The organism is Streptomyces sp. ISL-87, from assembly GCF_018614095.1.
In the GTDB taxonomy this organism is placed as follows: Bacteria; Actinomycetota; Actinomycetes; order Streptomycetales; family Streptomycetaceae; genus Streptomyces.
Genome location: NZ_JAGGOY010000112.1, coordinates 2123 through 57440 on the forward strand (window position 1 = coordinate 2123; position 55318 = coordinate 57440).

Here is a 55318-nt window from a genome sequence, read left to right on the forward strand (position 1 = left end):
TCCGGCCACGGCACTAGCCGCCGTAGCGGCCCGTGCACAGGGCGACGATGGCCGGGTCGAGCGTGCCCCGGGCCGCCGTGCACAGGGGAGCCATGTCGAACGTACGCCGCGGCGCGGGCCGGGACTTCGGGGGTACGGGCTTGCGCTTGCGGGGCTTCGCGGCGGGGGCGGGCCGGGCCGGGCGAACCGCCTTGTGCGGCTTGGGCCGGCCGACGGGTCCGACAGGTCCGGCGGGCGCGGCCCGCCGCGGCCGGTCAGCGGGATGCCGAGGAGCGGCAGGCTTCGCAGCAGCCTGCTCCGGAGCGGCCGGCGGCAAGGATGACGGCGACGGCGGAAGCGGTGACGGCGGAAGCGGTGACAGTGGAAGCGGTGACGGTGACGACGGCAGTTCACCCAACGGCCAGGCCACGACGGCTGGTTCAGGGGGCCGGGCCGTCCGGACGGCTGCCCGGCCCAGCCCCGGCGGTTCCGGCGGCCGCACGGTCACGCATCCGGCGGTCGTCACCAGCACGGCAAGAGTCAGGGGCAAGGCCCGGCGTAGCTGCATCCGCCCACCCTGCCGCACCCAACGCCCCAAGGTGTACACGCTGTCACGCGGACGGGTGATTCCAACGCCCCTGCCACAAAGGGCTGTTCGCCCGGATCCGCCGCGCCACCCCCACGCCGGGCACCACCGGCACCCCCGCGAAGGGCGGGACCCGGCACCGTCGCGGACATGCCAAGGGATCTGGTCGGACCGACGGGTTTCACGCCGTCAGTCCGCAGGGTGGACCGTAGCAAGGGCGGCATAACCAGGTAATAAGGATGCTTGGGAACGGTAAAGCGGGGCGGGATGGTCCCGGCAGCCGGACCGCCGTAACCCGGGGCCCGCCCGCGCTGTTGCACAGCGGGCTGGTCCACCCACGGTGAACGGAGTTCCAATGCCGCAGCTGACCGACGACGCCGCGACCGAAGACACCGCGACCGAAGACACCGCTCCAGGGGCGTCCGACGCCGGGCGCGACGCCCCCCAGCCGACCGGCACCTGGATGACGCCGGCCGAGTACGGCGCCTCGCGCGCCGCGCTCTGGACCGGAGCCGTCGTCCTCGTCACCGACACCGACGGCCGGGTCCTCGTCCAGAGCGTCGACTACCGCCCTGACCGGCTGCTGCCCGGCGGCGCCGTGGACGCGGGCGAGGCGCCGACCGCCGCTGCCGCCCGCGAGGTGCGTGAGGAGCTCGGCGTCGACGGCCGTTACCCGCGCGGCCTCGCCGTCGACTGGATCCCCGCCGAGACCCCCGGCATCCCGCCCGAGATGAGCTTCCCGGGCGAGATCCTGTACGTCTACGACGGCGGCACCTGGAGCCCGGACCGGATCGACGCCGTCCGCCTGCCCGCCCAGGAGATCACCGGCATCGACTTCGCCGAACCCGCCGACCTGCCCGCCCTCATGGACGCGGGCGACGCCCGACGCGCCCTGTCCGCCCTGCGCGCCCGTATCAACGGCGCCGGCGCCGCCCTCCTGGAGGACGGCCGCCCCGTCCTCCCCAGCGCGCTCGACCGGCTGGGCGTCCTGCGCACCCGCCGCGTCCGGCAGCACGGTGTCTGGCATCACGGCCCCGTCCCCGCCCACCTGCCGGTACGGGAGCACTCGGCCTGGATGTTCGCCCCCGACGGCCGGGTCCTGCTCCTGATCGCCCGCGCCACCGGCGCCGTGCACCTCCCGCACCCCACCGCCGAACCCGCCGCCGGCGCGGTGCCCCTCGGCTACCGGTCCGAGGACCAGGGCGTCCATGCCCGCGCCGCCGCTCGCCTCACCGCGGTGTCCCCGGCCGCGGACCCGGCGTACGCACGCCTTCTGGCCACGCCCGAGCAAGTACGGGAGCTCAGCGACTGGGGCCCGGCAGGCCTGCACGAACTCGCCGCGGTCCACGCGGCCCGCGCCCACCTCGCCCTCCCCACCCCGACCCGGACCCCGCTCACGGAGCTCCCGCAGGAGGGCATCAGCTGGTGAGGAACCGGCCGGGCGCGGGCGCTGTCTGTGGCCCCGGCTAGCGTCACCGGCATGGGATTCACCAGTACTTGGTCGATAAGCACCCACCACGACGCGGTCATCGCGGAACTCGCGCCCCGGCTCGGACCGGCCCTCCAAGCCGACCTGCCGGACCCGGCGGCCCGCCGCCGCTGGGCGGCCTGGGCGCGCGCCCCGCTGCCGGACTACCGCACCTGGTACACCGACCCGGCGCGTACCGAGGCGATCCGGTCGTTCGAGGACCTGACCCGGCCCGGTGGCCACGTCGACGAACTCTGCGACGGAGTCACCGACCGCGCCTTCCACATCTTCGACGACATCTGGGAGCGACAGCCGGACCCGGCGGGGATGTTCGTTTCCGTCCACCGGAAGGAGTACGCCGTCACCGCCCTCTTCCACGCCATAGGGCCGGACCGGGCCGCCCTGCTCCCCGGTTGGTGCGGCAACGTGCTCCTCACCGCCGCCGAGGTCCGCCGGGCGCTGCCGGACGTGGAGCGGGCGCTGACCTTCTCTTCGGAGGAGCGGGCCCGCGTGGACGACCAGGACTGGCTGGACTACGGCGACCGTGAGGAGAGCGTCGTCGACGGCCCCCTGCGGGTCTGGCGGACCGCCGCCGCGGGAGGCCTCGGGCTGTGCGCGGTCGTGGCCCACCTCTCCTGACGGCCGCCACGGCAGCCGCGGCCCACCGGCACCGGCCGGGGAAAACCCCAGCCCAAATACCCGGTCCGGGGTCCGCGGTCCCGCAGCATGGGCCCATGAGCGACAGTGCGATCACCTACACCCTCTACATCCAGGCCGACCCCTACCGGGTCTGGCAGGCCCTCACCGAGCCCGCCTTCACCCGCAGGTACTGGGGCCTGAGCTTCGAGACGGACTGGGCGGTGGGCTCGCCCATGGCCTGGGTGGAGCGCGGGGCCCGCACCAGCGATCCGGCGCAGGTGGTCCTCGACTGCATCCCGAACCGCCGCCTCTCCTACACCTGGCACACCTTCACCCCGCAGTGGGCGGCCTCCGTCGGGGTCGGCGAGGAGCTGCGGGCCGAGCTGGAGAAGGAGCCGCGCACGAAGGTGACGTACGAGATCGAGCCGATCGGCGACACGCTCACGCGACTGACGATCCTCCACGAGGACTTCGTACCGGGCGGCACCCTGATCGGCATGTGCGGACGGGCCTGGCCGATGCTCGCCTCCAGCCTGAAGACCCTGCTGGAAACCGGCGCCCCGCTGCCCGATGCGGAACGCGAGAGGGAGCAGGGCCCCGGGGGTTACGAGGCGAACGAGAGCTGACCGCCGGCCGCGCGGTGCGGCGGGCCCGCTGTCGGTCCCGGCGGCCACGGCCCCTGCCCGCTGACGGCACCCTGGGCACCGGCCGTTCGAACGGGTCGTGTGGAATGGGAGGCATGGGGAGTTGTGAGAACCAGATAACCACAGGGGCGGGCCCGTGAACCCGGTCGAGGGGACGAGTGGGCCCGACCACTGGCGCTACGCCCGGCACCTCGATCGCCTGGCCGCCGCATCCGGTGAGGCCGAGGAGGCCCGGGCGGTGGCCGCGGTGCTGTGCGACCCCGACACGGTGATGGCCGAGAGCGCCGTGGTCACCCACCTGGACCGCCGGGCCGCGCAGCTGCTGGCCGACGAGCGGTTCCCCGGCTGGGCCCGGGCCATGGCCGCCGTGCTCGACGACCGGGCCTTCCCGGTGCGGCGGCTGCGCGAGTGGACCCTGCTCAAGTCCATCACACGCGGCGAACCGTGGTCGGCGCGAGAGCTCACCGACGCCTCCGACTGGTGCCAGCGCACCGCGGTCCAGTCGTCGCGGACTTCGCACGAGGCCCTCAGCCTGCTCGCCGCGTCCGCCCGCACCCGCCGCGCCCGCAACGCCGCCGCACAGCGGCTGCTCAGGCGCTCCATGGTCTGAGGACGAGGCGGGACGCGAACCTCCGGCCGACGCCCGATGCCCGGGCCGATGCCCGGGCCGATGCCCGGGTCGGCCAACTGCGCATCGCGGCCTGCGAGTCGGCCCTCCTCACGGCCCGCGTCCCGCCCTCTTCCTGTCGCCGGGAGAACGCCCAAGCTGCGAAAAGGTGTCCCGCAGGATAACGGTGAGTGTGATTCCGCCGGGGCTACCGACGAACGTCGTCACGCGCCCATTCGGGGGTTTATGGTCTGCGTACCTGGCCGGTGATCCGTGTTGATCCAATGCCACTCCGCTCGAGGAGGACTCTCCGTGTCGCAGGCTTCACCCGTGTCCGTCCCCACTCCCGCCCCGCCGGTTCCCACGGCGTTCGGCGAGGTCAAGGGCTGGTTCTCGGCGTATGACCAGGCGCTCTTCGAATGGTTTCTGACCCGCCAGAACCGTGACGCTGACCAGCGGGGCGACCTGCTGGAGCTCGGCGCGTACATGGGGAAGAGCGCGATCTTCCTCGGCCAGTACCTCAGGGACGGCGAGGAGTTCACGGTCTGTGACCTCTTCGACTCCGCCGCGCCCGACGACGCCAACCTCGCCGAGATGCAGGGCTCGTACTCCACGCTCACCCGGCGTGCCTTCGAGGCGAACTACCAGGCCTTCCACGAGGCGCTGCCGACGGTCATCCAGGCCCCGACCTCCGTAGTGGCCGACAAGGTGCGCGCGGCGAGCTGCCGGTTCGTGCACGTCGACGCCTCCCACCTCTACGAGCACGTCGCCGAGGACGTCAAGACCTCGCGGCTCGTCGCGGCCCCCGGCGCCGTCGTGGTCTTCGACGACTACCGCGCCTGGCACTGCCCCGGCGTCGCCGCCGCCGTCTGGGGCGCCGTGGCCTCGGGTGACCTGCACGTCATCTGCATCTCGCAGATGAAGCTCTACGCGACCTGGGACGACCCGGAGCCCCTCCAGTCGGAGCTGCGCACCTGGCTGGAGAGTCGCGAGGGAGTGTGGCACGGCGTGGAGACGGTGGCAGGCCGCCCGCTGGTCCGCATCGGCGACAAGGGCTTCGCCGCGCCCGAGCCGCCGAAGCCGCTGCACCCCGCCGCCCCCGCACCCGCCGCGGCGGTCCCTGCCCCCGCCACCGCCACCGCCCCGGCTCCGGCCTCGGCCCCGGCCACTGCCTCGGCGCGAGTCTCGCCGCCGCCCGCGCGCAAGCCCACGGCCGGCTGGCGCGCACTGGCCAAGGACCTGCTCCCGCCGCTCCTCACCCGCGCGATCGTGGCCCGGCGCAAGCGCCGCCGCTGAGCCGGGAGGAACAACGCACACGGCGCCGGCCCCCACTCCCGGGGGCCGGCGCCGTCGTGTCGTTACAGGCCCTTGCGGACCCGGGCCGCGCGGCGGGCCTCGGCGGCCTGCCGGGCCTCGATGGTCTTACGGGACTCCTTGCCCTTGCCCGGCCGCCCAGGGCGGGTGCCGATCCCGCGGAAGCCGAGGTCCGACCCGGAGGGCCTGCCCTTGGCGTCGGTCGGCGCGGCGCCGGCCAGCGGCACCCCGGACGGGGCCTTCGCGCCGGTGATCCGGCTCAGCGCCGCCTCGCCGGAGCGGACCTGCGTGATGGTCGGCCGGATCCGGGCGTCGGACATCAGGCGCACGATGTCGCGGCGCTGGTTCGGGGTGACCAGCGTGACGACCTTGCCGGACTCGCCGGCCCGGGCGGTGCGCCCGCCCCGGTGCAGGTAGTCCTTGCTGTCGGCCGGCGGGTCCACGTTGACGACGAGGTCGAGGTCGTCGATGTGGATGCCGCGCGCGGCGACGTTCGTTGCGACCAGGACCGTGATCAGGCCGCCTTTGAACTGCCCGAGGGTGCGGGTGCGCTGCGGCTGCGACTTGCCGCTGTGCAGCCCCTCTGCCCGTACGCCCATGGCCCGCAGGTGCTTCACGAACTGGTCGACGCCGTGCTTGGTGTCCAGGAACATCAGCACCCGGCCCTCGCGGGCCGCGATCTCCGTCGCCGCCGAGTACTTGTCGGCCGCGTGGATGTGCAGCACGTGGTGGTCCATCGTGGACACCGTGGCCGACTGCGGGTCCACCGAGTGGGAGACCGGGTCCTTCAGGTACCGGCGCACCAGCTGGTCCACGTTGCGGTCCAGGGTGGCCGAGAACAGCATCCGCTGCCCGGCGTGGTGCACCTGGTCCAGGATCTCCGTGACCTGCGGCATGAACCCCAGGTCGCACATCTGGTCGGCCTCGTCGAGCACCGTGATCTTCACGCGCTCCAGGTGTACGTCGCGCCGCCCGACCAGGTCGCTGAGCCGCCCGGGCGTGGCCACCACGACCTCGACGCCGGTGCGCAGCGCGCCCGTCTGCTTGCCGATCGACAGCCCGCCGACAACCGTGGCCATCCGCAGCTTCACGGCCTGCGCGTACGGGGTCAGCGCCTCGGTCACCTGCTGCGCCAGCTCGCGCGTCGGTACGAGGATCAGCGCGAGCGGCCGCTTCGGGTCCGCCTGCTGCCCCGCGGTACGCGCCAGCAGGGCCAGACCGAAGGCGAGGGTCTTGCCGGAGCCGGTCCGGCCGCGGCCGAGGATGTCCCGGCCGGCCAGAGAGTTCGGCAGGGTGGCCGCCTGGATCGGGAAGGGCTCCCGCACCTCCTGGTCGGCCAGTGTCTTCACCAGCTCAAGGGGCAGGTCGAGCTCGGCGAACGACCCCACGGGGGGCAGCGCCGGGGTGACGGTCGCGGGCATCGCGAACTCACCCTGCGGCCCCAGGGTCCGGGGCGCCTTGCCGGAGCCCTTGGCGCCCGGCTTGCTGCCTGCCTTCGCTCCGGCCTTGATGCCGAAACGCCCATGAGCTGACGGGTTCTTCATGCAGAACCTTCCGTGAGGAGAGCAAGTGCGGAGTGCGAGTGCGGGAAGGTGAACGGCAACGAGCCGGGGTCCGTACCCCTCGGTACGGGCCCCGGCTCGTCGTGCTGTCCGGTGGCGCGTCCGCACCGGCGAAAGCGCCCCGCGCTTCAAGTTTCCAGCCCATTTTACCAGTCGGAGACTAGGGCGCGGCGAGCCCCAGCTCTCCGGCGCGCACCTGGGCGAGATGGGCGCGCATCTCGACCGTCGCGCGCCCGAACCAGTCGGCGATGACGGCGATCTCGTCGGGGGAGTACTCGGCGAACACGGCGCCGAGCCGTGCGTAGAAGGGCTCGTACACGGCGATGATGTGCGCGGCGGCCGTCGGATCGGCCACCACCCTGACCCGGCGCCGGTCGGACGGGTCCGGCTGCCGGTGCGCGTAACCGGCGCGTTCCAGGCGGTTCAGGACTCCGGTGACGGCCCCGGTGGTGAGGTTGGTCAGGCCGGCGAGGTCGCCGGCGGCGAGCGGGGTGTCCCCGGCGCCCAGGATGTGGCCGAGACAGGTCAGATCCGTGACGTTCAGCCCGAGCAGTTGCGCCACCTCCTGCTGGCCGAAGAGGCCGAGGGCCACGTACCGGTCCATGCGCGAGATCGTCTCCTCGACCGTGGCCGCGGGGCGGGGCTGGCCCTGCACGCAGATACTCCTTAGCATCTAAGTAACTTAGCTCGTGAGATAAAACTTTCCTTGCTCCGAGCCTACTGCTGCCTTCCCCCACCGGGAGAATCATGAGCGCGCACGGCGACGTCGACCTCGGCCACACGGTGGCCGGCTGGACCGGAACCACAGCAGCGCATGAACATCCGGGTGAAGTGCTCCCCGTAGTGGATGACCGAATCGTCGTCGGGGAGGGGCCGCAGCGGACGGATCCGGGCGCCGAAGCGCGGCTCGTGGAAGTAGGCCAGCGTGCAGCCCGCCCACCTCGTCCTGCGCGGCGATCACCAGTAGCCCGTAGTCCGTATGCGCACCGATCCCGCGTTCCGTCGTCCGCGAGCCGGCCGGGAAGCGCAGGACCCGCATGTGGTGCCAGCCCTCGCGGGTCGGCCCCGCGGTAGGAGTCGTCGGGCCAGGGCACCGGGCCGTGGCACGGCAGACCGAGCCCGCCCGGCAGATTGGGGGTGATCGTCCACCCGGTCCGGTACCTGGAACGTCGTGAACCCGCTCATTTCCGTCCCCCTCTCGAAGGCGCTGCTCCCTCTTTTCACGGACAGGACGGCCATAAGTTCGAAGGACCCCGGATGGCCGCGCTTGGCGTGTGGTGCGGGTGGTCGTTGGGCACTATCGGAACGGCCGCGTGTGCGGCCCGCAGTGGAACGTTGAGAAGGATCAGTACTGATGGCTACAGGCATCGTGAAGTGGTTCAACGCGGAAAAGGGCTTCGGATTCATCCAGCAGGACGACGGCGGCCCGGACGTGTTCGTGCACTTCTCCGCCATCCAGACGACCGGGTTCAAGGAGCTGGCCGAAGGCCAGAAGGTCGAGTACTCGGTCACCCAGGGCCCCAAGGGCCCCCAGGCGGAGCAGGTGGTCACCCGCTGACGCCGCTTCACGAGTACCACCCGTGACGTGCGCCCCGCCGGTCCTCCCGGCGGGGCGCACACGTGTGGCGCGTCTCAGCGCGCGTCCGCCCCGCGACCCGCGCCGAGGGCCTCCATGTCGGCGGCCGCCTCCAGCAGCAGACCCTTGCGCCGGCTCGCGAAGGCGAGCAGTACGAGGCTGGTCGCGAAGCAGGTGACGAGGGCCGGGGTGGAGAGCCACAGGAACACCGCGTACTCGTTCACCTGGGCGGCGGAGGTCGCGATCAGGGCCGCGAACAGGTTGATCCCGTAGATCACGTTGAGTCGGCGGATCGCGTACGAGTGGACTTCCTCGTTCACGCCGAACGGATGCGATCGGCGGTTCTGGAAGAGCGAATCCAGCAGGACCGAGAAGGTGGCCAGCACGGGGATCACGCTGGACCAGATGCGCTGGTCCACGAAGTAGGGCAGGAATGCCGCGAGAAGGCAGACGATCAGGCACACCAGATTGACCCGGCCCACCCGGCGGATGTCCTTGCGGCGTGGGACGTAGTGCAGGTGCAGGACGGACCGGACGACCCGGTGGGACGACAGGAAGGCGGGTCCGTCGTCGCCCTCCAGCTGCGGGAAGCGCACGAAGAACTGCTCCGGAAGCCCCTGCCTGGTCTCGTTCTGCCAGCCGGGCGGGCCGATGTCCGGTTCCAGCACCACCTCGACCTCACCGCTGATGGCGATACCGGCCAGCTCGACGCCCTCGGGGGTCGGCACACTCAGTTGGTTGCGGGCCTCGGTCGGCAGGATGAGTTCCAGCTCCGCGGCGACGCCGATCAGGCCCTGGCGCTGCAGCGCGCACCCGCCGTCGTAGCTGTACTGCAGCGTCTGGGCGGGGCCGTAGCCGGTGTCCAGCTCGGCGACCAGCGGGAGGTAGCGGGTCGCCGCGTGGATGCGGTCGCTCACGTCGCCCTCCGTGGCCTCCGTCGCCCGTTCGAGAAGCGCCCCCACGGTTTCGAACTGCCGGTTGTGCAGGGCGGACCTGAGGGAATGAGAGAGCTCCCGGTGCACGGCGACGACCTCGCCGCGGCCTCCCTCGCGGTCGTTGTCGCGGTCGTCGTCGCCCGAGAGCCAGAACGAGACGGCGTCGGCGATGGACGCCTGCACCTGGATCCACTTGAACGAGGTCACCGCCCCGCCGTTCGCGTCCCTGACGTCGAGCCGGTCCAGCACGTTGCCGGCGTCCCAGGGGAAGAGGTCGATCACCGTGCGGGTGTTCGGGGCGCCGGTGTCCTGGGCGTACAGCTGCGACTTGATGGAGTGGACCGCTTTGTGCCGGCCGGCCAGCTCCGCCACGTGGTTGCGGCTCACCACGATGTGCGGGAAATGCGCGAACTCCTCCGCGATGGACAGGCTCTCGGGAGTCTCCAGCATGCCCCTTCGGGCCACGGCCCGTACCCCCGGCGGGGCCACCACCGAGCTCAGGGTCGGGGCCGGCGCCAGCCGCTCGCCGTAGTACGTGACCAGGTCGCGGCCGAGCCGGGTGATGCGCGAGGCGGCGGGGTCGCGGGGCCGCCGGGATCCGGTCAGGAGCCCGTCCAGGTGCACGATCACGCTGTCTTCGACCTCCCCCGACGGAGCGGCCAGGATCAGCGCGACGCACCTCACGACCTCCGCCAGGGAGTCCAGTTCCCGGGCGTCCGTCCCGGCCTTGAGCGCCTCCGCGGCCGCCCGGCTCGCGGCCTCGGGATGACCGGCGAGCAGGGCCGTGTGGGAGAAGGCGGCCAGCCGGGTCAGGGCGCCGCCGGGATTGGAGTGGGCCAGGTGGTGGACCTGCGCCACATGGCAGCCGATCTTCGACGTGTCGAACGGGTCGATCGACTCGTGGTAGTACGCGGCGGCCAGCCGGTGCGCGCGTCTGAAGGTCTCGACCGGCGCCTCGCGAAGCCGGTCGATCAGGTCCTTCCGCAGCAGGGGCCGCAGCCGGAACTCCTCCGCATGTGTGATCGGACGCGCTATCGGACGCGCCTCGATCATGGGCAGCCGCACCAGCAGGCCGGTGTCGGCGGGGACGCCGAGCGCGCCGGCGGTGTACTCCACGATGTCCGGATCGAACCACCTGTAGACGCAGAGGTGTTCGAGCAATTGGCGCCGGGGCGGCGGCAGTTCCGCGAAAGCGGCGCGAATGTGGCGGAGCACGAGGTCCGTGTCCATGAGTCAGCACTCCCCCGTGAAGTGGGCCAGGAATTCCTTGATCGCGGAGGGCAGTCCGGCCGTCCCGGTGCACACGATGTCGGCCGACCCCTTCAACCGTTCGATGCCGGCCAGATCGATCCACTCCTGAACGGTTGCGGTGTCGAACGGAGGCAGGATGAGCGTCTCGGTGACGGTGGACTCGGGGTAGGAGAGGCTCGGGACGCGCACCCCGGCGAGGAACACGCTGATCCGGCCGGTACTCAGCAGGTCCGGGAGGAAGCCGCTGGTGATCCACCCCTGCATCGGGGCCTCGCACCGGTCGAAGCTGTCCAGTAGCACGATCGGGCCGAGTCCGCCTGGGGGCGCCGACTCGCCCAGCAGCGCCACCAGTTCATCGCACAGCGCCGAATTCTGGGTCTTCCGGTCCGAATTGACGCTGAGGGCGATTTCGAGGTGCGACCGGTTCATCGACGCGCCGTGGAGGTTCACGGACGGCAGCTCGCCGTAGCGTTGCCTGAGTGCCCGGAAGGAGTCCATGGGCACGCCCTGCCTGGACGCCTGGCGGGCTATCGCGTCCAGTACGTCGGACTCGGCCCATGACGTGCCGAGGTCGACGTAGCAAACCGTGCTGTCACCGTGCCGGCGGTGCATCTCCTCGAGCAGGGCGGTCTTGCCGATCCCCTCCTCGCCCTCGAAGAACAGCGCCCGGTGCGGCGTGCCCTCGCTGATTGTGCGGGCAGCGCGGGTCAGCTGCTCGACGCGGTCCACGTGCATGACTGTGCCCCCCCGGGAAGTCCCCTCGCGATTGCGGCCGGGTCAGCCCTGGCCCGATCCGCCGGTCGGGAGTCCGCCGGGTCCGGTGCCCGGATCGGGATTGGGGTCGTTCTCGCCGCGGACGACGATCGTGCTCTTCTCGATCTTCGAGTCCACGAGTCCGATCTTGGTGCCCCTGATCGTGTTGAGCAGGGACTTCAGGACCTTGGACCGCCTCAGATGCAAGACCTGCTCGCTGGGTTCCGTGTCCTCGGTCGTCTCGACGACGGCGCTCCACGGACGCACCCTGATCTTCTTGATCCGGTTCCGCATGACCCACAGGCCGAAGCCCAGCGCCAGCACGACGACCGCGACCACGCCGACCTGCTGCCAGTTCTCGACGGCCATGCTTTCCCCCTGTGCCGGTCCGATTGCGCCGAATGATGGCACGGCCCGGAGAGCGTGATTCCGGGCAGCGATGCATTCAGGCCAATTGCCGGGGAAGTGTGGGTGTTTCGGGTGTGGCCACTGGTGCGATTGGTGCGATCGGGAGGTCGGGTCCCTAGGGGGTGTCCGACCCTGATCCGCCGGACACCCACTATGCGCGGTGGAGGGCCAGGAGCAGGGACCAGAGCCGGTCCGCGAGCTCGGCGGGGTCCGTCACCGGGATCCGGCCGTGCAGCCAGTCCGCCAGGACACCGGTGAAGGTGGCGGCCACCGCCGAGCCGACGAGGTCGGGGTGCGGGGCACCCCCCGCCGCGCGCTCGGCGCGGGCGCGGGCCCGCAGTTCGCGGTGGAGACGGTCGCCGAGCGGGCCGCCGCCGCCCGGGAGGAGCAGGGTGCGGTAGAGGGTGCCGTGTTCGGCGGCGCCCGCGAGGAAACCGGCCAGCGCCGCCGGGGGGCGGGCCGGTGGAAGCGCCGCCGGGTCCGTCTGCCAGGCGTGCAGGGCGTCGACCGCCGCGTGTACGACATCGGCGCAGGCGTCCACGGCGAGCGCGGGGAGGTCCTCGTAGTGCAGGTAGAACGTGGCCCGGCCGACCCTGGCCCGGCGGACCACCGCCGAGACGCTGACCTCGCCGAGCGGGCGGTCCGCGCACTCGGCGAGCAGGCTTTCGCGCAGGCGTGCCTTGGTGCGGGCGGTCCGCGGGTCGGTCCGGGCGTCGTTCGGGGCGTCGTTCGGGACGTCGGTCCGGGCGTCGTTCGGCGGGTCGAAAAGTGGGTCGGGGCGCGGTTCAGGGCGCCTGTCCTGCGGGTTCATGCCGCCAGCAGTGCCGCGCCGAGGGCGAGTGCGCCGGGCAGCGCCTGGGCGATGAGGATCCGCCGGTTCGCGGTGGCGGCCCCGTACACCCCCGCGACGATCACGCACACGAGGAAGAAGATCTGGGTGGCGAGCGAATCGATGACCAGCGACCACACCAGTCCGGCGGCCAGGAAGCCGTTGTAGAGGCCCTGGTTGGCGGCGAGCGCAGCGGTGGCGCGGGCGGTGTCCGCGTCGAAGCCCGACAGCGCGCGGCCCGGCGGCCGCTGCCAGAGGAACATCTCCAGGACCAGGAAATATGCGTGCAGGGCGGCGACTGCGCCGATGAGGACCTGAGCGACCGTGTGCACGGTGATCTCCACTCTCGCGGGCTGGATTTCCTAGACGTTCTCGATGCCTCCATGCCTCGACGCCTTTCGACTTCCTGGACAACTGTACAGGAAGTACCTCGCGAGAGACCCCGGCTATGCTGGCTCCCCGCCCCGGGAGGATCGACGATGACCGAGCACGTACCCCACCTCGTCTACGGGGACTTCGGCATCGGCCGGCACCACGAGAGCTCGCTGATCCGGCACGCCCTCGGCAGCGTGCACGACGAGGTGCTGGTCGCGGGCCTCGCCGGCGGGATCGGCTTCATGTACTTCGTCTTCGAGTACGCGGGCCGGCCGCCGATGCCCACGATCGTCGCGCAGGCCCACCCGCACCCCTGGGTCCAGACCGCACTCGGCAGGCTGCACGTCCCGTACGAGGCCACGCGCAGCGCCAAACCCCGCTGGGGACGGGTGCGCGCCGCCCTGGATGCCGGGTGGCCGGTGTTCTGCACCGTCAACCGGTCCGGGCTGCCCTGGCACGGCGCCGCCGCCAGTCCCGAGCTGGCCGCCGCCGACCCGTACACCGTGGTCGTGGCCGGCTACGAAGGGGACACCTTGTACGTGGAGGACGAGGCCAACACCCCGTACGCGATCGGCCTGGAGGAGTTCGGGGCCGCCTGGACCGGGCACCGCAAGGGCCACCACCAGATGATCGTCCCCACCGGTCCGGCCGCGGCCGAGCCCGATCTCGACGCGGCCGTCGCCGAAACCGCCGCCCGCCTCACCGGGCCGGTGCTGGGGAACAAGTTCGACGTCAACTTCGGGTTCTCCGGCATGGAGAAGCTCGCCGCCCAGCTGCGCGACACCCGGACCAAGACCGGCTGGGAGCGGCGGTTCGGCTCCGCCGAGGCCTTCCGCGTGGGCACCGGGCGACTGTACGCGTGCCTGGAGGAGGAGTGGACCGCCCCCGGTGCCACCCGGCCGCTGTACGCCGACTTCCTCGACCTCGCCGGGCGGCCGGAGGCGGCCGGGCTCTTCCGGGACTCCGCCCGGCACTGGTCGAGGCTCGCCGCCCTGGCCCGTACGGCCGATCCGGACACCGACGCGGCTGGGCGGCGCGCGCTCTTCGACGAATGCGCCGGGCTGGTGGACCGCTCGCTGGCCCTGGAGCGGCAGGCCGTCGCCCTGTTGACCGGCTGACGACCGACGCGCCTGCGCGGCGACGCGGGGCGGGGGGTTTCAGGACTCCCGGATTTCAGGACTCCCGGACGGAGATGGCCGAGACCGGGCAGGCCCGGGCCGCCTCGCGGACCATGGCGCTGCCGTGGCCGTCCTCCCGACCCGGCAGCAGCTCGCTGAAGCCGTCGTCGTCCTGGGTGAACACCTCGGGCGCGGTCAGCGCGCACTGGCCGGCGCCGATGCAGACGGCCGTGTCGATGGAGATCCGCACGCCCCTCACCACGCCACGGGGAGTTCGATCAGGCCCTGGATGGTGTCTCCGGGCTTGAAGGGGATCCGGTCGGGCTCGGCCGCCAGGCGCAGCTCGGGCAGCCGCTCGAACAGCGTGGCCAGGGCGATCTCCATCTCGGCGCGGGCCAGGTTCTGCCCCAGGCACTGGTGGATGCCGAAGCCGAAGGCCAGATGGTGCCGGGTCGGCCGGTGCCAGTCCAGCGCGTCCGGGTCCTCGAACACCGCCTCGTCGCGGTTGATCACGGAGGTGGAGAAGACCACCCCGTCGTCCGCCCGGATCACCGACCCGCCGAGCTCGATGTCCTCGGTGGCCACCCGCAGCATCCCGTCCGCGATCGACAGGAACCGCATCAGTTCCTCCACGGCCTCCGACATCAGCGAAGGGTCCGCCCGCAGTTCGGCCAGCTGCTCCGGGTGGCGGAGCAGGGTGAAGGTACCGAGCGAGATCATGTTCGCCGTCGTCTCGTGCCCCGCCACCAGCAGGATCGCCGCCAGCGAGACCAGCTCCTCGACGTCGGTCTCCCCGGTCTCCAGACGCTGCGCGATCAGCTCGTCCAGGAGCCCGTCGCCCGGATCCGCGCGCTTGCGCTCGATCAGGCCGGCCAGATACGTGTCGAGTTGGTGGCGGGCGTCCTCGACATCGGCCGAGCCGGGCCCGCGCAGCAGTCGCCTCGACTGCCCTTCGAAGAAGGCGTGGTCCTCGTAGGGGACGCCGAGCAGGGCGCAGATCACCGTGGACGGCACCGGCAGGGCGAAGGCGCTGACCAGTTCGGCGCGCGGCCCCTTGGCGACCATCTCGTCGATCAGCCGGTCCACGGTCTCCTGGATCCGCGGCCGGAGCGTCGCGGTGCGCTTGAGCGAGAAGCTCGGAATCAGCATCCGGCGCTGCGTGTTGTGCACGGGATCGTCGACCCCAAGGAGGGCCACGCTCCGGTTCTGCACGCCCTTGAAGCGCTCGGTGGGAGTGGGGAAGGCGGCGTTGCGGCGGTCCGAGGAGAGCCGGCCGTCGGAGAGCAGGGCGCGCGCCTCGGCGTGGCCGGTGACCACCCATACGGAGCGGCCGTCGAAGAGGGTGACCCGGGAGAGCGGACGCGCCTCCCGCAGGGGCTCGTAGGCGGCCGGGGGGTGGTAAGGGCAGGTCCGGTCCTGAGGGAAGGCAACGGTTTCAGACATTCAGCACCTCGCAAGCGATGGTTCCGTCGTGCCGACTCCATTACATGCCTCAGGCACCTATCCCACCTATGCCACTTCCGGCCAGATCACCCGCCTTCGCCCACAGGGCCCAACAGGGTCAGAGGTGCGCGTCCAGGAACGCCCGGAACTCCTCACGGGTCATCGGCCCGGCCTGGCTCGCCACGGCCTCGCCGTCCTTGACGAGGACGACGGTGGGGGCGCCGGTCACGCCGTAACGCCTGGTCGGCTCGGGGCAGCGGGTCATGTCGGTCCGGACCGCGGTCAGCCGTTCCCCGTACTCCTCGGCCAGTTCACCGACGAGGGTGTCCATCGCCCGGCATGCCTCGATGGCCTTGGGCCAGGACCCGCAGAAGTAGGCGAGAACCGGACCGGGGGCCATGCCGAGGATGAACTCGAACTCCTGGTTCTCCAGTGGCTGATGTACCCGACGTGCCATGGGTGGTGCTCCTGCCTCGTCTGTCTCGTGACGCTCACTGCCATGCCCATTGTCAGTGCTGCCTGTGAAGCTGACGGTATGGACGACAGGATGCTGCGGCGCCGGGTCTACGGCGCCGACCACGAAGACCCCGACCCCGGCCCGCGCCCCGGCCATGTCTACGGCGAGCTCGTGGGCGGCCCCCTCGACGGGCTCCTCCTGGACATCACCGGCTGGAGCGGGCCCCAACTCGCCGAAGAGGCCCGGCTCCCCACCGAAATAGGGCGGTACGGCACCGGGGGCCGCGCCCACTACCGCCGCCGCGCGGGCGACCCCGGCCGCTGGGACTGGGCCGGCGACAGCCCGTAGCGGCCCCGCTGAGCGGTCGGTGGCCAGCGTCAGCGTCAGCGTCGGTGGCCAGCGGCCAGCGGAAGCGGTCAGCGCTCAGCGGACGCCGGCGCCGCGGCTCACGCTGCGCGCCCACATCACCAGCGGTATCTGGAGCGGCAGGCGGCCGATGGTCACGGCCTGGACGGCGGGGGAGCCGCGGCGCGCGTCGACGGCCATCTTCACGTTCGCGGGGAAGACGCCGACGAAGAACGCCGCCGTGGCCAGCGCCGCCACCCGGCGGGTCCGCGGATGCGCGACGCCGACGGCGAGGGCGAGCTCGGCCGCGCCGCTCGCGTACGTCCACTGCCGCGGGCTGCCCGGCAGGGAGCGGGGGACTATCGCGTCGAACTGCTTCGGCGCGACGGCGTGCGCCACCGCCGCCCCGGCCAGTAGGCCGGCGAGCAGCAAGGGGGAGGAGGGGGTGCGCGGCATCGGGAATCCTCTCGGAGGGGCCTGGGTCCGCGATCCTACTCGCGGGTAATGACGGGTCGGCGGCCCAGGTGGCCGCTCCGAAAGATTCTTTGAAGAATTTCCGTGGAGCTGTCGATCCAGGCGTCTCCCGTTCGACGCAGGAGTGAGAGGCAGGGAAAGCCCCCGCCCTTCCGACCGAGGAGTCACCATGCCGCGCTTCCTTTCGATGATCCGTATCGACGAGAAGAGCCTCCCCGCCGACACCGCCTTCCCCGCAGACTTCGAGCAGCGCATGGGCGCGCTGATGGAGGAGATCACCAAGGCCGGCGTCATGCTGGACACCGCCGGACTGCTCCCCACCTCCGAGGGGACCAGGGTCACCTGGTCCGGCGGCAAGCTCAGCTACACCGACGGTCCCTTCACCGAGACCAAGGAGGTCGTCGGCGGCTACGCCATCCTCCAGGCCAAGGACAAGGCCGAGGCGCTGGAGTGGACCAAGCGGTTCCTGGAGATCCACCCCGAGCACTGGACGGTCGGCGCCGAGCTCCGGCAGATCGCCGAAGGCTGATCCGGCCGGTCGGCCGACCGGTCGGCCCGCTGGCCGGCCGCCCGGCACCGTGCGGCCCCGCCGCGTTTGCCCTGCCTCGTCACGGCTGCTCTGATGGGTGGCCGTGACGGCAGTGAGTACGGCCCAGGCGGTCGAAGCGGTGTTCAGGATCGAGTCCGCGCGGATCATCGCCGGCGTCGCCCGGATCGTGCGGGACGTCGGCATCGCCGAGGAACTCGCGCAGGACGCGCTGGTCGCCGCGCTCGAACAGTGGCCGGAGTCCGGTGTACCGGACAGACCGGGAGCATGGCTGATGGCCACCGCCAAGAACCGGGCGATCGACCTCGTGCGCCGCAAGGAGACCTACGCGCGCAAGCTCGCGGAGGTCGGCCGCACCCTGGAGGACGCGCCGCCGCCCGCCGAGCCGGCGGCCCCGGACGACATCGACGACGACCTGCTCCGCCTGATCTTCACCGCCTGCCATCCCGTGCTGGCGACCGAGGCCCGGATCGCGCTCACCCTGCGCCTGATGGGCGGGCTCACCACCCAGGAGATCGCCCGCGCGTTCCTCACCTCCGAGCCGGCCGTCGCCCAGCGCATCGTCCGGGCGAAGCGGGCGCTGGCCAAGGCCGGGGTGCCCTTCGAGGTCCCCTACGGCGCCGACCGCGAGGAACGGCTCGCCTCCGTGCTGGAGGTCATCTACCTCATCTTCAACGAGGGCTACTCGGCCACCGCCGGCGACGACCTCGTCCGCCCCGCCCTGTGCGAGGACGCGCTCCGGCTGGCCCGTGTGCTGGCCGGCCTGATGCCGAAGGAGCCCGAGGTGCACGGCCTGGCGGCGCTGCTGGAGTTCCAGGCCTCCCGGATCGCCGCCCGGACCGGCCCGGGCGGCGAGCCCGTACTGCTCGCCGACCAGAACCGGGCCAAGTGGAACCGCATGCTCATCCGCCGGGGCGTCGAGGCCATGCACCGCGCTGGCAGCGGCCCCTACTCCGTCCAGGCCGCGATCGCCGGCTGCCATGCGGACGCCGTCCGCTACGAGGACACCGACTGGCCGACGATCGCCGCGCTCTACGGGCGGCTCGTCATGCTGATCCCGTCCCCGGTGGTGGAGCTGAACCGGGCGGTCGCCGTCTCCATGGCGCAGGGGCCGGAGGCGGCGCTCCCGCTGGTGGACGCCCTCGCGACAGAACCGGCCCTGCGCGCCTACCACTTGCTGCCGAGCGTCCGGGGCGACCTGCTGGAGCGGCTGGGCCGTCGGCCGGAGGCCCGCGCCGAGTTCGAACGGGCCGCCTCGCTCACGCACAACGCCCGGGAGCGGGCCCTGCTGCTGCTGCGACGCGCGGCGGACGTGTCCGACGCCTGAACGTCCGGTCAGGCCTTGACGGGCGACTCGGCCGACCGTCGGGGCGGCGTCAGCGCGACGGGCCTGCGGAAGCCGCCCGCGCGGGCGATCTCCTGGACCGTCAGCCGCAGTGCCTCCTGGAAGTCGCCCATCGTGCGGCGCGCCGCCGGGGTGTCGACGTAGAGGGAGTTCATGTGCAGCCCCTCCGCGTCCCGCTGGAACCACGAGCAGGCCCCGTTGGCGCGCGCCGACCACACGTGCGTCGAGGGGCGCCACTCGTCATGGCGCTCGGCGCCCGCGATCTTCCGGATGTCGATGTACGAGAAGAAGTTGACCGGGTACGGCCAGGAGCGGGCGGCGAACTCCTCGGGCGCCAGCAGCTCCCACGCCCGGACGAACGGCACGTCGATGTGGCCGATCATCTCGGTGAACCCGGCCCGGACCCCGGCCATGACCTGGGCGAAGTCCCGGCCGGGCGAGGCGTCGAACTCGATGGGCATGGTGTTGACGAACCAGCCCACCGCGTTCGTCCACGCGCCTCGGCCGCGCTCGCTCACCGGCATGAAGCCCCGGTAGACACCGGGCCCGCCGCCCTCGCGCAGGCACACGGCGACCGCCGCGAGCACCCCCATGAACGGCTTCCCGTCGACCGCCAGACAGGCCTTCTCGAACACCTCCGTCTCGGCGGCGTCCAGCAGTTGGGAGGCCTCGTTGACGATCGGGTACATCCGGTCCGGCTCCACACCGAGGTCGAGCGGGAACCTCGGGAAGAACTCGCCGTTCCGCTCGATGAACGAGTTCCAGTAGCCGAGGCGTTCGTCCTGGGCGTCGATGGTGAGGTAGCGCCGCCGCTGCTCGTCGGCGAAGTCGAGATAGCTGGGGGCGGTCGCCGGCAGCCCGGCGTCCTCGCCGCGGCACAGGGCCTCGTAGTCGGTCATCACCTCGCGGACCACGATCGGCATCGACAGTCCGTCGCAGACGATGTGGTCGAAGGCCAGGTACACCGTCGCGGAGTCCTCGCGGAGCACGGCGCCCATCGTGAACAGCGGCCAGGACAGCGTGTCGATGCTCTGCGTGAACCGGTCGACCAGGAAGCCGCGCAGCCGCTCGGAGGTCTCGAAGGTGCCCACGTACTCGGCGTCGAGCGCGAGCTCGTCGGCGGCGAACGGCTCGCACGCCAGCTCTCCGGCCAGCCGCAGGAACTCGCACCGCAGCACCTCGTGCCGCCGTGCGAAGGCCAGCAGGGCCTGGGCCAGGGCCGGTTCGTCCAGCGGCCCCGTCACTTCGAAGGTGACCGCGATCCACGAGGCGACGAGGTCGTCGGACGCACGGCTTTCCTCGGCGACGGTGAAGTGCTTGTCCTGGTTGAAGGACGCCCTCCTGTCCGCCGCGTCACCCCGGCCCGCGGCCTCCGCCGCCGTGGACCGCAACCGCCACTCGACCACCCGTCCGGGCGCCACGTGGTGCATCTCCAGAGGAAATTGCCGCATTCGTCATCCCTTCGCCCCCAGAGTCAACCCCCAGGCCCTAACGACACCCGCCCCGCGGAGGTGACGCCCGTCTCCGGCCGGGACCCCAGGTCACCCGCGGCGGGCGCGGAGGAGGCGGAAGCGGCGGCGGGGCCGGCGGCGGGGCCGGCGGCGGGGCGCGGGGGCCGTCGGCCAGGGGCCGTGGGATTCGAGTTCGTCGGCAAGCCGGGACAGGAAGTCGCGGAACTCGGCCTCCTCGTAGTGACGGCAGCCCGGGTACGGCTCGAAGGACGCGGCGAGCGCGTTGTCCGCCGCCACGACCGCGCGCAAGGCCGCCACCTGGGCGGCCATCGGCTTGTCGCACACCGGCTCCACCTGCATCGCCACCGCGTACCGGCGGACCAGCTCCTCGTCGAGTTCGGACGGCCCGCCCGTGAACATCGCCTGATACAGAATGCAGTTGACCAGGCCGTACGCCCATTCCTCGGGCATTGCCCTCCCCCTTCGCCGCCTCTTCGCCGCCTGTGCCTCGGCCGGCAGCGCGCCCTCGCGGCCGGAGCCGGGCCAGGGTCGTCTGCGGCGCGGCCAACGGACAGCGGACGATGCTGTCAGATTCGAACGCGCGGTGGAAGGGACTTGCGTGAACGATGAAACGAATGAGCAAATGCGAAAGGGCGGCGCTCCAGGAGGCGTTCGCCGTTCGATTCGAGGGGGATCCCACCATGACGCAGCAGCAGCTCACCACCGTGGCGCCCATGGTGGTGGTGGACGGCTTGCACCGCAGCTTCGGGGCCGGAGAACGGGCCGTACACGCCGTGCGGGGGGTGTCGTTCGAGCTTCGACGCGGGGAACTCACCGCCCTCAAGGGGCGTTCCGGTTCTGGCAAGACCACCCTGCTCAACCTGGTCGGCGGGCTGGACACCCCGACGAGCGGCAGCGTCTCGCTCGACGGCACGGACCTGGCCGAGCTGGACGAGCCGGGACTGCTCGCGCTGCGCCGTGAGCGGATCGGGTTCGTGTTCCAGTCGTTCGGCCTGATCCCGGTGCTGACGGCGGCCGAGAACGTCGGAGTGCCGATGCGGATGCGCAAACTCCCGGCGAAGCAGCGCGAGGAGCGGGTCCGCACCCTGCTGGCCCTGGTCGGGCTCGCCGATCACGCCGAGCAGCGCCCCGGCGAACTCTCCGGCGGCCAGCAGCAGCGCGTCGCCGTGGCCCGCGCCCTGGCCAACGACCCCGCCCTGATCATCGCGGACGAGCCCACCGGCCAGCTGGACTCCGAGACGGGCCGCTCGATCATGCAGCTGCTGCGCGCGGTGGTGCGCAGCGAGGGCGTCACCGTCCTGGTCGCCACCCACGACCCGGCCCTGATGGAACTCGCCGACCGGGTGGTGGAACTGCGCGACGGCCGCATCGTAGAGCCGGCTGCGTAGCCGCTGAGCAGCCGCCCGTATCAGGTCTCCGGTCCCGTCCGCGGCGCGCGGAGCGCGCGTGGTCCGCCGTCCGCGGGCGGTGATGGCCGACAGTGGGCGGCGTGGATGTGGATGAGGTCATCGAGAGCCTGTACGGGCTGTCCCCGGCGAGGTTCACGGCGGCCCGGGACGAGGCGGCCGCCCGGGTGAAAGCGGAAGGCGACCCGGCCGGGGCGAAGCGGATCGCGGGGCAGCGGCGACCGACACTGGCGGCCTGGGCGTCGAACATGCTGGTACGGGCGAAGCCGGACGAGGTCGGGCAGTTCCTCCAGCTGGGGCAGGCGCTGCGCACGGCGCACCGCTCCCTGGACGGGGACCAGTTGCGCGATCTGTCGCACCAGCAGCACGTGGTGATCGGAGCCCTCGCCCGGGAGGCACACCGGCTGGCGGAGGAGGCGGGGACACCGGTGTCCGAGGGCGTGGTGCGGGAGGTCGAGCGGATCCTGCACGCCGTGCTCGCCGACCCGGAGGCAGCCGAGTCCTGGGCCTCGGGGCGGCTCGCGAAGGCCCCCGCGCTGACGGCCCAGTTCCCTGCCGTCGACGCGGGCGCGGCGGCGCCCGTAGCGCCCGCGAAGCCCGCTCCTCCCGTAGCGCTCGCCCCGGACGCTGGTCCCGAAGCGCCCGCCCCTGAGCCTTACGACGACGGCCGCCTGGAGGAGGCCCGCGCCGCCGCCCAGGACGCCGCGCGGTCGGCGCAGGCCCGGGAGGACGAGCTGCGTCTGGCTGACGAGGTCCGGCAGCGGGCAGTTGCCGAGGCGGCCGCCGCGCGGGCCGCCGTCACGGAGGCCGAGGAGCGGTACCGCGAAGCAGGCCGGGCGGCGCGGCAGGCCCGCCTGGCGACCGCGGCCGCCGAGCGCCGGGTCAAGGAAGTGTCGGCCGACGGGAAACAGGGCAGCGGGGGCAGCGGGGGCGGCTGACGGGCGGCTGACGGGCGGCGACGCGGGACGGCCTCGTCCAGCGCCCGCTATTCGGTGTGCAGCACCGTGGCGATCGTCATCCGGGCCGCCGACCGGGCCGGGATCAGCGCGCCCAGGACGGCGATCACGACTCCCGCCAGCAGCAGTCCGGTGAGCTGCGGCGCGTGCCACACGTCCTTCATCGACTCCGGGAAGGCCACCACCCCGACGTTGTCCACGACGACCCGGTGCGCGAGGACCCCGAGCGGGATCCCCAGCAGTCCGCCGACCGCGCCCACGCCCGCCACCGAGGTCACGGTCATGGCCACGACCTGCCGCTGGGTCATGCCGATGGACTTGAGCATGCCCAGGTCCCGGCGGCGCTCCCGGGTGTTCAGCAGCACGGTGTTGAACACGCCCAGCGAGGCGACGACGGTCAGCAGCAGGGTGAACACCGAGGAGAACCCGACGACGGTGGCGGTGGGGGCGTTCACCGAGTCGGCCACGTTCGCGCTCAGGCCGGGATCGATTGCCTCGACCGCCTCGGCGTAGGCGTGGGCGTCGCTGCCGCGGGCGAGCCGGACCCCGTAGTCGATCGCGCGCGGGTCCGGGTCGAGCCGGGTGAAGGTCTCCCAGGTGGACTCCAGGGCCCGGGCGTCGCCGTCGATGAGTTTGCCGACGATGGTCGCGGGCGCCTGTCGGCCGTTCAGTTCCAGGGTGATCCGGTCACCGACCGCCAGTCCGCGCTGGGTCAGGAACCCCGGACCCGCCGCGACCTCGCCCGCGCCCTCGGGCCGGCGCCCCTCGACGATGCGGAACGCGGTCGCGGAGGTGTCCCCGCGGTAGAAGTCGGCGAAGGCGGGCTGTGTGTAGCCGACCAGGCTCACCTGGGCCAGTCCACGGGCGACCACGTCCTCGGCACCGGGCAACGAGCGCAGCCGCTCCTCGATCTGCGCATCGCTCAGCCGGGGAACGGTGTGGCCGTTGCCCGGCGTACCCGTCTCCACGCCGACCCGGGGACCGCCGTCATCCTGAGCAGCGCTCCCGAACGCGACCATGGTGGTGGTCAGTCCGGTCGTCAGGGTCACCGTGGTGACCCCCAGGACGATGGCGGCCGTGGTCAGCAGGGTGCGGGCCGGGCGGGCGAACGGCTGACCCAGGCCCAGGCTGACCGGGCGTGGCAGCCGGGTGGATGCGAGCAGGCGCTGCACGCGCAGCCCGCGCCCGGTCCGCGGCGCGCCGCCGGCGGAGATCGCCTCTGCGGCGGGCAGCCGGTGCGCCCGCAGTGCGGGGAGCAGAGCGGCGGCCAGGACGAGGGCGGGCATGCCCACCAGGCTGACGGCGGTGACCCAGCCGTCGATGCCGCCGACGGAGGCCCGGCCGGTCTCGATGCCGGAGAAGGCGACCTTCAGGATGGGCCCGGCCAGCGCGTGGCCGAGCGCCGTGCCGAGGACACAACCGACGACGGCGGGCACGGAGACCATCGTCAGGTAGACGGCGACCACCTGGTTCGGGGTGAAGCCCAGCGCCTTGAGCACGCCGATGTGCCGGTACCCGGAGACGACCGCTCCGCTGACCACGTTTCCGACGATGAGGGCGGAGACGAGGAGGCCGAGGACGCCGAACAGCGTCATGAACGGGAGGTAGGCGTCGGCCTGTGACGAGAACGCCTGCTTGAGCGTCAGGTAGGTCTGCGCGGCCCTCAGAGAGCCCTCGGGCAGCTCCGCGGTGGCCGCTGCCAGCCCGCTGCTGAGCTCCTTGTCCGTGGCCGACCGTGTGAAGCGGTAGAGCATCTGGGCGGAGGTGGGGTGCAGTGCGGCCACCTGCTCGGGTGTGACCCAGGCCGCCGCGGACTTGCTCATGCTGGTGGCGAATCCGACGACGGTGAGCGGCGGGACCCCCTCGGCCTCCAGCTTCGTGCCCAGCAGTTCCCGGTAGGGGCTGCCGTTGCCGGAGTAGTTGACGACGATCTCGCCGGGCGCGGTGGCCCAGCGCCCCTCCAGCAGCTCGATGCGGTCCACCGGACCGCCCGGGTCGGCCCGGCCCACCACGGTGAGCGGACCGGCCGGCCTCCAGAGCCAGTCCCCCGGTACGTCGACGACCGCCTGGCGGAACGGGCCCGCGGCGGCTGCCACCCCCGGCCGGTGGGCCGTCCGGGCCAGTTGGGCGTCGGAGACCTTCCCCGTGTCATAGGTGGCGACGGTGTGCGCGCCGCGCTGTTTGGCGTACGCCGTGTCGAAGGGCCCCGAGGCGGCGGCGAGCAGCCCCAGGGCGAGCACGACGGTCGTGGTGGAGCACAGCACGACCAGGCCTATGACGATCGACTGGAGCCTGCGGCGTCTGACCGCCGCGCGCGAGGCCCGCCACACGGCGCTCATACGGTCGCCTCCAGTGTGGTGTCGTCGAGCACGCTCTCGCGGGCCACGCGCCCGTCGGCCACCTCGACCAGGCGGCTGGCGCACCGCGTGGCCAGCTGGGGATCGTGGGTGACGATCAGCAGGGTCTGGCCGATCTGGTTGAGGTCGATCAGCAGGTCCATGACCTGCTCGCCCGAGCGGCTGTCGAGGGCGCCGGTCGGCTCGTCGGCCAGCAGCAGCGCCGGACGGTTCATCAGCGCCCGGGCCACGGCCACGCGCTGGCGTTCGCCGCCGCTGAGCGTCGCCGGATAGTTGTTGCGGCGATCGGCCACCCCGAGTTCGTCGAGGAGTTCCAGGGCGCGGCGGCGGGCCGCTCTGGCCGGGGTTCCGGTCAGCTGGGCGGCCAGCGCCACGTTGTCCAGGGCCGGAAGATCGTCGATGAGGTTGAAGAACTGGAAGATCATGCCGACGCTGCGCCGGCGGAACAGGGCCAGCCCGGTCTCGTTCAGTTTCCCCAGGTCCTGGCCGTGCACCTCGACCGTGCCCGAGGTTGGGCGGTCCAGACCGGCCACCATGTTGAGGAGAGTGGACTTGCCGCAGCCGGAGGGCCCCATCACGGCGACCGCGTCGCCTTTGCGGATCTCCAGGGACAGCCCGTCCAGGGCTTTCGCGTCGCCGTACTCCTTGTGCACCCCGTCCAGCCGTACGACGACCTGCCGGGCACTGTCGTGATCAGTTGTCATGGCTCGAACCTAAGAGGGGGCCGGGGGGCGGGCGTCACCCCCCGGATGTAACCGGCAGGTCAGGTCATCCTGGGGATGTATGAGAGCTGGCTCGGCGGAGGGATGCGGACTACGGGGCGGGCCTGCGATGCTCGTTGGCGTTGAGGATCTTGAGTACGCGAGTTCGGTGAGGGGGCTGGTCGGGATGGCAGGGGTGGGATGGCTGATCGGCGTCCTGGTCGCGGTATGCGGCGCGGCCGGCTGGCTGGGCGCGGCACTGCTGCGGGCCCGGCGCGCGTACAGGGCGGCGATCGAGGAGCGCGGCTGGCTGCTGGAGCGGGAGCGGGAGAGCGCGGCCCGTACCGCCGTCGATGCCGAGCGGGCCAGGATCGCGGCTGAGCTCCACGACATAGTCAGCCACAACGTGAGTGTGATGGTCGTTCAGGCCGGAGCCGCCCGCGAGGTGCTGGGCACCATGCCGCAGGAGGCGGCGGCCGCGATGAGCGCCGTCGAGAGCGCCGGGCGCACCACGATGACCGAGCTCCGGCATCTGCTCGGTCTGCTCGCGCCCGCGCAAGACGGCGAGGACGAGCCGTACGGCGACGGCTCGCGTACGCGGCTGACGCCGCAGCCGAGTCTGAGCCGGCTCAGCCCGCTGATCGACAGGATCGCCTTCGCGGGGCTGCCCGTCGAGGTCCGGATATCCGGGGAGCCGCGCCCGCTGCCGGCCGGGATCGATGTGACCGCGTACCGGATCATCCAGGAGGCGCTGACCAACGCGCTCAAACACGGTGACGGTGTGAACGCCGAGGTGACGGTGAGATACGCGGACCACGCCCTGCGGGTGGAGGTGCTCAACAGCGGCCCGAGCATGCTCCCGGGCCGCCGGACAGGGGCAGCCGCGGAGGAGTCGGCCACGGCGGGGGAGCGGAGCGCGGCGCCGAAAGCCGACGGGACGGGCCGCGGGCTGCTCGGCCTGCGCGAGCGCGTCGCCGTCTACGGCGGCGACCTCGATGCCCGACGACGCCTCGGCGGCGGCTACCGAGTCCGCGCCCGGCTGCCCCTGGACCGGCCGTGACGGCGCCCGCCGAACCCGCACCCCGGGTGGTGATCGCCGACGACCAGGAGCTGGTACGCACCGGCTTCCGGCTGATCCTGTCGGCCCGTGGGGTCGACGTGGTGGGGGTCGCCGCGGACGGTGTGGAGGCGGTCTCGGTGGTGCGCCGGCTGCGCCCCGATGTCGTGCTGCTCGACATCCGGATGCCGAACATGGACGGTTTGGAGGCCGCCCGGCGCATCCTCGCCGAGAACCCGCACTGCCGGGTGATCATGCTGACCACGTTCGACCTCGACCAGTACGTCTACGCCGCCCTCGCCGCAGGGGCCAGCGGCTTCCTGCTCAAGGACGTCACCCCCGAACACCTCGCGGCCGCCGTCCGTCTGGTCGGCACCGGCGATGCCCTGCTGTCGCCGTCGATCACCCGCCGCCTGGTGGAACGCTGCGCCTCCGCGGCCGCGCCGGAACGCGGGACGGGCACGGCAGCCCACCGTGACCTGGCCGCATTGACCCCGCGCGAGCGGGAGGTGCTGGCCCTCATGGGCCAGGGCCTCTCCAATGCCGAACTGGCGCGGGAACTGACGCTGAGCGAGGCGACGGTGAAGACCCATGTGGCGCGGATCTTCGCCAAACTGGCCCTTCGCGACCGAGCCCAGGCCGTGGTCCTGGCCTACGAGACGGGCCTCGTCACCCCGGGCTCGGGCAGCGGGGAGGCCCGGCACGAGGCTCGGTAGGCCTGCGGGGGGTGACTCCGGTGACCCGCTTGAACCGCTCCCTGAAGGCGCTGGGCGAACCGAGGCTGAACTGGGCCTGCCACCCTCGCGTTCCGGCGGAATCACCGACAGCCGCGCGGCACGGCGCCCACCGTGGCGGTGGCCCTGCTGCTCCCTCGGCATCACGACCGTGTTCGTCACGGACGACCAGGAGGAAGCCCTGTCCATGGCCGACCGGGTCGCGGTGCTCAACGCCGGCAAGCTGGAGCAGTGTGCGCCCTCGGCCGAGCTGTACGAGCGCCCCGCGACACCGTTCGTCGCCGAGTTCGTCGGCACCATGAACCGGCTGCCCGGGCAGCTCACCGACTCCGGGCTGGTGGAGGCGGCCGACTGCGGGGTTCTGGTGGTGCCGTCCCTGCTGGCGGTGCCGGCCTCACCGCCGCGCGTCTTCGCGCGGTCCCTGGAGGAGGTCACTCCGGACGTGCTGCGTGCTTGCCTCAGCCGTCGCCTCCAGGGCTGAACGCTCGCGCTGCCAGGGCCCGGCCCTGATCCGGACGACAGGCCTCAGGGGTTGTGGTGGAACGTCATGAGGGGTTGGCGGCGGAACGTCACGAGCGCGCGTCTGCCGTGCGGGACGGCTGTCCGGCCGCCCGGGCGGGCCCCGTGCGGAGCATCCCGGCCGCCCCGGCCGCGCCCAGGCACAGCGCGACCGGCAGCAGGAGCGCCAGGTTGAGCGGCATGAGACGGGTGAGGGGGCCGATCACGGCCGGCCCGGCCAGCATGCCCAGATAGCCGAGCCCGGCCACCCTGGAGACGTTCACCCCCGAGGAGTCCTGGTCGGCGTGGCCGGCGGCGCTGAAGAGCTGCGGGATACAGCCCGACAGCCCGACCCCGAACAGCGTCCACCCGGCCAGGGCCACCGGGACGGAGTCGGCGAGCGCGCCCGCCGCCAGGCCGAGGGCCGCCAGCGCGGTCCCGTACCGGACGACGAGGACCGGTCCCGTACGGGCCACCACCCGGTCGGTGACCAGCCGTCCGGCGGTCATCGCCGTGGCGAAGGCGCCGTAGGCGAGGGCGGCCGCCGCCGCGGGTGCGTCGAGGACGTCCCGTAGGTGGAGCACGCTCCAGTCGTTGGCCACCCCCTCGCACAGCATCAGCGCGAACGCCAGCCCGGCAAGGGCCCATACACGCGGCGGTGTACGCCGCTTCGTGTCCGGGCGGGCCGGCGACGGCAGGGCCGCTGGTTCCGGGCGCGGCAACAGGGCCGGGGTGGCGAGGGCGGTCACGGCGAGCCCGAGCACGGCCACCGCGGTGAGGGTCCGTGCCGTGCCCCAGCCGAGGCTGATGGTCAGGGCCCCGGCGAGCGAGGCGAGTACCCCGCCGACCGAGAACACGGCGTGGAAGGCGGACATCACCGGCCGCCCGTAGGCCCGCTCCACCTGTACGGCATGGGTGTTCATGGCGACGTCGAGGCAGCCGTTGCCGAAGCCGAGGACGAACAGCGCCGCGCCCAGGGTCCAGGCGTCACCGGCCGCCCCGGGGAGCGCGAGGGCGGCGCTGCACAGCGCGCCGCCGGCCGGGACCGTCAGACGGCTGCCGAGCCGGTCCGTGAGCGGCCCGGCGAACTGCATGCCGAGGAAGGCCCCGGCGCCGAGGAGGAGCAGCAGTGAGCCGAGCACGGCGTGGCTGATGCCGGTGCGGTGCTCGACGGCGGGGATGTGGACGATCCACATCCCCAGGACGAAGCCGTTGAGGGCGAAGAAGGCGAAGGTGGCCAGGCGTGCGGCGCGCAGGGATCTGCTCATGTCGAACAGCGTAATGAACAGAATCGATGTTCGCTAGCTTGAGTTTCGAACATCGAGGATGTTTGATTGGCGTATGGCGAGCACAGACCGACTGAGGCAGATCACCGATGCCCTGCGAGACTCCGAGCAGCTGACCGTGGCGGAACTCGCCGCGCTCACCGGCGCCTCGGACATGACCATCCGCCGCGATCTGGAGGTCCTGGCCGAACAGGGCCTGCTGGAACGCTTCCGCGGCGGCGCGAGGAGCCTGCTGCTGCGCGGCGAGGAACCCCCGTACGCGGTGCGCGCGCAGGAGGGCCAGGACGCGAAGCGGCGGATCGCCGCCGAGGTCGCCTCGCTCATCGCGGACGGGGAATCGGTGGTCGTCGACAGCGGCACCACCTGCCTGGAGGTGGCCCGGGCCATCAAGGAGCGGCGGATCACGGTCATGCCGCTGTCCCTGCACGCGGCGAACGCCCTCACCGGTGCGCCGCAGCTCACACTCCTGTTGCCCGGCGGCCAACCGCGCCCGGGCGAACTGGCCCTGACCGGGCCCCTCACCGAGGCCTCGCTCGCCGCGCTCCGCTTCGACACGGCGGTCATCGGCTGCTGCGGGCTGGCCCCGGCGGATGGGCTGACCGCTTACGACCTGGCCGACGCGGCGGTCAAGCGCGCCGCGATCGCCTCGTCCCGCCGTGTCATCGCCGTCGCCGAAGGCGCGAAGCTCACGCGGACGGCCCTGGCCTTCGTCGCTCCGGCCGCGGCCCTGCACGCGGTGGTGACCGACGACTCCGCCCCGGGGGCCGAGCTCGCGGCGCTGACCCGGGAGGGCGTCACCGTACGGGCGGTCTGACGCGCGCGGCGCCCGGCAGGGCTCCCGCCCCTCGCGTGCCGCGGCCCGGCAGTGGGGCTCACGCCCCAGGCGTGCCGCGGCCCGGCAGGGCGTTCACGCCCCCAGGTCGAGGATCTCCACGACGCCCTCGGCGTAGGCGGCGGCCACCGAGCCCCGGCCGGCGGCCGCCTCGAGGCGCAGCCGGGGAAGCCCGGTGCGGATGAACGCGGTGGTCTGCCCGTACAGGCCCGCCTCGTGCGAGGTCCCGTCGTCCTCCGTGCCGAGCAACGCAAGCAGGGTCCACAGCAGAGCCTCGCGGGTCGCCTGACGCGGCGGGCCCGCGGTCCACACGGCCATCAGCACCCCGCACACCGCCGGAGCGGGCGGCGCCAGCTTCGCCGAGGCGAAGGCGTGCCCCTCCAGCGCGCGGAAGGCGGCCGGATGCCCCTCGGCCGCGGCCCACAGGGTGTCCACGAGATGCCCCGCGGAACGTCCGCAGCCGCACTCGACGGACTCCCAGTCGTGCCGCGCGATCTCCGCCACCACCGCATCGGGCACCAACGGGCTGCTGCGCGGCTTGTCCATCCCTCTCATGGGAGGAGTATGCGATTCGGCCAAGCCTCAGGCCAAGGGGCCAAGGGGCTCTACCTGCCGATACGCGAGCTGGGCCCCGTGCGCGGTCTCGGGGACCGCCTCGGATGAGCTGAAGATGTCGGCCAGGTGTCCGGAACCGGATCTCACGCTCGGCCGTCTGAGACCCCGTGTGGATGAAACGAAGAATTCTGGCCCTGCTGTTCGCCCTGCTCGCGACGCAGTTGGGGTCCCTGATCAGCCCGGCCTACGCCTGCGGCTGCGGGGCGATGGTCCCCGACGGGATGTCTCGGATCGGCGTCGACCGGGAGGTCTCCGCCGTGCGCTGGGACGGCCGGGCGGAACAGATCGTGATGCGCTTCACCGTCGGCGGTGACGCGAAGAGGGCGGCATGGATCATGCCGGTGCCCGGGCGGGCCACGGTGGAGCTGGGCGACGACCGCGTGTTCCGCGATCTCGCCTGGCTGATCCGGCCCGAGCGGAAGGCCCGTACGTACTTCTGGCCGCGCGACAGCGACTGGCCCTTCTCCTCCGGATCCAGCGACGGCGCCACCGCCGCGCCGCCCGGGGCCGGGGCCCCGGCCGTCGGTGTCGTCGGCCGTGAACAGCTCGGCGACTTCGACGTCGCGCGGCTCACCGCCACCGACCCCGACGCCCTGCGCGACTGGCTGGAGTCCAACGGCTTCAAGCTGCCGGACCGCCTCGCCACCGAACTGAAGCCGTACGTCGACCAGAAGTGGGAGTACGTCGCCGTACGCCTCGCCCCCAAGGAGCAGGGAAAGCCGCTGCGGGGCGAGCTCGACCCGCTGAAGATCCGCTTCGACAGCGACAAGCTGGTCTACCCGATGCGGCTCTCCCGCCTGGCCAAGACGCCCCAGTCCCTCGGCCTGTACATCCTGGCCGACCACCGCATGGAGCCCAGCTCCCCGATCGGCGGCGCCGCGCCCGAGGTGACCTTCGCCGGGACCGTCGCCCCCGAGGGTGCGGTGGGCGAACTCACCGGCGGCAAGCCGGCGTTCCTGACCGCCATCGACCAGCGGTTCCCCGAGCCGAGCCGTATCGACGGCGACCACGAGCTGCGCGCCGCGCCCGCCGACACTCCGTACCGGCGGGCCGTCTACCACGACGAGCTCCTCACGGTGGGAGACGGGATCCCGGTCTGGCTGCTCACGGTGATCGGCGCCTTGGCGGCGATGGCGGGTGCAGTGACCGCGGCCTTCGTCAGCCTCCGCATCCGCCGTCGGCGAGCCACCGCCTGACCCCGCCCGCGCCGGCACCGCCATGGCCCTGTAGCAGGCCATGGCCACGACCTGCTACAGGACCGGCCTCGGCGGCTGCGTCCGCCAGAATCCGCACTGGTGGTCGGCGGTGAACGACGAGTTCGTCCGGATCGCCACCGGGTTGAGGGTGAGGAACGTACCCGGACCACCGGGGCCGGTCGCCGGCCACTGGGGCTGCCCCGGTACGGAAGGTGTGCCCGCGCGGGCGAAGGCGCCCCAGTACCGCTTCATCCGGGTGGCGAGCGCGGTCTGGACCGGGGTCAGCGGCCGCTCGCCCATGGTGAAGTCGTGCAGGTAGGCCAGCTCGGCGCTGTGCCCGTTGGACTCGTCGAGGCCCGGTACCTGGGCCCCGGCGAGCGTCGGGGACTCCGGGTCGTCGAACTCGTATGCGTACGTGGGTACTTGTGCGGCGAAGAGCTGCGCCGTCCACGCCGTGTGGCAGGCGAAGGTCGAGTCGGTCATGACGGCCGACAGAGCCAGGTACGGCGAGGCGTACGCCGAAACCGGGTAGCGGGCGAGCACCTCCGCGCCCGCGGCGCCGTAGCCCGCCAGGACCTGAGCGGTGTACTGCTCCGCCGTCAGGTACGGCTGCGACAGCGCGACGAAGAAGCGCGACTCAGAGCGGGTACTCCCGATCAGCACGGGCACCTTGTTCCAGGCCCCGCTCCCGATCGCGGCGGCCGGTTCCACCGGGAGCAGCCCGTCACCGGACGCAGGCCCCGAGGTGGGCAGCGTACGGGCCGCCTCGACCAGCGAAGCGGCGGAGGCGGCACGCAGGCACGCGGCGGCCCCGGCCGGATCGGCGCAGCCCACCCGCTCGGCGAACGCCCGGGCGTCCGCCCCGGCCCGTGCGCCGTCCGGCGTACGCAGCAGCGTGCACGGCCCGCTCTGCAGTACGGCCCGGTGGAACAGCCCCGCGGCCGACGGCGCCGCCAGCAGCCCGCAGACGGAGCCGCTGCCCGCGGACTGCCCGGAGACCGTGACATTGCCGGGGTTGCCGCCGAACGCGCCGATGTTCTCCCGCGTCCAGCGCAGCGCGGCGATCTGGTCCATCAGCCCGAAGGAACCGGAGCGCTGCGCGTTCTCCCCGCCGAGTTCCGGCAACGCCAGATAACCCAGCTGCCCCAGCCGGTAGTTGATGCTGACCACGACACTGTCCGTCAGCTCGGCCATGGTGCGGCCGCCGAACTGGCTGCCGGTGCCCATGCTGTACGCACCCCCGTGCATCCAGAACACCACCGGCAGCCGGGCCCCCGCCCGGGCGTTCCTCGGCCGGTACACGTCCAGGTACAGGCAGTCCTCGCTGACGGCCTGCGGGTCCCGGAGCCCGAACGGCGCGAACTGCACGCAGGCCGGGGCGTGTTCGGTGGCCTCGCGCACACCGTTCCAGCGGCGCGGCTCCCGCGGCTCCCGCAGCCTGGACTCCCCGACCGGGGGAGCGGCGTAGGGCACGCCGAGGAACTCCTGTGCCCCGTCGTGCACCTGGCCGCGCAATGCGCCCTGCGCGACGGTGACCACCGGCCGGGGCGAGCCCCCGGGGTCGCCCGGCGAGGCTGTCGCGGGGAGTGCCGACGCCAGCAGCGCCACCAGTACAAGGGCCGTACCGAGCAGGGGCCTTGCCGAAGTGAGCCGTCTCACGGGCCGCTTCATCCGTCCTCCTGAGGTCGTGATCGGCCGGAGCGGGAGCGTTCGCGCCCCCGCCTCCGGCCGTCCGGTGGGTGTGGGCCAGGCCTACGGGCGGAGCCCGGCGATCAGGGCCGAGGTCGCGGCGTAATCGGCCGGGCCGGTGTTCCAGTTGGCGTTCATCGGGCTGACGGCGATCTTGTCGGCGCTGACGGCCTCCACATCGCCGCCCTTGGCGGCGGGCCGCAGGTTCACCTTTACGTTCACCTTCCAGGTGCCGTCGCCGGAGTCGGTGAAGTCTGGTTCGAGGAGGGTCTGCGGGTCCTGGAAGGTCGTGGCCACGCCGGCGGCGACGCCCGTGCCGTCGGCTCCGACGATCGGGTGGTTGACGTTCAGGCCGACGCCGGCGGGGAGCAGCGGCCCGGACTTCGCCCGTGCCCGCAGCCGGTCGATCAGCTTGACGGCGAAGTCGACCGTCGGGCCCATCGCATTGACGGTGGAGACCGGATCGGGCGCGGTGACACCGCCGGTGCTCAGCGCGATGGCCGGTACGCCGGACTCCAGCGCGGCGACGGCGCCGCCGACCGTACCGGAGTGGGTGGCGAGCCCGGCGACGTTCGGCCCGAAGTTGGTGCCGGACACCACCAGGTCGGGGGCATGCCCCTCGAACACCTCGGAGAGGCCGAAGGCCACCGAGTCGCCGGGGGTGCCGTCGACGGCCCACACCTTCGGCTCGGGGTGTTTCACCGTGATCGTGGGGGCGCTCATCATCTTCGTGCCGGTGCCGCTCTGGTTGGTGAGCGGGGCGACGATGGTCACGTCGTGTCCGGCGGCGGTCAGCCGCTCGAACGCCTTGCGGATGCCGGGCGCGTTGTAGCCGTCGTCGTTGGTGAGCAGGATCCGCAGCGGGGCAGCAGCCGTGGGCGCGGTGGCGGGCGCGGGCGCCGGTACGGTCTGCGGCGAGGCGACCGCGGCCGCCGGACCGGCGAGGGCCGGCGTGCACAGCATCAGGGCGGCCAGCGGCAGAACTCGCTTGCGTTGCACAGAGTGCTCCTTCAGAGGGGAGGAAGGGGAACGAGGGTGTGGAGGAAGGGGGACCGGCGGGCGCACGACCCTCGGCACGCGCCCGCCGGAGTTCAGTTGGAGCGGCTGGAGCGGCTGGAGCGGCTGGACCGGCCGGACCGGCTGGACCCGCAGCCGGTCAGCGCACGCTGCGGATCGGCAGGATGGCGAGCGCGCCGATCAGCGACAGGGCGCCGCCCACCAGGAAGAGCGGGGTGTATCCGCCCAGGCCGGTGACGACGGCGGAGGCGACGAACGGGGCGATGATCTGCGGCCCGGCGTTCGCGATGTTGAGGACGCCCATGTCGCGGGCGGCGTCCTCGGCCCGGGGGAGGACCAGGGTGACCAGCGCGGTGTCGACGGCCATGAAGCAGCCGAAGGCGAGGCCGTTGAGCGCGCTGAAGACGAGCATGCCCGTCCAGGTGGGGCTGACCACGGGAACCACCATGACGAGGCCGGCGAGGGCGGCCGAGACGCCGACGAACACCTTGCGGCGGTTCCAGCGGTCGGACAGCAGACCGCCGACGACGGTGGAGAGGGCCATCGCGATCATCGACACCGGGGTGAGCACCGCCATCGCGGCGGGCGGGGTCAGTCCGTCGGGCAGCGCGATGTGGTCGTCCAGGATGTACAGCTGGTAGCCGACGACGGAGAAGTAGCCGAGGACCATCAACGCCCGGCCGATGAACGCCCAGCGGAAGTCGTGGTTGGCCAACGCCGAGAGGAACGCGGCGAGTTTGGCACCCTTGGGGGCTTGCGGGGCGGGCTCGGAGCGGGGGACGTCGTGGCAGAAGACGGAGAGGAGCAGCGCGGCCACGGCGACGATCGCGCCGAAGACGAGATACCCGGTCCGCAGGTGCTCCGAGGTCTGCGAGGCGATGAGCACGCCGACCGTGCCGCCGATCGGCAGGCCGAGCCCCACCAGTGCGGACGCGGTCCCGCGTCTGGTGGCGGGAACCCGGTCGGGCACGATCGCGGTGACCGCGGCCTGGTAGATGTTCATCGTCGCCTGGATCAGGCACCAGCCGATACCGACGAGCAGTGCGGTGGAGACGCTGCCGAGGAAGGCCAGGCCGACGAGCGAGGCGAGGGCGCCGCCCAGGACCCAGGGATTGCGGCGGCCGCTGCGGTCGGAGAGGGCGCCGGCGATGGGATTGAAGGCGGTCGCGAAGATCGCGCTGATGCCGCCAATCAGGCCGAGGACGGCGACCTTGTCGTCGGGGGCGATCGCGGCGATCTGCGTGGGCAGCAGGACGGAGCCGACACCCATGTAGACGGCCATCATGGCGGAGTTGGCGACCAGCAGCAGGAGCAGCAGCCCGCGCTGGGCAGGCGGCTCCGGTGCCGTGGGGGCGGGCGGGGCGATGGGTTCGTTCGTGGCCATGACGACTCCTCGGGGGACTGTGCGGGGAGGTGGCGAGGGGTGACAAGGGGGCGTGCGGTACGCGGGGGATGGGAGGGGCGAGGGCCGCGTGAGCGGTCGCGGTCGCGGGAGCAGCGGTGTCACCGGAATCGCCGCAGACGGCTGAGCTTCACGTGATGTTGTTACACGTGTCACCTCAGCGCCTGGACACTGTGTAGCACCCATTCCCAGAGCGCCGCTAGAGCTTGGGGCAGGTCGATGTGCAGATCGTGACCGGCCGGGGAATCGCTAGTCGAGCACGTGTAACTGGCCGGGTCGCGCTGCTGACCACGGCGATCCTGTCTCGAAACCCTCTTGCCCTTGTGGCGGCGGTCACGCATCCGCAATACTCCGTGCCGCAGCGCGACGACCCTTCTCGGCGCCCACCGGTAGAGCCCGCCCACCCCCGCGGCCCTGGTCGGCCCGCCCTGCCAAATCGGCCCGTCCTGCCGGGTCGGCCCGTCCTGCCGGGTCGGCCCGTCCTGCCGGGTCGGCCCGTCCTGCCGGGTCGGCCCGTCCAGCCCGTGCGAAAACCTCCGCTTCCGCATTCCCGCGCCTGCTCTCCGCGTGCCCCCACCGCTTGGGGAGACCACCGTGAAAGGCCTGCCATGCCGCGTTCGCCCGACGTCGTGCCGCCCCCTGGGCCCACGCACCCTCCCCGGCATCACCTCCCGGCGGCTCCGCCGCGCCACGCGCTGGCCGCCGGAACCGCGCTCCTGCTCCTGCCGCTCCTCGTCGCCCTGCTGCTGCAAGGTGGTCGACGCCCCTTCTTCCAGGGGCTCGACGACCGCTGGGCGGCCTCGCTGAACGGTTCCCCCGACGACGCGGCCACCGGTTTCGCCACCGTCCTCGACCGGCTCGGCGGCCCGCTCGGCCTGGTCCTGCCGCTGATGCTGATCGGCTGTCTCTGCGTCTACGGGCGCTGGCGGTCGGCGGTGTTCGTCTTCGCCGCCGGTGTCTTCGCCAACCTGCTCGTGGTGCTGCCCCTCAAGCAGCTGGCCGGCCGCCCGCGACCGCCGCACACCTGGGTCCTGGTCAACGACGGCTCGTACCCGTCCGGCCAGGTATTCGGCGCCGTGACGCTCGTGATCGCGGTCGCGGTGGTGCTGTTCCCGCCGCGCGCTCGACGCTGGTGGTGGCTGTTCGGTGCCCTGTACGCCGTCGCCATGATGTGGGGCCGCACCTGGCTGCACGCCCAGTGGCTCACCGACACCGCGGCCGGCGCCGTGGGCGGCATCGGGGCGGGTCTGGTGCTGTGGCGGGCGTTCGCGCCCCTGCTGCGGACGGAGGCGGAGCGCGTGGCAGCCAACAGCCTGTGGTTGTGACCGGAGGCGCACCCTGGAGGGGTATCGCGAATCATTGACGGTCGATGGATTTACGCCATACGCTCGACCGGGTCGGCGTGCGTTCGGCGCGCAGCCCAGGAAGGATTGCCTCATGGCTCACACCCCAGGCCGGGACCAGACCGTCGTGGACCTGCCCGCGGGCCGGCTCCGCGGTGTGATTGAAGGCGGGGTCGCCGTCTTCCGGGCCGTGCCCTACGCCGCACCCCCGGTCGGCGACCTGCGCTGGCGCCCCGCGCGACCGCACCCCGGCTGGAGCGGCACCCGCGATGCGAGTTCCGACGGCCCCAGTGCCCCGCAGATGTACCTGGAGGGCGGCGACCCCGTCCTCGGCGGGCACGGCTCGCCGCCCTTCGACGAGGACTGCCTCACCCTGAGCATCTGGACGCCCGCGGCCGACGAAGCCCGGCGCCCCGTACTCGTGTGGATCCACGGAGGCGGCTTCGTGTCGGGCTCCGGATCGCTGCCGAACTACTCCGGCGAGACCTTCGCCCGCGATGGCGATCTCGTGGTGGTGAGCATCAACTACCGCATCGGACCGCTCGGTTACCTCTACGCCGGCCCCGAGGACGGCAAGCCCGACGAGGGCGGCAACCACTGGCTCACCGACCAGCTCGCCGCCCTGCGATGGGTCAAGGAGAACATCGCCTCCTTCGGCGGCGACCCGGACACCATCACGGTCGCCGGCCAGTCGGGCGGCGCGGTGTCCACCGCCGCCCTCGCCGGACTGCCCGAGGCCCAAGGTCTGATCAGCCGGGTGATCCTGCAGAGCCCGCCCTTCGGCCTAGACCTCCCCGGCCCCGACGTGTACCTGGAGCGCACCGCCGCCTATCTGGAGCTCGCCGGCGTCAAGACCCTGGCCGAGCTGCGCGCACTGCCCTGGCCCGCGCTGATCGGCGCCGCCGGTGGGCTGTTCGCCCGGACCATGCGGTGGGGCTACTGGCCGACACCGTTCCTGCCGGTGATCGACGGCGTCACCCTGCAGCGCCACCCGGCGCAGGCGCTGTTGCACGGAGCCGCGACCGGCATCGACGTGATGATCGGCTGGACCCGGGAGGAGGCCAACTTCGGCTTCGCCCTCGACGAGGCTTACGCGGCCGCCGGCCGGGACCAGGTGACCGACCGGATCGCGGACACGTTCGGGGCCGAGGCCGCCCCCGAGGTGTACCGGGCGTACGAGCGGACCCGGCCCGGCGCCCGCCCCGCCGATGTCCTCGTGGACCTCATCACGGACGAGCTCTTCCGTGTCCCCGCCGTACAACTGGCCGAGGCCAGGGCGGAGTTGGGTCGCCCGGTCTGGGCCTACCAGTTCGATCTCCCCACACCGGCGTACGAGGGTCGTCTCGGCGCCGCCCACTGCCTCGAACTCCCCTTCGTCTTCGCCAACTTCGACCGGTGGTCGCACGCGCCCTTCCTCGCCGGGCTCGCCCCCGCCGTCCGCGACGGGCTCGCGCACGCCATGCACCGGGCGTGGATCGCCTTCGCCCGCACCGGAGACCCCAACCACCCGGCCATGCCGACGTGGAACCCGTACGACACGCGGACGCGCACCACGATGCGCTTCGACTCGGTCGTGACCGCCCTCGGCGACCTCGCCGGGGACTCGCGCCGCCTGCACGCGACCGCGGTGCGCGACCTGCCGTAGCGGAGGCGCGGAGGATCCGGCCGGCGTGTGCGTCGCGCAGGCCGTTCTCCGTGCCCGCCTCCCTTGATCTGACTCGTGTAACCTGGAAGAGGAAGGTCACGAGTCGATCAAAGGGAGCGTCGAGGGACGTCATGGCCGAAGAAACACCCGTCCCCGCCTCGATCACCAGCGCGGACGTGGCACGCCTCGCCGGGGTGTCACGTGCCACGGTCTCCTTCGTCCTCAACGACACCCAGGGCCACCGGGTCAGCGAAGCCACCCGCGCCCGGGTACTCGATGCCGCCCGGCAGCTCGGCTACGTACCGCACGCCGCCGCCCGTTCCCTGCGCGCCGGCCGCAGCAATCTCGTCCTGATCCCCGCCTCGATCTCCGCGATCGGCCGCCTCGTCAGCGACTGGGTCGACGAACTGCACAGCGAACTCGACCGCCACGGCTACATGGCAGTGCTCCACGCGGGGCGCTTCACCGACTTCCTCGACGCCGCCCGAGCCTGGGCCGAACTGCGCCCGGCTGCCGTGGTCGCCCTCGACGGCGACCGCCTCACCTCCCAGGCGGCCGAGCTGCTGCGCCGCGCCGGGGTGCGCGGCCTGCTGGCCTTCGCGGCCCACCCCGTGGCGGGGGTCCACACCATCGGCTTCGACCACGCCCGTATCGGCGCCGCCGCCGCCGAGCACCTCATCGCCCGCGGCCGCACCCGGATCGGCGTGGTCATGCCCTTGGAGCGCGGCCTCGCCACCCTCGCCCGGCCGCGCCTGGCGGGCGCCGAGTCGGTCGCCGCCCGGCACATGGCCACTGTCACCCCGGTGGAGCTGGCCTACACCAGGGAGTCGGCGATCGCCCTCGCCCGGCGTTGGGCGAGCCTGGACCTGGATGCCGTGTTCGCCTACAACGACGAGTACGCCGCGCTGCTGCTGCACGCGCTCCAGGCAGAGGGAATCGTCGTACCGGACCAGGTGGCGATCGTCGGCTCCGACGACCTCCTCCTCTCCGCGCTCCAGCAGCCCGCGCTCACCACGGTCCGCCTGGAGCTGCCTTCGGCCGCGCAGATCGCGGACGTCGTGCACGAGCTCATCGAGACGGGGACGGCGCCGCCGGTACCGGAGATAGAGGCCGTCCTCATCCACCGCCAGACCTCCTGAGGGGGCCGGGGGGCCGATGCCCCCGGCCCCCGCGGCCGGACTGCCCCCCTCACCCGTCGGTGCTCGCCGCCCGCCCCGAAGGTGCGGGATGCCCGCGCTCGGCTGCGGACGCCGGGTCCGGCGCGGCCGCGGCCGCCCCCCGGCGGTCGCGGACACGCACGGGCTCCCGGCGCCGCGGGCGTCCCGGGTGGCTCGGGCCGTCCAGGCGGTCTGCGCGTCCCCGGCGCTCCCCGAGTTCCCGGGCCAGTGCGGGCGCGAAGAGCCACCACGCGAGCAGCCCCGCGCCCGCGCCGGCCGCCGCCCCGGCCGCGGTGTCGCTGAGCCAGTGGGCGTGCAGCCAGGTACGGCTCCACATCATGGCCAGCGTGAAGACCGCACCGCCGAGCCAGTAGGCGCGCCGCCGGGCGGCCGGGACGAGCAGCACCCCGACGACCACGACGAGCAGCGCCGCCCCCGCCGCGTGACCGGATGGGAAGGAGCCGTGATCGACCCGGACCATCGGGTGGGCCGGACGCGGCCGGTCCACCAGGTATTTGAGCGCCTGTACGACGAGCAGGTTGCCGGCGAGGTAGGCGCCGAGCAGAAACCCCGCCGACACCCGGCGCCCGCGCACCAGCAGGAAGACCAGCACGGCGACCGGTACGAGGGCGCCCACCGGGCCGCCGAACCAGTTCAGGGCTGAGGCGAGCGCGGAGGCGAGGCCTTCGTGCGGGCCGCCCATCCAGGTCAGCCAGCGCTCGTCCATGCCCTGGAAGGGCGGGTTCGCGGGGTCGTGCCGGACCACGAGGGCCGGCAGCACGGCGGCGCCGAGCAGCAGCAGCCCGGCCGCGAGGACGCCGGGGCGCCGCGGGTGCGCATCCGGAGGGCCCGGGGCGACGGGAGGGGAAGCAACCGGATTCCTGGACATGTGGGGCTTGGGGGGCATGGGGGCTGCCTCTCGCGGCCGCGGGAGTCGCCGCGGCTCGTCAGTGATCGACGTACCCGTGGGGGCCCGGCCGGGCCGGGCCCCCACGGCGGAACAGGACTGCGGGCGGCGCGCCCGTCAGCGCTCGGGCGCCGCACGCCGCGCGCGACCCGGGCGCCGTGCGGCAGTGTCAGGAACCCGCGCCGAGGTGCCGGGCCAGGAACGCGACGCTCTCCGCGACGATCCGCGGGATGTCGGGGGAGCCCAGGAAGATGTGGTCGGCGCCCTCCACGGGCCGCAGCGTGACCTCGCCCCCAGCTCCCGCCAGGGACTCGGCGAGCGCCTCGCTCTGGCTGTACGGGACCAGGCCGTCCTGCGTTCCGTGGATCAGCAGGAACGGCGGCGGGTTATAGCCGGCCGCGTACGTCACCGGGCTCGCGGCCCGCGCCAGCGCCGGGCGATCCGCCTCGGTGCCGCCCAGCAACGACGTGTACGGGTCGGGGAATTCGACCCCGGGCGGCATCGGCGGCATGGGGTGCTCGGCCAGGGCGGCCAGGTCGGAGACGCCGTACCAGTCGACGACGGCCAGGACGCCGGTGTCCCCGGCCCCCACGCCGTGCGCGCCCTCCAGAGCCTCGCCGTCCGGGCTGCCCGGTCCGACGAGACCGGCGAGCGCGGCCAGGTGGCCGCCCGCCGACTCCCCCCAGACGGCGATCCGCTCCGGGTCGATGCCGAGGATCCCGGCGAAGGCGCGGACATACCGGATCGCGGCCTTCACATCGTGGAGCTGGGCCGGGAAGGGGGCTTCGAGGCTGTGCCGGTAGTCGATGGAGACCAGTGCGAGGCCGGCGGCCAGCACCGATCCGTGCAGCAGAGCGGCCGGCACGGTCGGCGGCGGGTAGCGGCGGTCGCCGTCCAGCCAGCCACCGCCGTGGATCCAGACGACCGCGGGGAACGGCCCCTCGCCCGCGGGCAGCTGCACGTCGAGCAGCCGGGGGCGGTAGCCGGGCGTGGTGGCGTAGGTGATCCCGTCGAAGCGGCGTACCCCGTGCTCGTCGGTCACCGGCGGCACGGGGGCCTGGTAGGGCGGGGGCGGCCAGGTCATGTCGGCCCAGTCGATCTCGGCCAGGGGAGATTGCGTCATTGCGGCCCTTCCAGTTCGGCACGGCTCAGCGGCCGTCGGCCCCGGTGCCAGCCAAGCTTCGTAACGTTTGTCCGAAATGCTTGCGCGGGCGCCGGGGGAGGCCTAACGTGTTACACGTGTAATCACAACTCTAGCGACGCATTTCCGCTGACTACAAGCCCATCGGCGGTCTGACTTCCAGATCAGTTACACGAGCCACCGATCCGAGCTGCCGAGCGGTGTCGTCGCCTTCCCCCTCTGGGAGCACGTCATGCTCACCGCCGCCGCTCAGCCCGCCCCCTGTAGCCCCTCGCCCGCCCGGAGCTTCGTCCACTGGGCCGCCGAGCCTACCGCGGCCACCGTCCCGCAGGTCCGGGCTCGCGTCCGCGCCGTGCTCGAAGGCTGGCGGATCGCCGCCGATGCCGCGGACACCCTGCTGCTGGCCGTCAGTGAGCTCGTCGGCAATGTCGTCCGGCACGCGGCCGCCGCCACCGGCCGGATGCGCGTCGGCGTCAGCTTCGGCGGCGGGTGGCTCCAGCTGGAGGTCTCCGACGCGGAGCCTTCCCTGCCGCGGCTGCCCGGCTCTTCCGATGAGGCCGACCCGGATGCCGAGGCTGGCCGCGGCCTGCTGCTCGTGCACCTGCTGGCGGTCGAGGCGGGCGGTGAACTCGCCGTCACGGCAGACGAGTTCGGCAAGTCCGTCCGGGTGCGCGTCCCCGCCGCCTGAACCGTGCCCGGGGCGGGCCGGAAGCGTCGCGGAGGGCCTCCGAAGTGTCGGCGCCGAGTCAAAATATCGAGAAATATTGACGGGCGCCAAATTATCGAGATACTTGGCCCATCTCCCCGCTGCTCCCTGATTGAGGTGCCGCCCCATGGAGCTCTCCCCCTCGGCACATGCCGATTCCTTTTGCCGCGACAGGCTTCCGCCCTTCCCTGTCTGGCCCGAACTCCACTTCGACCTGCCGGAGTTGGCCTATCCCGACCGGCTCAACTGCGCCCGGCGCCTACTCGACGACGCCGTCGAGCGCTGGGGCCCCGACCGCCCCTGTCTGCTGACCCCGACCGAGCGCTGGACCTACGGCGAGCTACAGCAGCGCGCCAACCAGGTCGCCCAGGTGCTCACCGAGGACTTCGGCCTCCAACCCGGCAACCGCGTCCTGCTGCGCGGCCCCAACAACCCCTGGCTCGTGGCCGCGTGGTTCGGCGTGCTCAAGGCCGGCGGCGTCGCCGTCACCACGATGCCGCTGCTGCGTGCCGCCGAACTCGCCGAACTGTGCGAGATCAGCCGGCCCGCCGTCGCCGTGTGCGATCACCGCTACGTCGAAGAGCTCGACGCGGCCGACGTCCCCACCCTCCCTGACCTGCCCGTTCTCCCGTACGGAGGCACCGGCGCCACCGATCTGACCGCGCGCTGCGCGAAGAAGGAGGGCCGGTTCGCCGCCGTCGAGACGGCCGCGGACGACGTGGCCCTGATCGCCTTCACGTCCGGCACCACCGGCCGGCCCAAGGCGACCCTGCACTTCCACCGCGACGTCCTCGCCAACGCCGACACCTTCTCCCGGCACGTCCTCAAACCGCGCCCCGACGACGTCTTCACCGGTACGCCGCCGCTCGCCTTCACCTTCGGCCTCGGCGGGCTGGTCGTCTTCCCCCTGTACGCGGGGGCCGCGACCCTGCTGATCGAGCAGGCGGCTCCACAGCAGCTCGCCGGCCTGGTCGCGGCGCACGGCGTCACCGTCCTGTTCACCGCCCCCACCGCCTACCGCGCGATCATGGCTGCCGGGGCGGTAGGGCAGCTGGCCGGCCTGCGCCGCTGCGTGTCGGCCGGCGAACCACTGCCCGCCGCGGTGTGGGAGGAGTTCCACGCCGCCACCGGCCTGCGCATCATCGACGGCATCGGTGCCACCGAGATGCTGCACGTCTTCATCTCCGCCGCCGACGAGGACATCCGGCCGGGCTCCACCGGCCGGCCCGTCCCCGGATACCGCGCCGCCGTGGTCGACGAGCACGGCGAGCCCGTGCCCGACGGTCAGCCTGGCCTGCTGGCCGTCACGGGACCCACCGGCTGCCGCTATCTGTCCGACCCGCGCCAGGCGACGTACGTCAGGAACGGGTGGAACATCACCGGCGACACGTACATCCGCGATGCCGAGGGCTACTTCTGGTACGTGGCCCGCAGCGACGACATGATCGTCTCCTCCGGCTACAACATCGCGGGCCCCGAAGTCGAGAAGGCCCTCGCCGCGCACCCGTTCGTCGAGGAATGCGCTGTCGTGGGCGCCCCCGACGAGCGGCGCGGGATGCTCGTCAAGGCGTACGTCGTCCTGCGCGCCGGCATCCCGGCGGCCGAGGCCACCGTCCGCGAACTCCAGGCCCACGTCAAACAGGCCATCGCGCCGTACAAGTACCCGCGCGCCGTCGAGTTCGTCGCGGAACTCCCGCGTACCGCCAACGGCAAGCTCCAGCGCGGCGAACTGCGCGACCGCGCGCACGCCTCCGCGTCACGCGACGGGGCGCTGGCCTCCGCGGCACCCGATGCCGGGTGCGCCGCCGGATGTCCCGAGGCGCTCGTCCCGCACCTGCCCAGCGTGGCCGTCGACGGCCGGGTCGAGTGGCCCGACACCGACGCGGCCGGCCACTACCACCACTCCACCGTCGTGCGCTGGGTCGAAGCGGCCGAGGCCGTGCTGCTGCGCCGCCTCGGGCTGTCCCACCTCTTCGGCAGCACGCCCCGCGTCCACTTCGAGGCCGACTACCGTGCCCGGCTCTGGTTCGGCGAGATCGTGCGCACCGAACTGAGGGTCACCAAGGTGGGCGCGAGCTCCCTGCACTACGCCTTCACCGTCCACGGTGAGGAGGGCGTGGAGGCCGCCACCGGCCGCATGGTCGTCGCCCACTCGGCATCCCGCGCCACCGGCACTACCCCGTGGCCCGCCGAGGTGCGCGAGGTCCTCACCAAGGCGGGCCCGCAGGCCCCGGAACTGATCCCGAAAATCCCAGGAGGTACCCAGTGCGCGTAGCAGTCATCGGAGGAGGGCCGGGCGGCCTGTACTTCGCGGCCCTGGCCAAACAGCTCTCCCCGCACTGGGACATCACCGTGTGGGAGCGGAACGCCCCCGACGACACGTTCGGCTTCGGGGTCGTCTTCTCCGACGAGACCCTGGAGGGCATCGCGCAGGCCGACCCCGAGATCTACGCGGCCATGTCGGCGGAGTTCGCCCGCTGGAGCGACATCGACGTCCGCTACCGGGGCCGCACCCTCACCTCCGGCGGCCACGGCTTCGCCGCCCTCGGCCGTCGGCGGCTGCTCCAGATCCTCCAGGAGCGCTGCGCCGCCCTGGCGGTGGACGTCCGCTACCGCACCCAGGCCCCGCCCGCCGACCTGCTCGCCGCCGAATACGACCTGGTGGTGGCCGGCGACGGGGTGCGGTCGGCCACCCGCGCCGCCCACTCCGACACCTTCGGCCCCGACCTCGACGAGCGCTCCGGCCGCTACATGTGGCTCGGCACGGACAAGGTGTTCGAGGCGTTCACCTTCATCGTCGAGGAGCAGGACTTCGGCACGCTCCAGGTGCACGCCTACCCGTACGACGACACCCGCTCCACCTTCATCGTGGAGATGGAGGAGGACGCCTGGCGGCGCGCCGGCTTCGCGGAGTTCGCCGACCGCGACCACCCGCCCGGCACCAGCGACGAGGACAGCATCCGGCGCTGCGAGGAGATCCTCGCCGGCCACCTGGACGGCCACCGGCTCATCCCCAACAATTCCAAGTGGCTCCGCTTCACGACGGTCCGCAACCGCACCTGGCGCCGCGCCAACGTGGTGCTCCTCGGGGACGCCGCCCACACCGCGCACTTCTCCATAGGCTCCGGCACCAAGCTCGCCATGGAGGACGCCCTCGCCCTCGCCGCCTGCCTGCACGAACACCCGGACGTGCCGGGCGCGCTGGCCGCCTACGAGGCCGAGCGCAGGCCGGTCGTGGAGTCCACCCAGCGGGCGGCGCAGGCGAGCCTCGAATGGTTCGAGAACATCGACCGGTACACCGGCCAGGACGCGCACCAGTTCGCCTTCAACCTGCTGACCCGCAGCCGCCGCGTCACCTACGACAACCTGCGCGTGCGCGACGAGGAATTCACCACCGCGGTCAACACCGCGGTCACCACCTCCGTCAACGCTGCCCTCAACACCGCGGTCAACTCCCTGGGCGACGCCTCTCCGGCCGTGCCCCCGATGTTCCGGACCTTCCGCCTCGGCGGACTGCTCCTGCGCAACCGGGTCGTCGTACCGCCCACCGCCCTGGCCACCGCGGTCGAGGGAATCCCGGGCGACTTCGACCTCGTCCACCTCGCCACCCTGGCCCTCGGCGGCTCCGGCCTGGTGATCGCCGGGATGACCGCGGTCAGCGCCGACGGCCGGGCGGCCCCCGGGTGCCCCGGCCTCTGGACCGACGAGCAGGAGACCGCCTGGCGGCGCATCACCGGATTCGTGCACAGCCAGTCCGACACCTGTCTCGGCATCCAGCTCACCCACGCCGGCCGCCGGGCGGCCGCCGGGCCCCTGCTCGCCGCCTCCGCCCTGGCCTGGGACGAGTGGAGCGGGGTGCCGCGCGAGGCCACCCGAGCGGACATGGACACCGTCCTGCGGGACTTCGTCAGCGCGGCCGAACGCGCCGACCGGGCGGGCTTCGACGCCCTGGAACTCCAGTACGGGCACGGGCATTTGCTGTCCGGGTTCCTCTCGCCGCTGACCAACCTGCGCACCGACGAGTACGGCGGAACCCTGGCCGGGCGCTTGCGCTTCCCGCTGGAAGTGCTGACCGCCGTCCGGACGGTGTGGCCCGCCGGGAAGGCGCTGGTGGTGCGGATCTCCGCCGCCGACTGGGCCGAGGGCGGCCTGAGCGAGGCCGACGCCGTCGGGATCGCCCGCGCCCTCGCCGCGGCGGGCGCCGACGCGATCGACGTCTCCACCGGCGAGGTCGTCGCCCACGAGCAGCCCCGACACGGCCGCAGCTACCAGACGCCCTACGCCGACCTGATCCGCAACGCCACCGCGATCCCCACCATCGCCGTCGGCGCGATCTCCACGTACGACGACGTGAACTCGATCATCCTGGCCGGCCGGGCCGACCTGTGCGCCGTAGGCCGTGCCCAGCTGCACGATCCCCTGTGGACCCTGCACGCGGCCGCCGCCCAGGGCTACCGCGGGCCGGCCGCGCCCTGGGCGCCCTCCTGGAAGGCGGGCAGCGGCCGTCCGCCCGCCGCCCGCACGGACAGGGTCCCGCCGCGCCTCGAACTCCTGCGGCAGCCCGCCGCACCGGTGCACCAGCGCTGGCGTCCGCGCGTCGCCGCCCCGGCCGCCCCTTGAGAACCGGAGATCCCGAAATGGACACCCTTCCCCGCTTCACGGCGGCGGCCGTCCAGGCCGCTCCCGTCTATCTCGACCCCGCCGCCACCGTCGACAAGGCCATCGCCCTGATCGCCGAGGCGGCCGGCAACGGCGCCGGACTCGTCGTCTTCCCCGAGGTGTTCGTCCCCGGCTACCCGTACTGGAACTGGACGATGAACCCGGTCCAGGGCTCCCCCTGGTTCGAGCGCCTCCACCGCGCCTCGGTCGACGTCCCCGGCCCGCACGTCGACGCCCTGCGCGCGGCGGCCCGCCAGTACGGGATCGTCCTCGTCATCGGCGTCAACGAGCGCGGTCCGAACAGCCTCGGCACGCTCTACAACACCCTGCTCACCATCGGACCCGACGGGGCCCTTCTGGGCGTGCACCGCAAACTGGTGCCCACCTGGGCCGAGAAGCTCACCTGGACAGGCGGCGACGGCAGCTCGCTGCGCGTCCACCAGACGCCCGTCGGCCCGCTCGGCGCCCTCGCCTGCGGGGAGAACACCAACACCCTGGCCCGCTTCGCCCTCCTCGCGCAGGGCGAACTCGTCCACGCCTCCTGCTACATCGCCCTGCCCGTCGCCCCGGCCGACTACGACATGGCCGACGCGATCGCCGTCCGGACCGCCGCCCACAGCTTCGAGGGCAAGGTCTTCTCCGTCGTCGCCTGCTCCACGGTCTCCCAGGAGATCACCGACACCCTGGCCGGGGACGACGAGGAACTGCGCGCGCTGTTCCAGCGGCCGCGCAGCGCCCTGTCCGGCATCTTCGGCCCGGACGGCCGCCCGGTCACCGAACCGCTCGTCGACGACGAGGGCATCGTGTACGGCGAGATCGACCTCGCGCGCTGCATCCAGCCCAAGCAGATGCACGACATCACCGGCCACTACAACCGCTTCGACATCTTCCGCCTCGAAGTCGACAACCGCCCCCGCCCGCCGGTGACCTTCACCGCGCCCCTGGGCAGCCCGCTGACCGCCATTCCTGAGGAGGACGCATGACCATCGAGCAGGACGACACCGCCCTCGGCCGCGCCCGCGTGTCCGACACCCCCGAACTCACCGCGTACTACGGCGAACTGGCAGCCGTCGAGGCCGGCGCCCTGTGGACCGTGGCCAACGACATCGAGCCCTGGTACCCGCAGCCCAAGTCCGTTCCCGTGCTGTGGCGTTACCAGGAGCTGCGCCCCCTGGTCCACAAGGCCCTGGGCCTCGTCGAGGCCGACGACGCCGGACGCCGCGTCGTCATGCTCGTCAACCCCGGCCGCAAGGACGTCAGCGCCGCGGCCGGACTCCTCTACACCGGCCTGCAGATCATGGGCCCGGGGGAGGCCATGACCGCCCACCGCCACCAGGCCGCCGCCCTGCGGTTCGTCCACGAAGGCACCGGAGCCTGGACGATCGTCGACGGGCAGAAGCTCAAGGTCGGCCCGCGCGACTTCGCCATCACCCCGAACGGCACCTGGCACGAACACGGCAACGACGCCGACGACGCGCCCGTCATCTGGCAGGACGGACTCGACATCCCCCTCGTCAACGCCCTGGACGCGGGCTTCTACGAGGTCCACCCCGAGCTGTACCAGACCCCCGGGAAGGTCATCAACTCCTCGGTGCTCACCTACGGCGCGAACCTGCTGCCGTACGGGTCGCAGAAGTGGACCCGGCCCTACTCGCCGCTGCTGGCCTTCCCGTGGGAGCCCACCTACGAGGCCCTGCTGGGTCTGGCCAAGGCCACGGAGGGCTCCCCGTACGACGGCGTGATCGCCGAGTACACCAACCCGGTCACCGGCGGCTCGGTGATGCCCACCATGGGCGCCCACATGCAGTTGCTCCGCCCCGGCCAGGCCACCCGCGCCCACCGCCACACCGGCTCGGTCATCTACACGGCCGCCAAGGGCCGCGGCGTCTCGGTGATCGCCGGACAGCGCTTCGCCTGGCAGGAGGGCGACGTCTTCTGCGTCCCGTCCTGGGCCTGGCACGAGCACCACAACCTGGACCAGTCCGAGGACGCCTGCCTGTTCTCCTTCAACGACTTCCCCGTCATGCGCTCACTCGGCTTCCACCGCGAAGAGGCGTACCCCGACCACGGCGGCCACCAGCCCGTCATCACCGCCTGAGCCACCAGGAGCCCCCATGAGACTGCTGACCTTCACCACCGCGGCCGACGGCGCCGCCGCACGGATCGGCGCCGAGACGGACGGGACCGTCCTCGACCTCGGCGCCCTCGCCGAGCACGCCGGCGTCCCGCTCCCGTACGACCTGCTCTCCTTCATCCAGGCCGGCCCCGCCGCCCTGCACACCGCGCGCCGCCTGCTCGACGGCGACCGGCCGGCCCACGCCGTGCACCGGCTGGAAGACGTCCGCCTGAGCGCTCCGCACCGCCCCGGCAAGATCATCGGCGTCGGGCTGAACTACGTGGAGCACGTGGAGGAGTCCAGCCGCAGCCTGGACACCGACAAGGACCTGCCCCCGCGCCCGGTGCTGTTCAGCAAGCCCGCCACCGCTGTGACCGGGCCGGGCGCGCCCATCCTGCACAACGCCGACCTCACCACCCAGCTGGACTGGGAGTGTGAACTCGCCGTCGTGATCGGCCGCACCGCGTTCCGGGTGAGCGAGGAAGAGGCGTACGGGCACATCTTCGGCTTCAGCATCGTCAACGACATCAGCGCCCGCGACCAGCGGCGCTCCGGCCAGTGGTTCTTCTCCAAGGGCCAGGACTCGTACGCGCCCTTCGGCCCCGCGGTCGTCACCGCGGACGACATTCCGGACCCCATGGCCCTCGACCTCTCGCTGCGGGTCAACGGCGTCACCAAGCAGAAGTCGAACACCCGGCACATGCTCTTCCCCATCGCCCGTCTCATCGCCGACATCAGCTCCGGCGTGACCCTGGAGCCGGGCGACGTCATCGCGACGGGATCGCCCTCCGGGGTCGGCGCCGGCATGGTCCCGCCCGAGTTCCTCACGCCGGGCGACACGGTCGAGGCCACCGTCGAGCTGATCGGCACCCTGACCAACCCCGTCGTCGACGCCCGCTGAACCCCTACGGAACCCAGGAGTACCCGTGTCGCCCCGCACCTACCGCATCGGCCAGATCGTGCCGAGCTCCAACGTCACCATGGAGACCGAGGTCCCCGCCATCCTCCGGGCCCGCGAGCGCGTCGCACCGGAAGAACGCTTCACCTTTCACTCCAGCCGGATGCGCATGACCCATGTGACCCCGGAGCAGCTCAAGGCAATGGACGCCGACTCCGACCGCTGCGCCGTGGAACTCTCCGACGCGCGGGTCGACGTACTCGGCTACGCCTGCCTCGTCGCCATCATGAGCATGGGACTCGGCTACCACCGCACCTCGGAGGAACGGCTGCACCTGCGCACGGCGGAGAACGGCGCCGCCGCCCCCGTCGTCACCAGCGCCGGCGCCCTGGTCCACGGGCTCCAGACCATCGGCGCCAAGAAGATCGCACTGCTCGCCCCCTACATGCGGCCGCTCACCAGGACGGTGGTGGACTACCTCACCCACGAGGGCATCGAAGTCCTCGACTACCAGGCCCTGGAGATCCCGGACAACCTCGACGTGGCCGCCCACGACCCGGCGAAGCTGCCCGGCCTCGCTCGAGCGCTGGAGTACGCGGACGCCGACGCGGTCGTGCTGTCGGCCTGTGTGCAGATGCCCTCGCTCGGCGCCATCGAGGAGGCCGAACAACTCCTGGGCAAGCCGGTGGTGTCCGCGGCAGTCTGCACCGCCCACCAGATGCTGCGCGCCCTGGACCTCCCGGCCGTGGCCCCCGGAGCCGGGCATCTGCTCTCTGGCGCCTATGCCTGACCGGCAGACCCCTGAGGGGGGCTCGATATGATCGCAACCGCGTACAACGGAAGGCGATCATGTCGGACATCCCCCTCAGGCCCAGCTCGTTGATCAACACGGTCTACGGAGCGTTCCTGCGCCGCCTCGGCGGCTGGATCTCCATCGCGGACCTGATCACGCTGATGGGAGAGCTGGATGTGGACGGCCCGGCGGTACGCTCGGCGATCTCGCGGCTCAAGAAGCGCGGCGTCCTCGAACCGGAGCGCCGGGACGCCACCGGGTACCGCCTGAGCCCCGCCGTCCTGCCCGTCTTCGACGAGGGCGACCGCCGCATCTTCGCCAGCCTGGAACCGGCGGACCTGGCCGACGGCTGGGCCATGGCGGTGTTCTCCGTACCGGAGTCCGAACGCAACCAGCGCTACCAGCTGCGCACCCGGCTGACCTGGCTCGGCTTCGGCAACATCGCCCCGGGCGTGTGGCTGGCGCCGGGCCGGCTGCTGGAGGACGCGCGGACCATGCTCGTCCGGCTCGGCCTCAGCGACTACGTCCACCTGTTCGCCGCCGAGTACGCCGCCTTCAGCGACCTGCCCGGCGTGGTGGGCTCGTGGTGGGACTTCCCGGCGATCCAGACGCAGTACGCGGCCTTCACGGACACCTACGCACCCGTGGCCGCGCGCCTGGCGGCCGGGGCCGAACCCGATCCCGCGGAGGCGTTCCGCCACTACGTGCCGCTGCTCACGCAGTGGCGCCGCCTCCCGTACCTCGACCCGGGGCTGCCCACCGAACTGCTCCCGGCGGACTGGAACGCGGTGGCGGCCCGCCAGGTCTTCCAGCAGCTCCACGCGCTCCTGCTCGACCCGAGCCTGCGACACGTCGGGGAGGTCACGGGGCTGCGGGATGTCGCGGACAATCCCTGACGGCCGCCCCTGACGGCCGCCTCAACGACCGCACTGGCGGCATCGGGCCGCCGCTCCGTCAGCTCTCCCCGGGGGGCCGGGAGATGCCCGAGGTGAGCAGGTCCACCAGGTGGTCCAGGGCCTGCGCCGAACCCTCGCCGTCGACCAGGGTCTCCGGCGCGGACTGCGGCGCCGCCCGGCGGAGTTCGATCCAGCCGAGGTAGGCGGCGTACGCGGCCACCGCGCGGAGGCGGGCGGTCTCCGGCGGCAGCCCCAGGTCGGAGAAGACCGCGGTGAGGTAGGCGAGCCGGGTGCGGGTGACCCGGTGCAGCACCTCGGCGACCGCCGGGTGGTCGACCTGGGCGACGATGGCGGGTTCCAGGCCGGCGATCTCCTCGTCCCCGAGCGCCACGGCGAACAGCGCCCTGGCCCGCTTCATCGGGTCCTGCTCCGCGTTGACCGCCTCGATGACCTCGCCGGTGGCCAGGCGTTCCCATGCCTCCAGCGCGGCGACGAGCAGCGCGTCACGGTTCTTGAAATGCCAGTAGAAGCTGCCGCGGCTGACTTCCAGCTCCTTGGCGAGCACGTCGACCGCCACCGCGGCGACGCCGCCCCGGGCGAGCGCGGTGAGCGCCGCCATCGTCCAGTCGTCCTTGGTGACTTTCCCCTTGGCCATGGTCCGTACGCTACTGTATGGATTATCCATACAGAACTGTATGGAACTCCTTTGGGGAAGGGGATCGCGCCATGCTCACCAACGAAAACGTGGCCGGCGAAGACGGCGCTGAAGCCGGGGTAAAGGCGGCGGCGGGGGTCGCGGCCACCGGCCTGATCGCGGCGGGCGCGTTGCACGCGCTCTGGACAGTCGACCCGTGGCCTCTCAAGTCGGCGGCCGAGTTCGCCGAGACGGTCGTCGGGGTGACGGAGGATCAACTGCCCTCGGCTCCGCTGACCCTGGGCGTGGCGGCGCTCCTCGGGGCCGCTGGGTATCTCGTCCTGAGCAACGGGCGGATCGCCCGGAAGGTCGGCCCGGAGAAGCTCAACCGCGTCGGGCTGTGGACGCTCGCGGGCGTGCTGGCCGCCCGCGGGGCCGGCGGTCTGGTCGCCTCCGGGCTCGCGCTGCGCGACGCGCCGGAGGCCCACCGGCACTGGGACCTGGTGCTGTACTCGCCGCTCTGCCTGACCCTGGCCGGACTGACGGGATTCGTCGCCCGCCGCACCGCCACCCGGCGACAGGGCCGGTAGGACGGCCTTCGCCGCTCAGGCCCGCGCTGCTCAGGCCCGCGCTGCTCAGGCCCGCGCTGCTCAGGCCCGCGCTGCTCAGGCCCGCGCCGGTGATCCGGGCAGGATGACGGTGACCCCGCGCCCCGGCGCCGTCCCCATCGCGGCGAGGGCCGCCGGGGCCGCGTCGAGCGGGATCGTCCCCGTGACCAGCAGGTCCGGCCTGAGAGTGCCGGCCCTGACCAGCTCCATCATCGGCGGGTACGCGTGGGCCGCCATCCCGTGGCTGCCGAGGATCTCCAACTCCCATCCGATGACCCGCTCCATCGGCAGAACCGTTTCGCCGGCGGCTGCCACCGGCAGCAGCCCCACCTGCACGTGCCGCCCGCGCCTGCGCAGCCCGGCCACCGACGCCGCCGCGGTCACCGGCGACCCCAGGGCGTCGAGCGAGAGATGCGCCCCGCCGCCGGACAGTTCCCGCACGGCATCGGCCGCACCGCCATGGCTCGCGTCGACACAGTGCGCCGCACCGAACCTCAGCGCCAGCTCCAGCGCACCGGGCGCGGTGTCCACGGCGATCACCCGCGCCCCGGCCGCCACCGCGATCATCACCGCCGACAACCCCACTCCGCCGCAGCCGTGTACGGCCACCCACTCGCCCGGCGCCACCCGCCCCTGGGCGACCACGGCGCGGAACGCCGTCGCGAACCGGCAGCCCAGCCCGGCCGCCGTCGCGAAGGACAGCTCCTCCGGCACCGCCACCAAGTTCACATCGGCATGGTCCAGCGCCACATACTCGGCGAACGAGCCCCAGTGCGTGAAGCCGGGCTGCGTCTGCCGCGCGCACACCTGGTGGTCACCGGCCGCGCAGTCGGCGCAGCTTCCGCAGGCGCAGATGAACGGCACGGTGACCCGGTCCCCGGCCCGCCAGTTGCGGACGTCGCCGCCCACCGCCTCGACCACCCCGGCCAGTTCGTGCCCCGGCACATGCGGAAGCACGATGTCCGGGTCGTGCCCCATCCATCCGTGCCAGTCGCTGCGGCACAGCCCGGTCGCCTCCACCCGCACCACGACCCCGCCCGCCTCCGGACTCGGCTCCGGCACGTCCATGACCTCGGCCTGCTGCCCGTACCGCTCGAACACCACCGCGCGCATCACGACCACCGCCCCTCGCTCGACTGCCCTGCACGCTACTCCTCGGGTGCCCCGGCGGGCGTCCGGGCCAGGGCCAGCACACCGGCGCAGACGAGGGCTTCCCCCTCAGGGCCGCGCCCGATGCCGGGTATGCGTTTCGAGGGCGAGGGCGAGGGCGAGGGCGAGGGCGAGGGCGAGGGCGCGAGCGCGAGGGCGCGAGCGCGAGCGGAGGCGGGTCAGCGCCGGGGCGGAGGCGCTCCGGCCCGCCGCAGTGCCAGCGCCGCCAGGGCCTCCGGCGCGCCCGCCTGGCCGCGGATGCCGGGGAAGGCGTTGATGTCCACGATCAGCGGGGTGCCGCCGCCGGTGTCGATGATGTCCACACCGTAGACGTCCAGCGCGAACACCTCGCCGGCCCGGCGCACCAGGTCGGCCCAGCCGGGCGGGAGTTCGGGCAGGGGGAGCGTGGGACCGCGACCCTCGGGCGCGAGTTCGGAGCGGCGCAGGGCGGCGAAGACCTGGTCGCCGATCGCCCACAGCTTGTGGTCCCAGCCGCTGTTGGGCGCGAACTCCTGGACCACGACCGGCTCCCGCGGCCACTCCCGCGCCAACCCGGCCAGCTGTACGGGGCTGTCCACACGGGCCACCAGATCGCCCCGGCGGCTGCGCCGGCTCTTGATGACCACGGGCCAGGACAGCTCCGGCCCCGACGCCGGCTGCGCCAACGAGGCGAAGGTCTGCGTGGCGGCGAAGGGGAGACCGGCCCTGCGGGCGAGTTCCGCCATCTCCGTGCGGTCCTGGCACAACTCGGTGGCCGCCGCCGAGTTCACCACCGGGGCACCGCGCCGCTCCA

General features: G+C 72.7%; 52 protein-coding genes and 4 pseudogenes (1 of these 56 only partly in view). 31 read left to right on the forward strand and 25 right to left on the reverse strand.

Annotated features, from left to right (window positions below; all coding sequences use genetic code 11):
- Positions 1 to 920: 920 nt before the first annotated feature.
- From J7I97_RS32885 to J7I97_RS32905, 5 genes are all read left to right on the forward strand, one after another.
- A complete protein-coding gene (locus J7I97_RS32885) occupies positions 921 to 1994 on the forward strand; it encodes an NUDIX domain-containing protein (protein WP_251051049.1) in 1074 nt (357 codons plus the stop codon).
- A 51-nt stretch (positions 1995 to 2045) separates the two neighbouring features.
- On the forward strand, positions 2046 to 2672 hold the full coding sequence (locus tag J7I97_RS32890) for a hypothetical protein (RefSeq protein WP_214942523.1): 627 nt from the start codon (positions 2046 to 2048) through the stop codon (positions 2670 to 2672).
- 95 nt (positions 2673 to 2767) lie between these two features.
- Entirely contained in the window at positions 2768 to 3298 is a 531-nt protein-coding gene (locus J7I97_RS32895) for an SRPBCC family protein (protein ID WP_214942526.1), read from the forward strand.
- 154 nt (positions 3299 to 3452) lie between these two features.
- Entirely contained in the window at positions 3453 to 3926 is a 474-nt protein-coding gene (locus J7I97_RS32900) for a hypothetical protein (RefSeq protein ID WP_214942528.1), read from the forward strand.
- 327 nt (positions 3927 to 4253) lie between these two features.
- Positions 4254 to 5219, forward strand: coding sequence for a class I SAM-dependent methyltransferase (locus J7I97_RS32905; RefSeq protein WP_214942531.1), 966 nt, complete (start codon positions 4254 to 4256; stop codon positions 5217 to 5219).
- Positions 5220 to 5281: 62 nt separating this feature from the next.
- On the opposite strand, the gene J7I97_RS32910 is transcribed toward J7I97_RS32905, so the two are convergent.
- Positions 5282 to 6781 (reverse strand): DEAD/DEAH box helicase, encoded by a 1500-nt coding sequence (locus J7I97_RS32910; protein ID WP_214942534.1) that lies wholly within the window; start codon positions 6779 to 6781, stop codon positions 5282 to 5284.
- 178 nt (positions 6782 to 6959) lie between these two features.
- On the reverse strand, positions 6960 to 7454 hold the full coding sequence (locus tag J7I97_RS32915) for a MarR family winged helix-turn-helix transcriptional regulator (protein ID WP_214942537.1): 495 nt from the start codon (positions 7452 to 7454) through the stop codon (positions 6960 to 6962).
- Positions 7455 to 8153: 699 nt separating this feature from the next.
- On the opposite strand from J7I97_RS32915, the gene J7I97_RS32925 reads away from it, so the two are divergent.
- Positions 8154 to 8357 (forward strand): cold-shock protein, encoded by a 204-nt coding sequence (locus tag J7I97_RS32925; protein ID WP_214942540.1) that lies wholly within the window; start codon positions 8154 to 8156, stop codon positions 8355 to 8357.
- Between the two features lie 74 nt (positions 8358 to 8431).
- Here the strand turns inward: J7I97_RS32925 and J7I97_RS32930 are convergent, their stop codons facing one another.
- From J7I97_RS32930 to J7I97_RS32950, 5 genes are all read right to left on the reverse strand, one after another.
- A complete protein-coding gene (locus J7I97_RS32930; RefSeq protein WP_214942543.1) occupies positions 8432 to 10540 on the reverse strand; it encodes a hypothetical protein in 2109 nt (702 codons plus the stop codon).
- A 3-nt stretch (positions 10541 to 10543) separates the two neighbouring features.
- The gene (locus J7I97_RS32935) at positions 10544 to 11290 is read right to left on the reverse strand and encodes an AAA family ATPase (protein ID WP_214942546.1); all 747 of its coding nucleotides are present in this window, start codon (positions 11288 to 11290) and stop codon (positions 10544 to 10546) included.
- A gap of 48 nt (positions 11291 to 11338) precedes the next feature.
- Complete coding sequence (locus J7I97_RS32940; protein WP_214942549.1) at positions 11339 to 11683, reverse strand: hypothetical protein; 345 nt, start codon at positions 11681 to 11683, stop codon at positions 11339 to 11341.
- Positions 11684 to 11873: 190 nt separating this feature from the next.
- Entirely contained in the window at positions 11874 to 12533 is a 660-nt protein-coding gene (locus J7I97_RS32945; protein ID WP_251059395.1) for a TetR/AcrR family transcriptional regulator, read from the reverse strand.
- The gene (locus J7I97_RS32950) at positions 12530 to 12883 is read right to left on the reverse strand and encodes a DUF1304 domain-containing protein (RefSeq protein ID WP_214942552.1); all 354 of its coding nucleotides are present in this window, start codon (positions 12881 to 12883) and stop codon (positions 12530 to 12532) included. The genes J7I97_RS32945 and J7I97_RS32950 overlap by 4 nt, the downstream gene beginning before the upstream one ends.
- Before the next feature lie 147 nt (positions 12884 to 13030).
- Between J7I97_RS32950 and J7I97_RS32955 the strand changes: the two genes are divergently transcribed.
- Complete coding sequence (locus tag J7I97_RS32955) at positions 13031 to 14044, forward strand: BtrH N-terminal domain-containing protein (protein ID WP_214942555.1); 1014 nt, start codon at positions 13031 to 13033, stop codon at positions 14042 to 14044.
- 55 nt (positions 14045 to 14099) lie between these two features.
- Here J7I97_RS32955 and J7I97_RS32960 read toward each other — a convergent pair whose 3' ends face one another.
- From J7I97_RS32960 to J7I97_RS32970, 3 genes are all read right to left on the reverse strand, one after another.
- Positions 14100 to 14294: a ferredoxin gene (locus J7I97_RS32960; RefSeq protein ID WP_214942558.1), complete on the reverse strand. Its 195-nt coding sequence runs from the start codon at positions 14292 to 14294 to the stop codon at positions 14100 to 14102.
- A 5-nt stretch (positions 14295 to 14299) separates the two neighbouring features.
- Complete coding sequence (locus tag J7I97_RS32965) at positions 14300 to 15487, reverse strand: cytochrome P450 (protein ID WP_214942561.1); 1188 nt, start codon at positions 15485 to 15487, stop codon at positions 14300 to 14302.
- Between the two features lie 118 nt (positions 15488 to 15605).
- Positions 15606 to 15944, reverse strand: a complete 339-nt coding sequence (locus J7I97_RS32970) for a co-chaperone YbbN (protein ID WP_214942564.1) — start codon at positions 15942 to 15944, stop codon at positions 15606 to 15608.
- A gap of 78 nt (positions 15945 to 16022) precedes the next feature.
- Here J7I97_RS32970 and J7I97_RS32975 point away from each other — a divergent pair, with 78 nt between their 5' ends.
- The gene (locus J7I97_RS32975) at positions 16023 to 16292 is read left to right on the forward strand and encodes a hypothetical protein (protein WP_214942567.1); all 270 of its coding nucleotides are present in this window, start codon (positions 16023 to 16025) and stop codon (positions 16290 to 16292) included.
- A gap of 75 nt (positions 16293 to 16367) precedes the next feature.
- Here the strand turns inward: J7I97_RS32975 and J7I97_RS32980 are convergent, their stop codons facing one another.
- Positions 16368 to 16745, reverse strand: coding sequence for a hypothetical protein (locus J7I97_RS32980; protein ID WP_214942570.1), 378 nt, complete (start codon positions 16743 to 16745; stop codon positions 16368 to 16370).
- Positions 16746 to 16932: 187 nt separating this feature from the next.
- Between J7I97_RS32980 and J7I97_RS32985 the strand changes: the two genes are divergently transcribed.
- Both J7I97_RS32985 and J7I97_RS32990 read left to right on the forward strand, forming a co-directional pair.
- A complete protein-coding gene (locus J7I97_RS32985) occupies positions 16933 to 17292 on the forward strand; it encodes a YciI family protein (protein ID WP_214942573.1) in 360 nt (119 codons plus the stop codon).
- A gap of 112 nt (positions 17293 to 17404) precedes the next feature.
- Positions 17405 to 18637 carry an RNA polymerase sigma factor gene (locus J7I97_RS32990; RefSeq protein ID WP_214942704.1) on the forward strand — a complete coding sequence of 411 codons (1233 nt, stop codon included), beginning with the start codon at positions 17405 to 17407 and terminating at the stop codon, positions 18635 to 18637.
- 8 nt (positions 18638 to 18645) lie between these two features.
- Here the strand turns inward: J7I97_RS32990 and J7I97_RS32995 are convergent, their stop codons facing one another.
- Both J7I97_RS32995 and J7I97_RS33000 read right to left on the reverse strand, forming a co-directional pair.
- On the reverse strand, positions 18646 to 20106 hold the full coding sequence (locus tag J7I97_RS32995; protein ID WP_214942576.1) for a condensation domain-containing protein: 1461 nt from the start codon (positions 20104 to 20106) through the stop codon (positions 18646 to 18648).
- A 90-nt stretch (positions 20107 to 20196) separates the two neighbouring features.
- A complete protein-coding gene (locus tag J7I97_RS33000) occupies positions 20197 to 20577 on the reverse strand; it encodes a hypothetical protein (RefSeq protein WP_214942582.1) in 381 nt (126 codons plus the stop codon).
- 230 nt (positions 20578 to 20807) lie between these two features.
- On the opposite strand from J7I97_RS33000, the gene J7I97_RS33005 reads away from it, so the two are divergent.
- Together J7I97_RS33005 and J7I97_RS33010 are read left to right on the forward strand one after the other, a co-directional pair.
- Complete coding sequence (locus tag J7I97_RS33005) at positions 20808 to 21515, forward strand: ABC transporter ATP-binding protein (protein WP_214942707.1); 708 nt, start codon at positions 20808 to 20810, stop codon at positions 21513 to 21515.
- 101 nt (positions 21516 to 21616) lie between these two features.
- The gene (locus J7I97_RS33010; protein ID WP_214942585.1) at positions 21617 to 22471 is read left to right on the forward strand and encodes a hypothetical protein; all 855 of its coding nucleotides are present in this window, start codon (positions 21617 to 21619) and stop codon (positions 22469 to 22471) included.
- A 47-nt stretch (positions 22472 to 22518) separates the two neighbouring features.
- Here J7I97_RS33010 and J7I97_RS33015 read toward each other — a convergent pair whose 3' ends face one another.
- Positions 22519 to 24828, reverse strand: coding sequence for an FtsX-like permease family protein (locus tag J7I97_RS33015; protein WP_214942587.1), 2310 nt, complete (start codon positions 24826 to 24828; stop codon positions 22519 to 22521).
- Positions 24825 to 25550 (reverse strand): ABC transporter ATP-binding protein, encoded by a 726-nt coding sequence (locus tag J7I97_RS33020; RefSeq protein ID WP_214942590.1) that lies wholly within the window; start codon positions 25548 to 25550, stop codon positions 24825 to 24827. The genes J7I97_RS33015 and J7I97_RS33020 overlap by 4 nt, the downstream gene beginning before the upstream one ends.
- A gap of 184 nt (positions 25551 to 25734) precedes the next feature.
- Here J7I97_RS33020 and J7I97_RS33025 point away from each other — a divergent pair, with 184 nt between their 5' ends.
- The 3 genes and pseudogenes from J7I97_RS33025 to J7I97_RS33035 form a co-directional block, all read left to right on the forward strand.
- Positions 25735 to 26607, forward strand: coding sequence for a sensor histidine kinase (locus J7I97_RS33025; RefSeq protein ID WP_214942593.1), 873 nt, complete (start codon positions 25735 to 25737; stop codon positions 26605 to 26607).
- Complete coding sequence (locus J7I97_RS33030) at positions 26604 to 27320, forward strand: response regulator transcription factor (protein ID WP_214942596.1); 717 nt, start codon at positions 26604 to 26606, stop codon at positions 27318 to 27320. The genes J7I97_RS33025 and J7I97_RS33030 overlap by 4 nt, the downstream gene beginning before the upstream one ends.
- 151 nt (positions 27321 to 27471) lie before the next feature.
- Positions 27472 to 27735 (forward strand): annotated as a pseudogene (locus J7I97_RS33035) (spermidine/putrescine ABC transporter ATP-binding protein); the annotation flags it as partial.
- A gap of 172 nt (positions 27736 to 27907) precedes the next feature.
- Here the strand turns inward: J7I97_RS33035 and J7I97_RS33040 are convergent.
- Entirely contained in the window at positions 27908 to 29104 is a 1197-nt protein-coding gene (locus tag J7I97_RS33040; RefSeq protein ID WP_214942599.1) for an MFS transporter, read from the reverse strand.
- 73 nt (positions 29105 to 29177) lie between these two features.
- Between J7I97_RS33040 and J7I97_RS33045 the strand changes: the two genes are divergently transcribed.
- Positions 29178 to 29936 (forward strand): DeoR/GlpR family DNA-binding transcription regulator, encoded by a 759-nt coding sequence (locus J7I97_RS33045; protein ID WP_214942602.1) that lies wholly within the window; start codon positions 29178 to 29180, stop codon positions 29934 to 29936.
- A gap of 93 nt (positions 29937 to 30029) precedes the next feature.
- Here the strand turns inward: J7I97_RS33045 and J7I97_RS33050 are convergent, their stop codons facing one another.
- Complete coding sequence (locus tag J7I97_RS33050; protein ID WP_214942606.1) at positions 30030 to 30509, reverse strand: hypothetical protein; 480 nt, start codon at positions 30507 to 30509, stop codon at positions 30030 to 30032.
- Between the two features lie 173 nt (positions 30510 to 30682).
- On the opposite strand from J7I97_RS33050, the gene J7I97_RS33055 reads away from it, so the two are divergent.
- Positions 30683 to 31765 carry a DUF2330 domain-containing protein gene (locus tag J7I97_RS33055; protein WP_214942609.1) on the forward strand — a complete coding sequence of 361 codons (1083 nt, stop codon included), beginning with the start codon at positions 30683 to 30685 and terminating at the stop codon, positions 31763 to 31765.
- A gap of 54 nt (positions 31766 to 31819) precedes the next feature.
- On the opposite strand, the gene J7I97_RS33060 is transcribed toward J7I97_RS33055, so the two are convergent.
- From J7I97_RS33060 to J7I97_RS33070, 3 genes are all read right to left on the reverse strand, one after another.
- Complete coding sequence (locus tag J7I97_RS33060) at positions 31820 to 33424, reverse strand: carboxylesterase/lipase family protein (RefSeq protein WP_214942612.1); 1605 nt, start codon at positions 33422 to 33424, stop codon at positions 31820 to 31822.
- Positions 33425 to 33517: 93 nt separating this feature from the next.
- On the reverse strand, positions 33518 to 34453 hold the full coding sequence (surE, locus tag J7I97_RS33065) for a 5'/3'-nucleotidase SurE (RefSeq protein WP_214942616.1): 936 nt from the start codon (positions 34451 to 34453) through the stop codon (positions 33518 to 33520).
- 157 nt (positions 34454 to 34610) lie between these two features.
- Entirely contained in the window at positions 34611 to 35855 is a 1245-nt protein-coding gene (locus J7I97_RS33070; RefSeq protein ID WP_214942619.1) for an MFS transporter, read from the reverse strand.
- 453 nt (positions 35856 to 36308) lie between these two features.
- Here J7I97_RS33070 and J7I97_RS40500 point away from each other — a divergent pair.
- The 4 genes and pseudogenes from J7I97_RS40500 to J7I97_RS33085 all read left to right on the forward strand — a co-directional run.
- Positions 36309 to 36374: pseudogene (locus J7I97_RS40500) on the forward strand (hypothetical protein); the annotation flags it as partial.
- A 107-nt stretch (positions 36375 to 36481) separates the two neighbouring features.
- A complete protein-coding gene (locus J7I97_RS33075; protein ID WP_214942622.1) occupies positions 36482 to 37198 on the forward strand; it encodes a phosphatase PAP2 family protein in 717 nt (238 codons plus the stop codon).
- 112 nt (positions 37199 to 37310) lie between these two features.
- Positions 37311 to 38861 carry a carboxylesterase/lipase family protein gene (locus J7I97_RS33080; RefSeq protein ID WP_214942625.1) on the forward strand — a complete coding sequence of 517 codons (1551 nt, stop codon included), beginning with the start codon at positions 37311 to 37313 and terminating at the stop codon, positions 38859 to 38861.
- A gap of 131 nt (positions 38862 to 38992) precedes the next feature.
- Positions 38993 to 40000: a LacI family DNA-binding transcriptional regulator gene (locus J7I97_RS33085; RefSeq protein ID WP_214942628.1), complete on the forward strand. Its 1008-nt coding sequence runs from the start codon at positions 38993 to 38995 to the stop codon at positions 39998 to 40000.
- Positions 40001 to 40049: 49 nt separating this feature from the next.
- Here J7I97_RS33085 and J7I97_RS33090 read toward each other — a convergent pair whose 3' ends face one another.
- Together J7I97_RS33090 and J7I97_RS33095 are read right to left on the reverse strand one after the other, a co-directional pair.
- Positions 40050 to 40925 carry a phosphatase PAP2 family protein gene (locus J7I97_RS33090; protein ID WP_251059397.1) on the reverse strand — a complete coding sequence of 292 codons (876 nt, stop codon included), beginning with the start codon at positions 40923 to 40925 and terminating at the stop codon, positions 40050 to 40052.
- A 169-nt stretch (positions 40926 to 41094) separates the two neighbouring features.
- Complete coding sequence (locus J7I97_RS33095; protein ID WP_251059398.1) at positions 41095 to 42048, reverse strand: alpha/beta hydrolase; 954 nt, start codon at positions 42046 to 42048, stop codon at positions 41095 to 41097.
- Between the two features lie 250 nt (positions 42049 to 42298).
- Here J7I97_RS33095 and J7I97_RS33100 point away from each other — a divergent pair, with 250 nt between their 5' ends.
- The 9 genes and pseudogenes from J7I97_RS33100 (at position 42299) to J7I97_RS33135 (ending at position 52134) form a co-directional block, all read left to right on the forward strand.
- A complete protein-coding gene (locus tag J7I97_RS33100; RefSeq protein ID WP_214942631.1) occupies positions 42299 to 42754 on the forward strand; it encodes an ATP-binding protein in 456 nt (151 codons plus the stop codon).
- A gap of 145 nt (positions 42755 to 42899) precedes the next feature.
- A pseudogene (locus tag J7I97_RS33105) lies at positions 42900 to 44510 on the forward strand (AMP-binding protein); the annotation flags it as partial.
- 183 nt (positions 44511 to 44693) lie between these two features.
- Positions 44694 to 45047 (forward strand): annotated as a pseudogene (locus J7I97_RS39245) (acyl-CoA thioesterase); the annotation flags it as partial.
- A complete protein-coding gene (locus J7I97_RS33110; protein WP_214942636.1) occupies positions 45038 to 47392 on the forward strand; it encodes an FAD-dependent monooxygenase in 2355 nt (784 codons plus the stop codon). The pseudogene J7I97_RS39245 and the gene J7I97_RS33110, both read left to right, overlap by 10 nt.
- Positions 47393 to 47409: 17 nt before the next feature.
- The gene (locus tag J7I97_RS33115) at positions 47410 to 48414 is read left to right on the forward strand and encodes a carbon-nitrogen hydrolase family protein (protein ID WP_214942639.1); all 1005 of its coding nucleotides are present in this window, start codon (positions 47410 to 47412) and stop codon (positions 48412 to 48414) included.
- Complete coding sequence (locus J7I97_RS33120) at positions 48411 to 49529, forward strand: cupin domain-containing protein (RefSeq protein WP_214942643.1); 1119 nt, start codon at positions 48411 to 48413, stop codon at positions 49527 to 49529. Before J7I97_RS33115 ends, J7I97_RS33120 begins: the two co-directional genes overlap by 4 nt.
- 16 nt (positions 49530 to 49545) lie before the next feature.
- The gene (locus J7I97_RS33125; RefSeq protein WP_214942646.1) at positions 49546 to 50448 is read left to right on the forward strand and encodes a fumarylacetoacetate hydrolase family protein; all 903 of its coding nucleotides are present in this window, start codon (positions 49546 to 49548) and stop codon (positions 50446 to 50448) included.
- Positions 50449 to 50527: 79 nt separating this feature from the next.
- Positions 50528 to 51235 (forward strand): Asp/Glu racemase, encoded by a 708-nt coding sequence (locus J7I97_RS33130; protein WP_214942715.1) that lies wholly within the window; start codon positions 50528 to 50530, stop codon positions 51233 to 51235.
- Between the two features lie 59 nt (positions 51236 to 51294).
- Positions 51295 to 52134, forward strand: a complete 840-nt coding sequence (locus J7I97_RS33135) for a PaaX family transcriptional regulator C-terminal domain-containing protein (protein WP_214942649.1) — start codon at positions 51295 to 51297, stop codon at positions 52132 to 52134.
- 58 nt (positions 52135 to 52192) lie between these two features.
- On the opposite strand, the gene J7I97_RS33140 is transcribed toward J7I97_RS33135, so the two are convergent.
- Positions 52193 to 52789 carry a TetR/AcrR family transcriptional regulator gene (locus tag J7I97_RS33140; RefSeq protein WP_214942652.1) on the reverse strand — a complete coding sequence of 199 codons (597 nt, stop codon included), beginning with the start codon at positions 52787 to 52789 and terminating at the stop codon, positions 52193 to 52195.
- Positions 52790 to 52860: 71 nt separating this feature from the next.
- On the opposite strand from J7I97_RS33140, the gene J7I97_RS33145 reads away from it, so the two are divergent.
- The gene (locus J7I97_RS33145) at positions 52861 to 53358 is read left to right on the forward strand and encodes a DUF3995 domain-containing protein (RefSeq protein ID WP_214942655.1); all 498 of its coding nucleotides are present in this window, start codon (positions 52861 to 52863) and stop codon (positions 53356 to 53358) included.
- A 75-nt stretch (positions 53359 to 53433) separates the two neighbouring features.
- Here J7I97_RS33145 and J7I97_RS33150 read toward each other — a convergent pair whose 3' ends face one another.
- On the reverse strand, positions 53434 to 54489 hold the full coding sequence (locus J7I97_RS33150) for a zinc-dependent alcohol dehydrogenase family protein (RefSeq protein WP_214942718.1): 1056 nt from the start codon (positions 54487 to 54489) through the stop codon (positions 53434 to 53436).
- A gap of 215 nt (positions 54490 to 54704) precedes the next feature.
- On the reverse strand, positions 54705 to 55318 hold the 3' portion of the coding sequence (locus tag J7I97_RS33155; RefSeq protein ID WP_214942658.1) for a RimK family alpha-L-glutamate ligase. 187 nt of this gene lie beyond the right edge of the window; 614 of the gene's 801 nt are visible here — the last part of the coding sequence; its start codon lies beyond the right edge, outside the window — the gene reads right to left on this strand; it ends in the stop codon at positions 54705 to 54707.

Excerpts from the sequence above, each read along its gene's own strand:
- J7I97_RS32885 (WP_251051049.1), top strand. The coding sequence starts at position 921 with ATGCCGCAGCTGACCGACGACGCCGCGACCGAAGACACCGCGACCGAA.
- J7I97_RS32890 (WP_214942523.1), top strand. The coding sequence starts at position 2,046 with ATGGGATTCACCAGTACTTGGTCGATAAGCACCCACCACGACGCGGTC.
- J7I97_RS32895 (WP_214942526.1), top strand. The coding sequence starts at position 2,768 with ATGAGCGACAGTGCGATCACCTACACCCTCTACATCCAGGCCGACCCC.
- J7I97_RS32910 (WP_214942534.1), bottom strand. The coding sequence starts at position 6,781 with ATGAAGAACCCGTCAGCTCATGGGCGTTTCGGCATCAAGGCCGGAGCG.
- J7I97_RS32925 (WP_214942540.1), top strand. The coding sequence starts at position 8,154 with ATGGCTACAGGCATCGTGAAGTGGTTCAACGCGGAAAAGGGCTTCGGA.
- J7I97_RS32930 (WP_214942543.1), bottom strand. The coding sequence starts at position 10,540 with ATGGACACGGACCTCGTGCTCCGCCACATTCGCGCCGCTTTCGCGGAA.
- J7I97_RS32940 (WP_214942549.1), bottom strand. The coding sequence starts at position 11,683 with ATGGCCGTCGAGAACTGGCAGCAGGTCGGCGTGGTCGCGGTCGTCGTG.
- J7I97_RS32945 (WP_251059395.1), bottom strand. The coding sequence starts at position 12,533 with ATGAACCCGCAGGACAGGCGCCCTGAACCGCGCCCCGACCCACTTTTC.
- J7I97_RS32955 (WP_214942555.1), top strand. The coding sequence starts at position 13,031 with ATGACCGAGCACGTACCCCACCTCGTCTACGGGGACTTCGGCATCGGC.
- J7I97_RS32965 (WP_214942561.1), bottom strand. The coding sequence starts at position 15,487 with ATGTCTGAAACCGTTGCCTTCCCTCAGGACCGGACCTGCCCTTACCAC.
- J7I97_RS32970 (WP_214942564.1), bottom strand. The coding sequence starts at position 15,944 with ATGGCACGTCGGGTACATCAGCCACTGGAGAACCAGGAGTTCGAGTTC.
- J7I97_RS32975 (WP_214942567.1), top strand. The coding sequence starts at position 16,023 with ATGGACGACAGGATGCTGCGGCGCCGGGTCTACGGCGCCGACCACGAA.
- J7I97_RS32980 (WP_214942570.1), bottom strand. The coding sequence starts at position 16,745 with ATGCCGCGCACCCCCTCCTCCCCCTTGCTGCTCGCCGGCCTACTGGCC.
- J7I97_RS32985 (WP_214942573.1), top strand. The coding sequence starts at position 16,933 with ATGCCGCGCTTCCTTTCGATGATCCGTATCGACGAGAAGAGCCTCCCC.
- J7I97_RS32995 (WP_214942576.1), bottom strand. The coding sequence starts at position 20,106 with ATGCGGCAATTTCCTCTGGAGATGCACCACGTGGCGCCCGGACGGGTG.
- J7I97_RS33000 (WP_214942582.1), bottom strand. The coding sequence starts at position 20,577 with ATGCCCGAGGAATGGGCGTACGGCCTGGTCAACTGCATTCTGTATCAG.
- J7I97_RS33005 (WP_214942707.1), top strand. The coding sequence starts at position 20,808 with ATGACGCAGCAGCAGCTCACCACCGTGGCGCCCATGGTGGTGGTGGAC.
- J7I97_RS33015 (WP_214942587.1), bottom strand. The coding sequence starts at position 24,828 with ATGAGCGCCGTGTGGCGGGCCTCGCGCGCGGCGGTCAGACGCCGCAGG.
- J7I97_RS33020 (WP_214942590.1), bottom strand. The coding sequence starts at position 25,550 with ATGACAACTGATCACGACAGTGCCCGGCAGGTCGTCGTACGGCTGGAC.
- J7I97_RS33025 (WP_214942593.1), top strand. The coding sequence starts at position 25,735 with ATGGCAGGGGTGGGATGGCTGATCGGCGTCCTGGTCGCGGTATGCGGC.
- J7I97_RS33040 (WP_214942599.1), bottom strand. The coding sequence starts at position 29,104 with ATGAGCAGATCCCTGCGCGCCGCACGCCTGGCCACCTTCGCCTTCTTC.
- J7I97_RS33045 (WP_214942602.1), top strand. The coding sequence starts at position 29,178 with ATGGCGAGCACAGACCGACTGAGGCAGATCACCGATGCCCTGCGAGAC.
- J7I97_RS33050 (WP_214942606.1), bottom strand. The coding sequence starts at position 30,509 with ATGAGAGGGATGGACAAGCCGCGCAGCAGCCCGTTGGTGCCCGATGCG.
- J7I97_RS33055 (WP_214942609.1), top strand. The coding sequence starts at position 30,683 with ATGAAACGAAGAATTCTGGCCCTGCTGTTCGCCCTGCTCGCGACGCAG.
- J7I97_RS33070 (WP_214942619.1), bottom strand. The coding sequence starts at position 35,855 with ATGGCCACGAACGAACCCATCGCCCCGCCCGCCCCCACGGCACCGGAG.
- J7I97_RS33075 (WP_214942622.1), top strand. The coding sequence starts at position 36,482 with ATGCCGCGTTCGCCCGACGTCGTGCCGCCCCCTGGGCCCACGCACCCT.
- J7I97_RS33080 (WP_214942625.1), top strand. The coding sequence starts at position 37,311 with ATGGCTCACACCCCAGGCCGGGACCAGACCGTCGTGGACCTGCCCGCG.
- J7I97_RS33085 (WP_214942628.1), top strand. The coding sequence starts at position 38,993 with ATGGCCGAAGAAACACCCGTCCCCGCCTCGATCACCAGCGCGGACGTG.
- J7I97_RS33090 (WP_251059397.1), bottom strand. The coding sequence starts at position 40,925 with ATGCCCCCCAAGCCCCACATGTCCAGGAATCCGGTTGCTTCCCCTCCC.
- J7I97_RS33095 (WP_251059398.1), bottom strand. The coding sequence starts at position 42,048 with ATGACGCAATCTCCCCTGGCCGAGATCGACTGGGCCGACATGACCTGG.
- J7I97_RS33100 (WP_214942631.1), top strand. The coding sequence starts at position 42,299 with ATGCTCACCGCCGCCGCTCAGCCCGCCCCCTGTAGCCCCTCGCCCGCC.
- J7I97_RS33115 (WP_214942639.1), top strand. The coding sequence starts at position 47,410 with ATGGACACCCTTCCCCGCTTCACGGCGGCGGCCGTCCAGGCCGCTCCC.
- J7I97_RS33120 (WP_214942643.1), top strand. The coding sequence starts at position 48,411 with ATGACCATCGAGCAGGACGACACCGCCCTCGGCCGCGCCCGCGTGTCC.
- J7I97_RS33125 (WP_214942646.1), top strand. The coding sequence starts at position 49,546 with ATGAGACTGCTGACCTTCACCACCGCGGCCGACGGCGCCGCCGCACGG.
- J7I97_RS33130 (WP_214942715.1), top strand. The coding sequence starts at position 50,528 with ATGGAGACCGAGGTCCCCGCCATCCTCCGGGCCCGCGAGCGCGTCGCA.
- J7I97_RS33135 (WP_214942649.1), top strand. The coding sequence starts at position 51,295 with ATGTCGGACATCCCCCTCAGGCCCAGCTCGTTGATCAACACGGTCTAC.
- J7I97_RS33140 (WP_214942652.1), bottom strand. The coding sequence starts at position 52,789 with ATGGCCAAGGGGAAAGTCACCAAGGACGACTGGACGATGGCGGCGCTC.
- J7I97_RS33145 (WP_214942655.1), top strand. The coding sequence starts at position 52,861 with ATGCTCACCAACGAAAACGTGGCCGGCGAAGACGGCGCTGAAGCCGGG.
- J7I97_RS33150 (WP_214942718.1), bottom strand. The coding sequence starts at position 54,489 with ATGCGCGCGGTGGTGTTCGAGCGGTACGGGCAGCAGGCCGAGGTCATG.